Here is a 57671-nt window from a genome sequence, read left to right as displayed (position 1 = left end):
GATATTTTAAATCCATCATTAGACTCTTCCATTATGCTCATTCTCTTTCTGCATACATCACTTTTTGAATCATATATCAATATACAAAATGATTTACTACTTCCTCTACCGACTCTTCCTCTTAATTGGTGAAGTTGTGCCAATCCAAATCTCTCTGCATTTTCAATAATCATTACTGTTGCATTAGGTATATTTACACCTACTTCTATTACTGTCGTAGAAACTAAAATATCAATCTCATGATTTTTAAATTTATCCATTATATTATCTTTTTCACTAGCTTTCATTTTTCCATGCAACAACCCAACTTTTAAATCAGAAAAATATATTCTTTGCAATTCTTCGTAAACTTCTGTTGCAGACTGTACATCAAGAACTTCACTTTCTTCGACTAATGGACATACTACATAAACTTGGTGACCTTTTTCGATTTCTTTCCTTATATTATTTCTATATAAATTCTCTCTATTTTTCTTTTGAATAGAAATTGTTTCTATAAGCTTTCTTCCAGGCGGTAATTCATCAATCACGGAAATATCCAAATCTCCATATAATATTAATGCCAAAGTTCTTGGAATGGGAGTAGCAGTCATAACCAGTACATCAGGTGAAATTGATTTGGTTGTGAGTTTTGCCCTCTGTCTGACACCAAATCTATGTTGTTCATCCGTTATAACTAAGCCCAAATTATTAAATTCAACTTTATCTTCCAGTAGTGCATGAGTTCCAATAATTATATCAATATCACCTTTTTTCAATTTTTCAAGAATATCTTTTGAATTTTTTTTAGTCGTACTACCGGTCAATAGTGATACTCTCATATCTGTTCCTTTGAAAAAGGAAATAAAACTTTCATAATGTTGTTTTGCCAATATTTCTGTTGGAGCCATATAGGCACCTTGATATCCATTTAAAACTGCATTTGCAAGAGCCAATTGTGCAATTACTGTCTTTCCGCTACCAACATCTCCTTGTATTAATCTATTCATCACTTTACGGGAAGACATATCATTTAATATTTCCTGATAGGCTTTTTTTTGAGCCTTGGTCAATCTAAAAGGTAACCTTTTTTCTATTTCATACAAATCTTTTTTCTTCTCAAATGATATTCCTTTTGATATTTTATTTCCGCCTTTTATAGAAAATAAACCCAACTGCATAAAAAGCAATTCTTCAAAAATCAATCTATACATGGCTATTTTTACATTATTTTTTTTCACCGGAAAATGCATGTTTCTTATTGCAAAATTAATATCGCATAACCCATGCTCTTTGATAATCCTTTCTGGCATATATTCTTCAATCACAACTTCCGAAGTATCAAATATATTTCTAATTACCCCCATAACTTCCTTATTGTTTACACCATTTATAAGAGGATATACGGGAACAATAATTCCTATATTTTTGGATGTTTTTTCATACTCTATTTCACAGTTATTCATTTCTATATTACCAAACTTATCAATTTTTACAGCTCCAAAAACCTTAACTATATCTCCTATTCTAAAAGTATTTTTTAAATAAGATTTGTTGAAAAAAATCAATTTTACTGTTCCTGTTCCGTCATCTATAACAAATTCAGTAATATCCAATTTTCTTATTTTTTTGTTTTGTATCTTTTCTATTTTTCCCTTTACAGCAACCTTCTCTCCTTCTTCTAAGTATAGAATTTCTTTTTCTACACTTCTATCCTCAAATTGTCTGGGAAAATATAAAAGTGCATCTTCAATTGTAAATATTCCTAATTTAGCCATTTTATCAGCTTTCTTTGGACCAACTCCTTTTACATATTGAATATTTTCATTTAGTACACTATACATTTTCTCACCGCCTCATTCAATATTAATAAAAAAGGAGAAGATTACATCCTCTCCTAAAACTAATTTACTAAACTTTACTCAACCGAAATTAAATAGTAATAAAGTGGTTGTCCTCCATAGTATAATTCTACATCGACATCTTCAAACTCATCCTGTATTATCTCAGCAAATAATCTGGCATCATCTTCTTCTACATCTTCACCATAATACAATGTTACTATATCTGAATCTTCATCTATCATTTCTTTAATCACATTTTTTGTTACTTCATTAAGATTTTTTCCTGAAGATACCAATTTTTTTCCTGTTATACCTATAATATCATTTTCATTGACTTCTATTCCATCCATTATTGTATCTCTGACAGCAAAAGTAATTTCTCCAGACTTAATATTTTCAAGCGCATCTGAGAAATTCTCCATATTAGTCTTAGCATCTGAATCCGGATCAAATGCAACTAAACATCCTATTCCTTGAGGAATGTTTTTTGTTGGAACTACATGTATACTTTTTTCAGATATTTCCTTTGCCTGATTTGCAGCCATTATCACATTACCATTGTTAGGCAATATATATATATCATCTGCATTTATCATATTGATTGCATTCATAAAGTCTTCTGTAGATGGATTCATAGTTTGACCACCTTCAATTACTATATCGACACCCAATCCATCAAAAATATCAGCAAGACCTCTTCCCATTGTAGTAGTGATAAATCCATAAGGTTTCTTTTCCTCATTTAATACAAATCCTTCACTTGCACTTTCAATATGTTCTTCCTGTTCTTCATCAGGTATTATTTGATTTTCATGTTGTACTCTCATATTTTCAATCTTTATTGTTAATAATTGACCATATTTCAATGCCTCTTGCAATACAGTTCCCGGTTCATTTGAATGTACATGAACTTTTACTACACCATCATATCCAACAACTACTAAACTATCTCCATACTTCAACATTATATCTCTTATTTCGTCAGGATTGGCAGTGTCTGACTCAAGTATAAATTCAGTACAATATCCAAACTTTATATCTACATCTCTAACATTTTCACTTGGGACTCCAACTGGTGAACTTGTTGTAGTCACTCCGTTTCCAGATTTCAATTCAACCACTTTACCTTTAATCGCCGATAACATTCCTTCATAAAGACATACTAAACCTTTACCACCTGAATCAACCACTCCAGCATCTTTCAAATTTTTTAATAAATCTGGTGTCCTATCTAATGATTTATTGGCTTCTATGACTATCAATTCCAGAAAATCAATAAAACTACTGCTCTTTTTAGAATTTTTTATAGCAAATTCTCCTGATTCTCTTACGACTGTAAGTATGGTTCCTTCAATAGGCTTTATAACAGCCTTATATGCTGTATCTGAACCTGATTTAAGAGCTTTTGCAAAATCATCTATAGTAAGTTCATTTTTACCTTCTACTGATTTGGCAATTCCTCTTATAATTTGTGATAAAATAACTCCAGAATTACCTCTAGCTCCCATCAGAGAACCTTTAGAAAGTGACTTTCCTATTTCCTCTATACTGTCACTATTCACTTTATTTAGTTCTTTTATCGCTGAAGCAATCGTAAGTGACATATTTGTACCGGTATCTCCATCCGGTACAGGGAATACATTTAACTTATCAATTAAATCCTTATTGTTTTGAAGATTATTTGCACCAGAGATAAACATCTCCCTAAATAAATTTCCATTTATAGTTTGTTTCATTATTTTTCCTCCTGATTACTTGACCCTAATTCCCTGAACACTAACAGTTATCTGATTAATTTTTATTCCAGAGTAAGTTTCAACAGTGTACTTTATTCTTTCTATTATATTATTAGCAACAGTAGTTATATTAGTTCCATACTGAAGGATTACAAATATTTCAATATCCACAAGATCTTCACCTAACTCTAATATATTTACACCTTTTGTGGCATTTTCTCCTTTTAATAATTCAACTATTCCTTTTGATTTAGATGAAAACCCTACTAAACCATAACTTTCCATGGCAGCCTTATATGTTAGTTGCGCAAGAACATGTTTATCTATTTCTATTTTTCCTAATTTGTTATTTAAAACTGAACTCATATTCTACCTCCTAATGTATATAATTATAATGTATAATTACAATAATCGTTAAATCCATTTTTATATACTAATAGTTATAATATACCTCAAAACTCTGAATTTATTCTTAATATTTTAATATATTTCTGATGGACATAATACTATACAGTATATTATACAAAAAAAAACTATCAATTGCAATTTTTTACTTGATTTTTTCAATTCACTATGATATCATTAAATATGTTTTTAGGCTTAATATCTTATTATTAAGGAGGTGGCATTATGTCAAGAGTATGTAGTGTGTGCGGTAAAGGTAAAGTATCTGGAAATCAGGTATCTCATTCTAACAAGCACAATAAAAGAACTTGGTCAGCAAACTTAAGAAATGTAAGAGTTATGGAAAATGGTACTCCAAAGAGAGTTTCTGTATGTACAAGATGCTTACGTTCAGGAAAAGTTGAAAGAGCATAAAGAAAATAAATTGATGTCTCAATCGGGACATCTTTTTTTATTCCATAATTTTCATATGCATTTTAAACACCAGTTTGACACCAAAAATGATAAACATCTAATATATAAATATAGATTTATATTTATAAAATGATTCTATTTATAACAAAATAAAAAATCAAGAAGCTCTATATCTGTAGAAGAAATTTGATAAAATTCTCCTCAAATAGAGCTTCTTAACTATTTATTTGCCTAGGTGGCTATTATAGAAACTAATTCTTAATTCTGTTTTTCATCTTCATCAAATTTTATTTCTTTTGGAAATGTTACTACCGATTTAAATAAGTCTCCATCTAAAAATACATCCAAAGTCCCACCTTGAGCCTCTATATAACTTTTAGCAATTGAAATTCCCAGTCCAAATCCTTCTGAACTTCTGGATTTATCACCACGTTTAAACCTTTCCATAATATCTTGGACTTCATAATCTATTTCTGTTTCAGAAATATTTTTAAATATTATTTCAACATTGTCTCCTTTATCCACTATCTCAATATATGCTCTTGAATTTTCCAACGCATACTTCGCTATGTTTACTATAAGATTTTCAAAAATCCTATATGTTTTTTCTCCATCCAGGTACAAAATCGTTTTTTCTTTAGGAAACTTTGTTTTTAATGTTATTCTCCTTTGCACTAAACGATCCTTTAATTCAAAAATACTTTGCTCCATTAATCTCACTATATCTATTTGATTGAATTCGAGTTTTATATTCCCGGTTTGAGCTTTTGATATTTCAAACATATCATCAATCAAAACTCTTAGTCTTTCAGACTTTCTATATATGGTGTCAATATACCTAGAAGTCTCTTCTGAGGTTTCCATATATTTTAAGATATCAGCATATGAAATAATCGAGGTCAACGGCGTTTTTAAATCGTGTGAAATATTGGAAATCAACTCACTTTTCATTCTTTGACTTTTGATTTCCTCTTCTATTGATTTTTTATACGCTTGCTGAATATGATACAGCTGTAATTTAATCTCATCATAAATACCCGTATCAACATTCATTATGTCTTTATCTAAATTTCCATCAGCAATATCTTTTGTCAAAATTAACAACTCTTCATAATCTGCTTTACCCCTCTTAATCTCCTTACTGACAACTTTTATATAAATAGTAATTACTACTATATAAAGAAGTGTTAATAATAGCCACAATAAAATATCGGAAATATCAATAATCGGTAAAATAACAGCTCCTGTGATAATAATTATTATGCCTATAAAAAATAATCTGTTATATCTTTTACTAAGGTCTACGTTTAAAGTTTTATATATCAATTTAGACACATTTTTATATACAAAATTCGCAAATGAAATAATCAAACTCTTATTCTTAAAATATTCAGAAATACTCGTTTCTACTATTATTTTTATCATACATACTATTGCAAATGCTACTATGAATAAAATAAACCAGTATCCTATATTTATCAATAAAACCGAATAATTTGCTAATTCTTTTGGAATACCATTATTTATAACTATTTTTAACAGATTCCCTGTAATAGTTTCTCTGACCATTCTAATTGAAATATCATCATTAAAAATAGAATAATACAAAAAAAAGGTTATTCCCAAAATAAATTCAAATGGCAACATCATTAAAGTTTTTATAAATCTAAATTTTCTTATCATTTCTACAGATAGCAAAAAAGCTCCCATAGCAATTGTCAAAATTATAATTCTCGCAAGTTTTTCTATTGATGCAAAATAATTTCTTTCTGATTTATTTATATATTCACTGATTGAATCATTTTTAGAGTACACATTATTCAGAATTGAATTCGGAATCGCAAATGTATATCTCATATTTTTTATTGATTCAACTTTGTAATTTGAAAAATCTGTCGCATTTTCATCTGTCATTGAATATACTTCATTTAAATTTTTGCCTGCATCTAACTCCAATAAATAGTTATTTATCATATCTTTATTAATACCATGACAATATAATAAATTATATTTTCCTAAACTATCAAATTCTATCACTAAATAGGTCAAAAAATTGCTTTTTATATCTTTTTGAAATTCATTATACTCTTTTACAATTTTTTCTTTTTTGATACTTTCATTTTCTAAACTTTTATTTTTACCATCAACAAAATCACTTTCTCCACTAAGTATATATTTATTATAATTCAATATGGTTTTCATGTCATTTCTGAATCCAAAGTTTGATATACTAAAACCGGATTCTATATTTTCAGAATGAAACTTTATATTTCCATCGGATTTATATAAAAATTTGCCTAATTTGTTAAACGCATTATTAAATGATGTTTTTATTTTTTCTGAATCAATAGAGCTTGAATAATACTCTGTATCCATATTGTCGATCATAGTTTCAATTGTGTCATCAGATAAAAATAAATCGGATGGCTTTATCAATCTATTTCTCTCCATTTGATAGCTTTTATAATATAGATAATAGTTAGAATAATAAATATCTGATGCAAATTCTTTTGTTTCAAATGGATTTTTCTTGTTCTTGTTAAATTCACTTTCTACAATATTGTATCTACTTACCATAAGTATAGCCATCATAAGTATTGAAATAAAAATAAAAATTTTAATACTATTTTTTTTATTACTAAATTTTATCAATTTTGTATCCAACTCCCCACACCACCTTTAGGTATTTAGGATTCTTAGAATCAATTTCTATTTTTTCTCTGATATTTCTTACATGTACCATCACGGTATCTGTATTAATGGCACATTCATTCCAAACAGTTTCATATATTTCCTCAGAAGAAAATACTTTTCCTGGATTTTTCATCAAAAGATTTAAAATTTTAAATTCTATAGGTGTTACTTTTACCAGATTTCCGTCAACCGATACAGTCCTAGTATTTTCATCTAATTCGAGTCCACCTATTACGTGCACATTTTCATCTTGTGAAATGTTACTTCCTTCTGATAAATTTAAATATTTTGTATATCTTCTAAGTTGCGAATTGACTCTTGCCAATAACTCTAATGGTTTAAACGGTTTATTTACATAATCATCAGCACCAATATTAAGTCCAAGAATCTTATCAACTTCTTCATTTTTTGCAGATAAAATAATCACCGGAAAATCATATTTCTCTCTTAATTTAATAATCATTGATGCCCCATCCATTACAGGCATCATTAAATCAATTATAGCAAGATGAATTTCATTATTTTCAACTACTTTAAGACCCTCTTCACCATTATATGCCTTAACGACATTATATCCTTGATTTAACAAATAAATTTCTATTGCATCTGCAATTTCTTTCTCATCTTCAACTACTAAAATATTATAAGATTTCATTCTTGCCTCCATTCTTAATGACATAAAAATCATAATAATTTCATTTTAATTTGAGGAGTCAAAACTTGACTCCTCTTAAAAAATCCTATATATGTATTTTACTTCATATTTCATATCAGTTTAATAGATTTTAGCTTATTTTTAATAATCTTTATATTTTCTTAATATTTTATTAATTTTTACACTATTTTTTTACTTTTATTACTACTATACTTCCATCCTTTACCTCGATATAACAGTGATCATTTAGCATTACATTAGAAATTCCTCTGGTGATTGAGTACTCAAAATCAAATTCATTTAAAGGATACTCCAGGTTTTTCAACGTTACACCTTTTGCATCTCCTTTCAAAGGAAGTACAGATATAATATCTCCCGTCTTTCCATTTATAGTTAAGTCGCCATTTTCAATTATATAGATTTCAACAGATTCAGTCAAAATTCTAGCGTTAGCCCCTCTCTTTAATACAAAGTACAAAAGTTGTATATTAGCTAATTCGTGATCAATTCTTCCACCTAATCCCGCAAAAATATCAATATTTAAATTACCGTTATTTATTGCTTTTAAAATAGCCAATTCTGCATCAGTTTCATCTTTTTTGGATGGAAATTTACTAAATATTACATTTTTTTCTTCATAATATTTTTTTGTTTTATCATCTATAGAGTCTAAGTCTCCAATTATATAATCTGGAATTATTCCTATTTCATACAAATGATTAGCTCCACCATCAACTGCAATTATATCATTATAGTTGTTGTTTTTCATATAAAATTTAAGTGATTTATAATCATCAATATCCCCATTTAAAATGATGCACGCACTTTTTTCTGAAGAAATAAAATTATTACTCACTCTTATCAACTACCTTCCTAGTGCAGCATTTCTTAAATCTTGTACTGCTTTATTTATATCGTCCATTCCAAATATTGCAGAACCTGCTACTAATACATCTGCGCCTGAATCTACAAGGGATTTTATATTACTGGAATTAACCCCACCATCAACTTCTATAAGAACCTCCAGATTCTTTTCTTCAATCATTCTTTTCAGTTCTTTGACCTTATTTAATACTTCCGGAATAAATTTCTGACCACCAAATCCCGGATTAACCGACATTAATAACACCATATCAACATCTGGTAATATATGTTTAATTGTATCTACAGGTGTTGCGGGATTTAAAACCACACCGGCTTTCATATTGTTTGCTTTGATATTTTGTATGGTTCTATGAAGATGAATACAGGTTTCTTGATGAACTGTTATTATATCACATCCAGCCTTAGCCAAATCAGGTATAAATTTATCAGGATCACTAATCATCAAATGTGCATCAAAAATCATATCTATTTCTTTTCTAATACTTTTTATGATTGGTGCTCCAAAAGTGATATTAGGAACAAAATGTCCATCCATTACATCAAGATGCAAGTATTCACATCCTGCTTCTTCGACTTTTTTACAACTTTCCAACAATCTTGCAAAATCTGCTGATAAAACTGATGGTGCTAGTTTCATTTTTATTTCCTCCAATTTTTTAATTTAATATTGTTTATTTCATCTAATATTTGCAAATAACTTTCGTATCTTCTTTTGGATATTTTTCCCGACTCTACCGATTTTTTTACCCAACAATCTGGTTCGTTTCTATGAATACATTTGCTTCCAAATCGACACTTATCATTACCATGACTAAATTCTATAAAATACTCCTTTAATTCTTCCTCTTCTATATCATTTATGTCAAAAGAGCTAAATCCTGGTGTATCGGCAATTATAGCATTTTTACCTATTTTGTATAATTGTGCATGTCTGGTCGTATGTTTTCCTCTGCCAAGCTTTTGAGATATTTGAGCAGTTTTTAAATTAAAGTTTGGTTCTATAGCATTTATTATGCTTGATTTTCCCACACCGGATTGTCCGGCAAAAACTGATATTTTCCCTTCTAATTCTGAAATCACTTTGTCAATATTTTCTCCTGTTTCGACGCTTACTTCAATAACCTTGTAACCTACATTTTCAAACTCTTTTTTAATATATTTCGTTATCTCCATATTTTCATCTAGATCTATTTTTGTCAACAGAATCACAATATCTAAGCCTTCTCTTTCAGAAAAAACTAAAAATCTATCTAACAAAGACAAATTTGGTTTAGGTTCCTTGACAGCAAAAGTTACAATGATCTTATCAACATTGGCTACAGGGGGTCTGACTAATTCGCTTTTTCTAGGATAAATTTTTTCAATAACCCCCTTTAATTCTTCCTCGTCAACCACGCTTATTTCAACAATATCTCCTACAAGCGGTATCATTTTCTTTTTTCTAAACAATCCCCTTGCTTTACATTCATAAATTTTTTCTCCAATTTCAACATAAAAAAAGCCACTTATTGCTTTAATTATTATTCCTTTTATCATTTTTTCTCCATATCTAAAATAGTAAATAAGTAAACTTAATTGCTTAATAATTATATCATAACTAGCATCACTTTTCCATAAGTTACCTATATTACAAAACCACCATTTACACCTATTATCTGACCAGTAATAAAATCCGATTTTTCGGATGCCAAATATACAACAAGTGATGCCACATCTTCTGTGCTACCAACTCTCATTAAAGGTGTCTCATCTTTTAGAGCCATTATATCCTTGTCTGAAAATTTTTCCATCATATCCGTCATTATAACACCCGGAGCAATAGCATTTACATTAATGCCTGAAGGTCCAACCTCTTTTGCTAACGCCTTTGTAAATCCAATAATTCCCGCTTTTGAAGCTGAGTACACTACCTCGCATGAACCACCGGCAACTCCCCACATTGATGTAATATTTATAATTTTTCCACTGTGATTTGAAATCATTGTATTTAATGCTTTTTTACTACAAAGAAAAACGGACTTTAAATTTGTATCAATTAAATTATCCCATTCTTTTTCAGTTACATCTGTTATCAAACCTTCCAAACTCACACCTGCATTATTTACAAGTAAGTCAATTGTTCCATACTTTTCTAAACAGTACCTAAACATTTCATCGACTTCTTTGCTTTTAGACACATCCGCTTTAAATATATCCACATCATATCCTTCAGAAATTAACTTTTCCTTTAATTTACTGGCTATTCTCTGAGATTTTTTATAATTAATTAGCACTTTATAATTATTTCTGGCTAATTCTGATGCTATTTCTTTTCCAATTCCTCTAGATGAACCAGTTACAATAGCTACTTTTTTTTCTTTATTCTCCATTATTATTTCCTCTTTATACATTATATATTTATAAAATCTTCTCACTTTTAATAGTGTTTTAATAAAAAAGAGTTATCCTTAAATAGATAACTCTTTTTATTCCATTTGATTTCAGCATTTAAACCTACACTCATTTAGTAGGTTAAAACAAGATAAATTATAAGTAAGAAAACTCTATTTAATTATTACCACTATTTGTACTCGAATTTCCATTCGTTCCAGAATTTCCATTTGTTCCAGAGTTGTTATCTGATCCGGAATTTCCATTTGTTCCAGAGTTATTACCAGTTCCATTTCCATTCGTTCCGGAATTCCCACTTGTTCCAGGAGTTTCAATAATACTTTGACCTCCATTGTTTCCTCCAGTATTAGGATCGTCTATAATAACGTTATTGTCATCCGGGACATCTTCTATAATACTTGGTTTCTGTTTTCTGCTTTTTCTTCCTTTACTCACAACAAGAGAAACTTTTTGTCCTTCATCACTTGATCCGCCTATAAGACTTTGTGAAAGAACTGTTCCTTCTTTGGCACTGTTATACTCATATTTCACGTTTCCAAGCAACAAACCATTATCATTTAGTAATTTTTCAGCTTGGGATAAAGTCATTCCAACAACATTCGGCACAGGTACTTTTGTATTACCTCTACTTACTATTACAGCAATTGAATCACCTTTCTTTAGCTTAGTCCCAGGACTAGGAGTCTGAGTAATGATACCTCCTTCACTTACCTGACTACTAAACTCTTCTGATTTAACCTGAATATTTAAACCAACTTTTTCCGCCTCACCCTGAGCTTCTGAAACAGTCATATTTATGACATTTGGTACATCGACTTCGGCATCTGTATTCTTACCAAAAGGATTAAATCCTAGAAATTTAGCAAATGCAAATGCATAGCCACAAAGTATCAATATAAGTATAACAGCTAAAATTTTCAATCGCCTTCTAGATTTAGGATTTTCCTTCTTTCTCTTTTTGTTTTTCTTTTTTTCTTTTTTCCTATCTCTTCTGGATTTTTTAGATTCGTATTCATTATCTTCATCATACTCATCATCGTATTCGTCTTCATCGTATTCATCATCATAATAGTCATCATACTCATCATCGTATTCATCATCATAATAGTCGTCATACTCATCATCGTATTTTTTGAATGGAACAGGTTTTCTTCCATCAAACATACTAGCATCTCTGGAGTCTCCTTCAGATTTTGCAAAAGAATTATAATCTTTCATATAAGGAAGATCTATATTTTTTTCCACATATTCTATATCTTCTATTAATTCTTCAGCTGTCTGATATCTACTCACAGGTTCTTTTTGAGTTAATTTTTCTATGATGGTTCTCACAGATTTCGGTATTTTAACTTTTTCTTCTTCACTAAACTCTATATTTTCATTTATATGCTTTAATGCTATAGAAATTGGACTATCACCACTAAATGGAACCCTACCAACTATCATTTCATATAAAACTATCCCAAGTGAATATAAATCAGCATTACTTGTAAGATGCTTTCCTTTTGCTTGTTCCGGAGATATATAATGAACTGATCCAATAACACTTCCCATATTAGTCATAGTGGAACTGCTAACTGCCTTTGCAATACCAAAATCTGCAACTTTTACCTGTCTACCATCTTTTGAAATTAATATGTTATGTGGTTTTATATCTCTGTGAATAATACCATTTCTATGTGCTGCACCTAAAGCCTGTGCTATTTGTTTGGCAATATCTAAAGCAGTATATTCTTCCAAACAACCTTCATTTTGGATTATTTCTTTAAGATTTTGTCCATCTACATATTCCATTACTATATAATGAACCTTTCCATCCTCACCTACATCATAGACATTAACTATATTAGAGTGAGATAAGCTTGCAACGGCCTCAGCTTCTCGCTTAAATTTAACCAAGAACTCCTGATCATCTACAAACTCCGGTCTTAGAACTTTTACTGCAACTATTCTATTTAATAATTTATCCCTAGCTTGATAAACAAATGCCATTCCTCCATCGCCAATCTTTCTAAGGATTTCATATCTATTTCCCAATACTGTCGCTCCCATAATAACACCACCTTACATCATTACTATTATTACAGTTACGTTATCTTTACCAGATGTTTCATTTGCAAGTTCAACTAATTTATCAGCAATAACATTAACATCGTTTTCAGCAGAAAAAACAGTTTCAATATCCTTTTTATCAACTGCTCCAGTTAAGCCATCTGTTGCCAATAAAAGTTTTTCTCCCCTTTTTAACTCTCTAGTAAAAATATCAACAACAACTACAGGTTCAGTCCCCACTGCCCTTGTAATTTTGTTCCTATCAGGATGAATTCTGGCTTCTTCTTCTGTTATTATATTAGCTTTTACATATTCCTCAACTATAGAATGATCAGAAGTAATTTTTTCCAGCTGTCCATCTTCTTTACATAAATAACACCTACTGTCCCCTACATTTGCAACATATGCTTTATTTTCATATATAATTGCCATAGTGAGAGTAGTACCCATGCCTTCATAGGTTGGATCTTCTTTAGCTTTTTCAAAAATCATAGAATTGACAGTATTATAAGCCTGCTTTATTATGTCATCTATATACTCAATTTTCATTACCCCATTATTTATCAAGTTTTCATTAAATAACTCTATTATATTTTCAACGGCTAATTGGCTGGCTACTTCACCCTTATTATGTCCACCCATGCCATCTGCAATAGCAAAGATTCCGACTTCCTTTTCTTCACCAATCTCAATTATTTCGCCTTTGCAATAGTCCTCATTGTTTTTTCTGACTACACCAATGTCGGACTTACATACAAAATCCATTCCATATTCCTCCTTAGACTGTTACTTATATTTTCTTCTTAACTGTCCACAAGCACCACTAATATCTGAACCCATGGAGTTCCTAATTGTAACAGGTATATTATATTTATCCAAATAATTCTTAAACTTATTTATATATTCTGTATTAGGTTTCTCAAACTCTCTTTCTTCAATAGGATTGATTGGAATTAAATTCACATGACATAATATTCCTTTCAAAAGTTTTACCAGTTCCTCCGATTCTTTTTCAGAATCATTAGTTCCTTTAATCAAAGAATATTCAAATGTGATTCTTCTGTTTGTCTTTCTAATATAGTATTTGCAAGATTTTATTATATCATTTATAGAATATTTTTTTGCAACCGGCATTATCTCTTGACGTCTGTCATCAAACGGAGAGTGAAGTGAAATTGCCAAATTTATAGGTATCTGTAAATCTGCAAGTTCATATATTCTATCTACCAAACCACAAGTCGAAAGAGTTATATGTCTATTTCCAATATTTAAACCATTCTCCTCATTTACCAACTTTAGAAATCTAAGGGAATTATTAAAATTATCAAGTGGTTCACCACTTCCCATCATAACTATATTTGAAACTCTTTTCCCCAAATCCTTTTGAATTTTTATAATCTGATCAAGAATCTCCCATGCCTCTAAATTTCTATCTAACCCATCAATTGTTGATGCACAAAATCTACACCCCATTCTACAACCTACTTGATTAGATACACACACAGTAACTCTATTGTCATATTCCATGGCTACAGATTCTATAATACTACCATCATTCAGTAAAAATAAATACTTTTTTGTATTATCCATTTTAGATTCCAGTTTCAAATCTATATCTATATTACCTATTATGGAGTATTTAGATAACTTTTCTCTCAGTGATTTAGGTATGTTATTCATTTCATCAAAATCTCTAATTCCTTTATATATCCAAGAGAATATTTGACTTCCCCTAAATTTCTTTTCACCGATTTCTACCAAAAAATCTTTCATTTCTTCTTCAGTAAGATTTTTTAGCACTACCTTCCCCTTATACATTATATCACACCTCATATATTTTTAATATTTAATTTATTTCTTTTTTTCAACTTACAAATAAAAAATCCATCCATTTTATTGGTATTAGGCAATATTTGAATAAAACCTTCTTTTAAACTCTCCGATTCTATGTTATTTAAATCTATCCTTTCCATTTGAAAATCACGGTTTTCAGATAAAAACCTCTTCACTATATCCATATTTTCATCTTTAAACATCGTACATGTAGAATAAATTAAAATACCATTTTCTTTCACATATTTTGAAGCATTTTTTAATATATTTAACTGAATCTCAGGTAGTTTTTCAATATCCTCTTTATCTTTGTATTTTATCTCCGGTTTTCTTCTCACTATGCCCATGCCAGAACAGGGCACATCACAAAGTACATAATCAAATTTTTCTATATTTTCCTCATCTAAGATTAGTGCATCCTGTAATCTTGTATGTATATTTGACAATTCCAATCTCTTGGCATAATTATTTATAAGAGCCATTTTATGTTCATATATGTCTTGCGAAATCACTTCTCCCGTATTTCTCATTATTTCAGCAATATGTGTTGTTTTGCCGCCAGGAGCGGCACAAATGTCTAAAACGCGAGAGTTTTGTCTGGGATTCATACATAACCCCACCATCATAGAGCTTATATCTTGAACACTTATATATCCCATTTTAAATAATCTATTATTATCTATATTTTTAAAATTAACAAGCTCTAGGGCTATATCTATGCCACTAACACATTTTGCCTCAATATTACATTTTTTAAATTCATCAATAATATACGATTTTAATTCATTAAATGATAAAAATTCATCAACTTTATTTATATTTATTCTGACATATATTTTCGGCTTTTCAGATAATGACCTGATTATTTCTCTTGTCTTTTCAAATCCATATTCTTCAACTAATTTTTCTACTATCCAAGTATTATAAGAATACTTTATCGACAAATTATCAATTGAATTTTCATCAATATATGTAACATCACTTTTTCTGGATATATTTCTAAGTACTGCATTTACAAAATTTGATGATTTCCTATCAACTTTTTTTATCATATTTACAGACTCATTTATGGCTGCATAGTCAGCAACTCCATCTAAAAACAATAATTGATAAACTCCCATTCTCAATACTACTTTAACACAGTGAGACATCTTTCTAACCTTGATTTTAGAAACTTTATTAATTATATAGTCTATATACCTCTTATTCTCTATTACACCATACACCAGTTCAGTAATAAAACCTTTATCTATATCATTTAAATTGCTTTTCCTTAAAAAACTATTTAAAGAAGTGTTTGAATAATTTTTATTGATTTCTACATCCATCAATATATTATACGCTATATCTCTTGCTGACATTTTTATCCCCTTACAACTATTTATTTTATAATAACGATATGACTATACGTAATACGTATAGTCATATCTAAATTTATTAATCTCTATCTCTTGCTATTAGTATCAACCTTAATAACTGAAGAGCCGATGACAATGCTGCTGCAACATAAGTAAGAGCAGCTGCTCTTAGCACAGTAGTTCCTTGTTTTTTTTCTTCTGGCCCTAAAATCCCCAGAGTTTCCAGTTGAGCTAATGCTCTACTTGACGCATTAAATTCTACCGGCAGTGTAACGATCTGAAATATTACCGTTGCCGAAAATAAAATTATTCCTATCCATAGCAAATCTCTAATAAAAAAGAACCCTGCCATAATTATAATCCAAGATAATGAAGATGCAAAATTGACAACCGGCACTATAGCACTTCTAAATAACATTGGGGCATATGATACCTGATCTTGTATAGCATGACCACATTCATGAGCTGCGACACTTACAGATGTTATTGATGTACCATAATATACCTCTTTTGAAAGACTAACGGTTTTATTTCTAGGATCATAATGATCTGTCAAATTACCTTCCACAGCATATACAGGAACACTTCTCAGACCATTGTGATCCAATATTCGCCTTGCGACTTCCTGACCTGTCATTCCTTTTGATGCTCTAACCTCAAAATATTTCTTTGTTGTTGTGTTTACTTTTATAGAAGCATACATTGAAAGCAATATAGCTGGTATAAGTATTATAAAAGTCGGATCGTAAAAACCATAAAACATAATTTCACCTCATCACTCAATAATATATATTCACTAATTAAACAATATAATTATTTTTTTCATAATTACATAGTCAATTATCTAAGTATACTTCCTAATTCTATACTATTACCCTTAATAAATTCTGAAACTGGCATTCTTTTTTTATTTGGCATTTGAATTTCTTTTATTAGCAAACATTTATCATTGCAGGAAACCAAAATACCATCTTTATCTACTTTTATTACTTCTCCAACAGTTTTAGAGCTATTTTGATTTATTACCTTTGTTTTCCATATTTTTATCTTCCCATAGTCAGACTCACACCATGCACCAGGCCAAGGTATGGTCCCTCTCACCAAATTATGAATATCTTCAGCCGACTTTGAAAAATCAACATGCCCTAAATTTCTATCCATCATTGGTGCATACGTGGACTCATTATCATTTTGCTTTGTTCTTGTATAATTTCCACTTTCTATATTTCTAACGGTTTTAACCAATAGTTCAGCCCCTTCAACCATCATCCAATCATGAAGCTCACCAGCTGTTATTTCATTATCCAATTCGAATTCTTTTACATCTATAATATCTCCAGTGTCAAGTCCCTCATCCATAAACATAATAGTAACACCTGTTTTCTTATCCCCGTTGATAATTGCCCAGTTAATAGGAGCAGCCCCTCTCAACTTTGGAAGAAGGGAAACATGTACATTTATACATCCATATTTTGGTATCTCAAGTAAATTTTTCTTTAATATCTGACCATAAGCTATTACAACAATTAAATCCGGATTTAATCCCTTTAATTCAGCTGTAAATTCCGGAGAGGAAGCTTTTTCAGGTTGAAATATTTTCAAATTGTGTTTTAAAGCTACTTCCTTGACAGGTGAAACGGAAATTTTATTACCTCTACCTTTTGGTCTGTCCGGTTGAGTAACAACACCTACTATATCATGACCATCTTCTATAAGTCTTTCCAGAGTTTTTACCGAAATATCCGGTGTTCCCATAAATATTATACGCATTCTACTTCTCGCCTTTCTCAACTCTTTCCACAAATAATATGCCTTCTAAGTGATCTATTTCATGACAAAACGCTCTAGCCAGGAAATCTTCTGCTTCAATTACCAGACTTTGACCATACCTATTTTGTGCTTGTATCTTAACATATTGTGGTCTTGTTACCTTTCCCACAAAATCCTGAACACTTAAACAGCCTTCTATATCAGTTTGTTCTCCGGTAGATTCTATAATTGCAGGATTTATAAGTTCTATTAGCCCCTCTCCAATATCTACAACCAATACCCTTCTCAATATCCCGACTTGTGGAGCTGCCAATCCTACACCATCTTCTGCATACATTGTTTCTGCCATATCATCAAGTAAGGTATGAAGCCTTTCATTAAAATCAGTTACAGTTTTCGATTTTTTATTTAATACGGGATCTCCCATCTTTAATACATTTCTTATTGCCATTTTATCCTCCTCAAATTTAAAACTATAAATTATCAAATAAAAGAATTTGGATTTAATTCTATATTTATTTCTACTTCTTTGTCAAAGATATCATTATATTTTGTTATACAAATAAATTTTACCATAGATTTTAGATATTTAATATCTATACCATAATCTTTTATAATTATTTGCCATCTATATTTATCCTTTATCATTCTAATAGAGCATTCATTCGGACCTAAAATATTTTTGTCTATACTATAATTCTTCTCATCCATTAAATATTTTATTGTTTCACTAAACTTAAAAGCATTATTCTTTACCATATTAAGATTTTTACCCGAAAAAACAATTCTTAATATGTTATTAAAAGGTTCGTATCCAAATGCCTTTCTAAGGTTTATTTCCTCATTATAAAAACCGATATAATCATAGTTTACAGCATTAGTAATGGCGAAATTTTCTGTATTATATGTTTGAAGTATTACCTTCCCTTCTTTTTCCGATCTTCCTGCTCTTCCTGACACCTGAGTTATCAACTGGAATGTGGTTTCAAAAGATTTGTAATCCGGATAGTTCAGCATCATATCTGCAGATATAATTCCTACTAATGTAACATTTTCAAAATCATGACCTTTGCTAAGCATCTGTGTTCCAACCAGTATATCAGCATCACCTTTATTAAATTTACTTAAAATACTCTCTAGCTTTCCTTTTTTCTTTGTCGTATCCTTATCCAATCTAATAACCTTATTGTTTGGAAAATAATTACTTATTATTTCTTCCACTTTTTCAGTTCCTATTCCTATATTACTTATATGATTTCCTCCACATCCGGGACAAACATCCGGTATTTTTTCCTCATATCCACAATAATGACATATTCCTTTACCATCGTGCTTATGGTTAGTTAGTGAAATATCACAATTTTTACACTTAAACACCTTTCCACAGTCTTTACAAGTCATTACATTTGCATAGCCTCTTTTATTTAAAAAAAGTATAACTTGATTTTTTTCGTGTAAAGTTTTGGATATTTCTGATAACAATTTTTTACTTATTGGAGATGGATTACCCCTATGCAATTCTTCTCTCATATCTACCACTTCAATTTCAGGCATATTCATACTGTTAGCTCTATTCAATAATTTCAATAATTTATATTCTCCATCTAAAGCCAGTTTATAATCGGCAACTGAAGGTGTCGCCGAACCTAAAATAACTGTATTATTTCTCTTGAAAGCCATATATCTGGCAATTTCTATTGTATCGTACTTTGGTGTTTTTTCCGATTTATAACTTGAATCATGTTCTTCATCAATTATTACAAGTCCAAGGGTATCAAATGGTAAAAATATAGCCGATCTGGTTCCAATAACTACTCTTATATTTCCATTCTTTATTTCTCTAAAAATATCATGTTTTTCACCTTCAGATAATTGACTGTGATAAACGCCCACTATATTCCCAAATTTATTTTTTACTCTTGCAATAGTTTGAGGTGTGAGTGCTATCTCGGGAACTAAAAAAATACTATCCATCCCTTGATTTAAAACATAATTTATTAATTCCAAATAAACTTCAGTTTTTCCACTTCCCGTTACTCCATAAATTAAATATGGTTTTGAATTTCCATCCTCAATTCCTTGTTTTATCGAATTATATACATTCTTTTGTTCATCATTTAATACGACTTCGCTTTGTTGAGTCACATATATAGATTTATTTTTCCTAAAAATAGATTCTTCATCTATTTTTATTAAACCTTTATTCTCCAGACTTTTAATAGTAACATTTGTCACTTCCAACAATTCACTAATTGTTTGAAAATCAGTTCCATCATTTTGTATCAAAAATTCCAATACTTCCCTTTGCTTTGGACCTATTTTTTTATTATTATCTATAAAATCTTTTATGAAATCCACACTCTTTTCCAGATACAAGTATTTCACAAATTTTTCATTTTTACTTTCTTTATATACCCAGGAAATCTTTAATAGTCCTTTTTCTTTCAATTTCATTATAGAATAGTTTGAAAAATTTTCTACGGCAACATCATATTGCAATTCATCATTGTTTAAATAAACTTCATTTAATATTTTTCTCTCTTTATTTGACAAGGATGATTCTTCATCAATTGTCAGCTCTGAAATTGACTTCACAGGAGATATAATTTTTCTAGATGTATAACTATATCCTTTTGGGTAAAATAAATTTAATGCATCATTATATGTACACATATATCTATTCCTTATCCATAAAAGCATTTCTATACTGTCTCTATTTAGCAATGGTTTTTCATCTATAATATCAATAATTTCTTTTATTTTTATTTTACTTATATCGTCAGCCATTATATCATTTTTCTTTTCTACAACTATAGCTTCTATTGGCTTATTCGAATTTCCAAATGGTACACTAATTCTATGGCCCATTTCTATGTCTTTTTCCAAAAAAGAAGGTACTTTATATGTAAATAACATATCTGAAAATTTACCTCTGTTTCTCAAAATAACATCAATATACATTTTGCACCTCCATTCGAAAATTCATTTAAAAATAGGGAAATCAAAAATTTCCCTATCAACTTATATATTCTCTATTTATTCCTATTATCTATTACTTCTTTGATTTTATCTAAAATCAAATTTCCCACTTCTTTTTTCAGAAGCTTTGGATATTCGAAAATATTCCCTTTAGAGTCAATTATTTTAACAATATTTGTATCAGAATTAAATCCGGCACCCGCCTTTGTAAGATCATTAGCAACAATAAAATCCAAATTCTTCTTTTTTATTTTTCTACTTGCATTTTCCAATACGTCATTAGTTTCAGCCGCAAAGCCCACCAAAATTTTATCGCCTTTTATCTTTCCTAATTCATAAGCAACATCTTTATTTCTAGACAATTTAATTACTAAATCATCATCACTTTTTTTTATCTTCTTATCAGAATATGATTTTGGTCTATAGTCAGCAACGGCAGCACTCTGTATAACCACATCATTTTTATCAAACTCTTCAACTAGAGTGTTATAAAGGTCTTCTGCACTCTCTATACCAATAAATTTTTCAATACCTTCCGGAACTTTCAAATTTGTCTTTCCGGATACTAAAGTAACTATTGCCCCTCTTTTTACTGCTTCTTCAGCAATTGCATATCCCATTTTACCGGAAGATCTATTTGTAATATATCTTACGGGATCTATTGATTCAATTGTCGGACCGGCAGTGATTATAATTTTTTTTCCGAAAAAATCCGATTTATTACCTGCTTTATAGCTATTATTGAAAAAATTATCCACATACTCTACAATAATATCAACATCTTCCAACTTTCCTTTCCCTATATCTCCACATGCCAAAAGCCCTGATGTCGGTTCTATAAAATTATATCCATACTTTTCAAGTTTATTTATATTGTCTTGAACAATTTTATTCTCATACATATTGGTGTTCATTGCCGGTGCAATTATAACCGGTGACTTTGTTGCCATTACTGTGGTAGTCAGCATATCATCGGCAATCCCCGAAGCAAGTTTGCCAATAAAATTTGCAGTTGCTGGCACTATTAAAAAAGCATCTGCCTTTTTTGCCAACTCAATATGTTCTACTTCCCAAGTTTTTGGCTCTTCAAACATATCACTTATGACAAAATTATTGCTAAGAGTTTGAAAACTCATAGGTCTTACAAACTCACAAGCAGATTCAGTCATAATAACGTGGATATTGGCACCTAGTTTTTTAAATTTACTTACAACATCACATGCTTTATATGCTGCTATGCCTCCAGTAACACCAACAACTATTGTCTTATTATCTAACATCTAATTCACTTCCTTTAGTTCATAGATTTTATTGAAATTAATCTTGCTCCATCAATTTTCTCTCTTGTTCCAATTTGTGAGCCAATTCTTTTACTTTTATTTCTTCATCCGTTAGAAGCCTATATCCCACCTTGCCATGAATTATTTCTTCACTAGCAACTACAACCGGTTTATCAGTTTCTTTTGCTTCAACCAGTGCTTCTTCTCCATTTACTATTTCTCTAGCTCTCTTTGAGACTGTAGCTATCAGGTAATATCTATTATCTATCTTTTCTACTATATCATTTAACGATGGTTTTAACATTTCTCTAACTCCCTTTCGAACATATCTAAAATTTCATTTTTATATCTTATTACTTTATTCTTTTCGGAATAAACTATTCCATGAATTTCCTCAACGGATTTTTCCACTACATTATTAAATATAAAATAATCATAGTCTCCTAATTTTTTTATCTCATCATAGGCACTATTAAATCTTTTTTCTATCTGTTCAGGCGTTTCTGTACCTCTGCCAACGATTCTATTTTTTAATTCTAAAAGACTTGGTGGCAATATGAATATACATACTGCTTCCGGATACGCCTTCTTGACTTGCATGGCACCTTGCATTTCAATTTCAAGAATTACATCATTCCCTTTTTCAAGTTCATCAAAAATGGCTTTCTTAGGCGTTCCATAGTAATTGTCATAAATACTGGCATACTCTAAAAATTCGTTATTATTGATCATCTCTTCAAAATCTTGCTTTGTTTTATAATAATAACTAATACCTTCTATTTCACCTTCTCTAGGTTTTCTAGTAGTAGCAGATATGGATAATTTAACATTTTTATTTTTTTCCAAATACTTTTTGCAAATCGTACCTTTTCCAGTTCCGCTTGGTCCGGAAAGCACCAACAGCAAACCTTTTTTATTAATCATAATATCCTCCATCTACTCAACATTTTGAATTTGTTCCCTAATCTTTTCCAATTCAGATTTTATATCAATTACTAAATTAGTAATATTAATATTTGAAGCCTTTGAACCTATAGTATTCGTTTCTCTATTCATTTCTTGTATTATAAAATCCATTTTTCGACCTATGGATTCATCTAAAATAATTGTATTCCTCAATTGGACAATATGGCTTTTAAATCTAACTATTTCTTCTGTAATACTAGATTTATCAGCGAATATAGCAACTTCCTGAGCAAGTCTATATTCATCTACAATACCGGGATCTTCTAGTAAATCAGCTATTCTATTTTGTAATTTTTCTCTATAATCAATTTCTACTGTATAAGCCAATTTCTCAATTTCCAATATATTTTTTTCCAGCAAATAAGATCTTTCTAATATATCGGTTTCCAATTTTTTACCTTCAATATACCTCATTTCACATAGCTTTTTCATGCAATTTTCTGTAGCTTCAGCTAGCATTTTCCAAAGAATTTCTTCATCTTCCTCACTTTCTGAAACCGTTACAACATCTGGAAATCTGGCAATATCCCTTATTCTTATCTCTTGTGATATATCAAAATCTTCTTTTATTTTTGTTAATACACTAAAATACTGCGTTGCTAATTCTCTATCATAGTTTAAGCAAGTTCCAGTACTATTTAAAGTTTCTAATTTCACAAAAATATCAACTCTACCACGATTTAAATAATCTTTTATTAAAAGCCTTAATTTATCTTCTAAAAAAAGAAATTTTCTCGGTAATCTGGGATTAATATCTAAATATTTATGATTGATTGTTTTACACTCAATTGATATACTATAATCCTCATTTTTGTATTCACCGATTCCGAATCCAGTCATACTTATAGCCATAATAATTCTCCAATTCTTTTTAATTAAATATTAGTCTACCCTACATTATAACATACGTACACTGAAAATAAAATACCAGTAAATCCTTTATAATCAATATTTCTTCTTATATATCAACATATATGTTACACACTGATAAATGAGAATCTATAAATTCGTATAGCGAGAATTTTATTTTTCTTATTTAAAATAATAGCGTTGAAAGTAAACTATACATTTTTGTCAACTGTACCGACAATTATAAAATATTTACTATCAACGCTAAACATTATATAAACATAAAATACTACTTTAAATCATTATTGTTTTAATTATTTAATAAACACATGATTAATATCTTCATATCCGTATTTATTCTGTAATTCATTTAATTCATCAACTGTTTTAATAAGTATAGGTCGTTTTGATTTTGCACTAAAAGGTGATATAATAATATTATTAAAAAATGACTTGTCTGATTGATATATATAACCACTTGAATCAGGATATAATTTTTTGACAATTTTTTCAGATGTATCAAATCTATTCTTACCTGATATCCTATTAATTTGTACTTTCTTTTTATCTAATTGTGAATATACATCCTTTGAAATTGTATTATAACCCCCAATAGCCAATATTTGAGAGTTTTGATTTATTAAATCGTAATTACACATAGGTATCTGAGATTTTCCAGTCAACAAAATAGGTATTTTTTTATCATAGGAATAAGTTGAAATAGACGATATATCATTAAAATTCTGACCACTAAGCAAAATATACTTATTATCCGTTTTGATTTTTTGGGCTATATTCTTTGATGTTTCATATCTATTTTGTCCTGAGCAATCAAATATATTATATCCTTTTTCCGATAATTCAGTTAATATAGATTCACTTATCCATTTTTTCCCGGATGCAACATATATATTTTCCGCCTTTAATCTACTCAACTCTTCTAATAAATCTTTACTAACTTTATCTTTGTGCGATAACAGTATTGGGGCATCAAAATATCCGGCTAAACCAGCTGCCAATAATGAATCCGGTATACTCTCATCCCCTATCAGCACAATGTTTTTTGATCTACCAAATGTCCTTCTAGATATTCCAACTGCAGATTTTATTTTACTATTATCGTCCATATATAAATTATCTGTTTTCAAATCTATACTTACATTATTTGCTTCTTCACATATTTTAATTATTTTTTCTTGAATATTTTTATTTGTCTTAAATACTATACTACTTTCTCCGTAATATAAAGTTCCTATAAACATATCGCCACTTTTTTCTTTAAGTAATCCAATTTTGAAATTATCTCCCACAAGCATAAAAGGATACCCTTTTATCTCATAAGAATTACTTATAACAGAAAAAGTGGCATTATTGATTTCCTTTAAGATCAATTCCCTGTATCTATTTTTGTTAAGTTTATATGGGTATCTACCCAAATCATAGCTGTACCCTAAAAATTTACTTTTTTTCACTTTTTCTATTATGGTATTTTTTAAATTACTTTCTTTTTTATCTGCTTCATTTGCCACCACATAAGACATATTAGATGCCAATACTACTAATGAAATTGATACAGATAACATTTTTTTCGTATTCATAAAAACCCCTCCTAATTTGTGAAATATAATTAAATTTTCCTACATGCTTCTTAAACAAATGATAACATAAATCAATGTATATTAAAAGGGTTTTCAGGCTATTAAGACGTATTTCAAATCATTTTAAAATATATTTTTATCTAATAAAACTTAGTTAATTCTTTCAAGAAATATTTTTAATTCATTCATAAATTTTTTTGGTTTACAATTTACAAAGCTATGTGTAGATTCTTCAAAAATATGAGTGTAGGTATCTTTTATATGACTTTCGAGATATTCTACAGTTTCAGGATTAATTAACGAACCGGGATGAGCAAAAAACAATCCTGTTGGAATATCTATTTTTTTTATAGATTTTCTAAAATCTTCATAGCAAAGAGAAAACCACATTGCTGTAATTGAATAGTATGAATTTTTGCTTAAATCGATTTCTATCATTCTTTTAAGAGCTCTATCATTTTTTTCATTTAAAGACGGATCTATCGCTTTATATAGCTGCATATATGCTTCTGTTAAATCATCAAAATGAAGTGCCATGGTTTCTAGCACATCATCTTTGCTATATTTACCATCCAAAATGCCATACTTCCATTCGTTATCACATGTCATTTTTGGTGTCATATCACATATTACTACTGCTGAAATGTTATTTGTCCCAAATAATTCAATATATTTGTATAACACTGAAGCTCCCATCGAATATCCTACCAATATTACATTTTTTAATTCCAAATATCCGATTAAATCATATAAATCATTTGCCAGATGCTTCAAAGATATTTTCTTTTCCGGTTTTTCTGAATTTCCAAAGCCTCTATGATCATACACTACTCTTCTATACCCTTCCAAATTTTCGAATGTATAATCAAAATCCGTATGATTTGATCCCCATGCATGCAAAAAAACTATTGGTTTGTCATCAATATTTCCGCTATCCTTATAAAAAATTTCCATATTATCCTTATTTTTAAAAAACATATTACTCACTTTCCTTCATTTTTTCCCCTCATTATCTTTATTGTTTAAATATTTCAAATCGATTTTTTTTATTCTACTTTTTATATTTTTTAATATTTCACTATTTTTGACTTTTCTTCTTCACTAGGAGTAATATATATTGTTTTATTTTTTTCATATATTACTAATCCCGGCTTTGCACCAGAAGGTTTTTTCACATTTTTTCTAATAGTATAATCCACCGGAACATTTGAAGACATTTTAGCTTTACTATAATATGCAGCCAACAATGCAGCTTCTCTTATCTCATTTTCATCAACTTTCTTTCCGGCACATTTCAAAAGTACATGAGAACCCGGAATATTTTTCGTATGAAACCACATATCTTCATTATCAGCAAGTCTCAATGTAAGATAGTCATTTTGTTTGTTATTTTTACCCACAATAATTATATTTCCAGCTGATGATATATATTTTAATAACTCAGTATTTGGTTTATTATTTTTCTTTGGAATTTTATATGATTTAATATACCCTTCTCTTATCAATTCTTCTCTAATTTCTTTTAGTTCGACATTACTTTCACAGTTATCTATACTTAAAATCGTATTTTCTAAATACTCTGCCTCTTCCTTATTTCCTATAATTAGTCTGCTTAACTCTTCACTAGCAGTTTTCAATTTATTATATTTTTTAAAATATTTTTGCGCATTTTCAGAAGGGGACAAGTTTTCTTTTAATGAAATCTCTATCTCTTTATTTTCATCATAAAAATTCGCCAATCTTATACTTTTCATACCTTGTTTTATCAAATAAATATATGAAGTGATAAGTTCTCCTTTTATTTTATACTCTTCCGCTTTTTCCGCCTCTTTAAGTTCTTTTTCTTGTTTTTTTATTTTATTATTTATCCTATCAAGTCTTAATGAAATATTTTTTTTCATAACAGAAGATTTCTGTTTTATTCTGTCTTTTATATCTTTCATCTGATAATATTCTTCTACTGCAGTCGACATACTATCATATTTTATTTCCTTAAAATTTTCATATACCGATAATTTAATAGAACTAAATTCTATTATTTTATCACTATTATCATCTATTATAATGTTTGGGTAATATTCTTTTTTTATCAACATTTCCGACATAGAATTTACTTGATCACAAATTCTTTTATAATCGTATAAAAAACTTTTATTCGCCGGAAGTTCCGGATTTAGCCCTATCCTATGACATATTTCTTTTGCTATTAATGGTGAAAATCCTTGAATATTTGAGTAAATAGCTTTGTATAAACTTCCATCAAATTTCTCAAATCTATCTTTTAAATCCTCAATTTCTATTTTTTTCATAGGATTTAGTTTATCTTGTGAAGGTGGAAGCTCATATTCTATACCTGGCAAAATTTGTCTTAACCTACTAATGCTAAAGGGAACTCTTTTTATAGAATCTATTATTCTGTTTTCGTTTTTGGAAACCAGTATAATATTACTGTGTTTTCCCATAATTTCTATATATAACTCCTTGGTTGTCTTTTCTCTTAATTCATCATAGGAATCCACTGAAATTTTTACTATCCTTTCAAACCCAACCTGTTCAATTCCCACTATTATCCCATTTTGTATATACTTTCTTAAGGTCATACAAAATACGGGTGCTTTTTTAGGATTTTGTTTCTCATATTGATTTGCTAAATAAACTCTGGGATATGATGCACTTGCACTTAAAATTAGTTTATAATTGTCATTTTTCCCCCTTATCTTTAAGCAAATTTCATCTTTTTCCGGTTGATATACTTTATCTATTTTTGAACCTGCCAATATATTGTCTAACTCTCCTGCAAGTGAATTTATTACTACACCATCGAATGACATTTTACTACCTCTTATCTAATTATCTATTTTTTATTTTCAAGTTACTCATAAATAACTACTGAACCTTTGTCTTTCAAGTTATTCACAAATAATTACTGAATCTTCACCATCAAATTCCTTAAATTTCACTTGAACCAATTCATTTTTTGATGTTGGTACATTTTTACCAACATAATCTGCCCTTATAGGTAATTCCCTGTGTCCTCTATCCACAAGAACAGCCAATTGAATAAGTTTTGGTCTTCCATTATCTATAATATAGTCCAATGCCGCTCTTATAGTTCTTCCCGTATACAGTACATCATCTACAAGTACAACTGTTTTATTTTCAACATCTAAATTGAAATTTTCATCTACTGTACTCAATATTTTATCATGAGTTATATCATCTCTATATCTCGTTATATCTATAAAATCACAATCTATCTTTGAATTCTCAATTTGACCTATTTTATCCGCTATCATTTTTGCAAGCGGAATTCCTTTAGACTTTATGCCTATTATATAAATATCTTGTACACCTTTATTTTTTTCTATTATTTCATGGCTAATTCTAGTTACAGCTCTAGACATTGCTTTTTCATCCATAATTCTAGCTTTTTCTAACATACTATCACCTTCTAATTCTATTTTTATGCCCTTAGTTTTTTTAATTCATCACTAAAATAATCGGGAAGTGGAGAAGTAAATTCTATATACTCCTCTGTTGTAGGATGTATAAATCCTAATTTTCTAGCATGAAGCATCTGTCCTTTTAGTTTTGTAAATCTTTTTAAATTATATCCATATAAATTATCGCCAACTATTGGATGCTTCATATAATTACAGTGAACTCTGATTTGGTGTGTTCTTCCAGTTTCTAAAGTAGCTCTCATATATGTAAAACCATTTAAATTTTCTACCACTTTAAAATGAGTTACCGCTCTTTTTCCGCCACTATTTACAACGGCCATCTTCATTCTGTCCTTAGGATTTCTTCCTATTGGCTTATCTACAGTATAATTTTCCCATTCTACATTTCCTGAAACTATCATATCGTATTCCCTTGTAATAGAATGTACAGCGAATTGTTCGGCTAAAAATTGATGGGCGTAATTGTTTTTTGCTATAACTAAAAGTCCCGATGTATTTTTATCTATTCTATGTACTATCCCCGGTCTAATTACACCATTTATCGAAGACAAATTATCACGACAATGATACATTATCGCATTAACCAATGTTTTATCGTAATTTCCGGGTGCCGGATGTACCACCATGCCTTGCTCTTTATTTACAACAAGAATATCATCATCTTCATGAATTATATTTATCTTTATATCCTGGGCTTCTATATTTAGTTCCTCAGGTTCGGGAATTTCAACCTGAACTAAATCATTTAGACACACTTTATAACTGGCTTTTTCCACCTTTGAATTTACAATTATTCTATCTTCCTTAATAAATTTTTGAATAGTGCTTCTGGACATATCTCTATATTGTTCAGATACAAATACATCTAATCTCTTTTTCTCATTTTTATCATCTACAATAAATACATCTATTTCTCGCTCAAAATCTACTAAATCTTTTTTAATCATCATTTACCACCATTTAATGAATTCTTTTTTTCTTCAAAAAACATACATATACAAAGCAATATTGTACCCAAAACTACCAATACATCAGCAAAATTAAACACATAACTCCATATAAATTTAAAATCAAAAAAATCTATAACATAACCAAGTCTGATTCTGTCTATTAAATTTCCTATTGCCCCTGAAATTATCATTGCAATTGAAATCTTTGATAGTTTATTATTCTTTACCTTATGTATATATCCTATACCTACGATTGTGACTAAAATAGCTATTGCCACAAATATGAATTGCTTATTTTGAAATAACCCAAAAGCTGCACCTCTATTTTCTACATATGTTAAATCAAAAATACCTTCTATAATACTTATACTTGAATTTTCTTGAAGCATATTCTGAGATACATATTTTGTTATCTGATCAATTCCTACTAATATAACTATTAATAATTCATACATAATTAAACCTCTTAATATTATTTTACTGGACTTTTTATTTATATACTTATCACTATGATAATATAATTATAAATTAAATAAATAATCTATAAATCATTTATATATCATTTTCCTATGTTACTATAACTTTTTTATGATTTTTCATAATACTATTTAAATTATAACATAAAAGTCAAATTATAACTTTGTATATATGCAATAAAATAGGGCTGCCCCAAAAGTCTTATCTTTTACAATTTATAAAAAGTAAATTATTTGACTAATGAGTTGCCCTCATTTTTATATAAATTAAAAGTTTCTTCCAATAAATCCAATCTTCTCGTACACATCTCTAAGTGTTTTATTAGCCCTGATTTCAGCTTTTTTTGCACCTTTTTTATATATACTTTCTAAATAATCTTTGTTTTCCAATAAATACTTATATTGTTCTCTAATTGGCCTAAGACTTTCCACTACTATTTCAGCCATTTCGCCCTTAAATGCTCCATAACCTTTTTCTTCATACATAGATACTATTTCTTCTACCGGTTTTTCGGTAATTGCCGAATAAATATTAATTAGATTTTTTAATCCAGGCTGTTCATCAGTGTATTTAACTATTCCAACAGAATCTGTTACTGCTCTCTTAATCTTTTTTGCTGTGGTTTCAGCGTCTTCTGCAAGTAATATGAATGCATTTTCATTCGAGTCAGATTTGCTCATCTTCTTTTCCGGTTCCTGTAAACTCATCACCCTTGCTGTTTCTTTTGGATAATATCCTTCCGGAACAATAAAAGTATCAGAGTATTTATTATTGAACCTCATAGCTAAATCTCTAGCTAATTCCAAATGTTGTTTTTGATCATCACCTACCGGAACAACATCCGTTTGATATAGTAGTATATCTGCAGCCATAAGTACAGGATATGTAAATAAACCTGCATTCAGATTTGCCTCACTTTTCTTTGATTTATCTTTATACTGAGTCATTCTATTTAATTCACCCATATATGTCATCGTGCAAAGCACCCAGTTTAACTCTGCATGTTCACGTACATGTGATTGAATGAAAATAGTGTTTAAATCCGGATCTATACCACATGCTATAAACTGTGCTAATAGTTCTATAGTTTGTCTTCTCAATACTTCAGGATCCTGTGGAACTGTTATAGCATGCATATTTACCATACTAAAATAGCATTCAAATTCATGCTGCAACTTAGTCCAACTTTTTAAAGCTCCCAAATAGTTCCCCAAAGTCATCTTACCTGATGGTTGCACACCACTGAATATTACTTTTTTACCCTGTTCATTCATTTTTCTATCTCCTTTAGTTATTGCAATGGTTATATAATTTTATTATATCACTTATTTTAAAATTTTTCCAATATTTTATATTCTTTTTAAAATGCCAAGAACCATATCTTTTGATGTAATAGCAGCCTTTGTAACAAATTCTTCATAAGAAGTATCCGCACTGCTATCGGCTTTGTCAGATATTGCTCTAATAATTACAAAAGGTATATTATTACAATATGCGACATGTGCTATTGCTCCACCCTCCATTTCACAACAATATCCTTTAAATTTTTCTCTAAGTATATTTTTTGTTTCGTTATCAGCAACGAACTTATCTCCAGTCACCACCCTACCCTTATATGCTTTATATTCCGTATCTTCTTCTCGAAAAGCCTCATAGGCTAAATCTATAAGTCTTTTATCCGCAATAAATGTAGAAATTTTCATCCTTGGAATAGTTCCTACCGGGTCTCCCATAGGCGATGCATCAACATCATACTGAATAGCATCAGTTGATATTACTACATCATTTATATTCAGTCCCTTGTGTAATGCACCCGCTACACCCGTATTTATCACCGCATCAACATTAAATTCACTAATTAGAATTTGAGTGCACATAGCGGCATTAACCTTTGCAATACCACATTCCACTACTACAACATCTTTTTTGTATATTGTTCCTTCATTAAATTCCAAACCCGCTATATTTATGGTCTTTTTATTTTCAATCATGGAGTTTAAAACTGAAACCTCTTCCTCCATAGCTCCTATTATTCCTATTTTTTTTATCATCTGTATCCCCTTATTTATCATTGTTTTCTGATTGAATCATCTTTAAATCACATTTTTAATACTCATATCATATAATTTACTATATCAAAAATAATTTAAAAAGCAAAATTCTATAATTAAATCACTAGCTAATAATATCTTGATGATTTACATTGGTATTTGACAATTAGAAAGATATTATTTCACAGCCATCTTCTGTTACTAATATCTGATGCTCCCATTGAGCAGACAAAGAACCATCCATTGTATATGAAGTCCATCCATTTTTTTTGTCAACATACACTTGTGGCCTACCTGTATTTATCATTGGCTCTATAGTAAATACCATTCCCGGAACCATTAACATACCGGTATCTCTTCTTCCCACATGTGATACAAATGGTTCTTCATGAAATTCATTCCCTATACCGTGTCCTCCGAACATTGTAACTACGGAATACCCTCTTTCTTCAGCATATTCTTGAATAGCAGCACCTATATCACCTATATGTCCCCATGGTTTAACCTGAGCAATTCCTATTTCTAAGCATTCTTTAGTGACTTCTACCAGTTTTCTGGCTTCTTCTGTTGTTTCCCCGATAATAAACATCCTGGATGCATCAGAAAAATATCCGTCTTTTATAGTAGATACATCCACATTGATTATATCCCCATCTTTTAATATTATATTTTCATCAGGTATACCGTGACAAACCTCATTATTTAATGATGTGCAACAACTCTTTGGAAACCCTTCATAATTTAATGGTGCCGGAATAGCACCATTTTCAGTAGTATATTTATAAACGAGCTTATCAATATCCTCAGTGCTCATTCCTGCTTTTATATTCTGACTCACATAGTCCAATACTCCTGTATTTACAACAGCACTTTCTTTTATTTTATCAATTTCCATTGGTGTTTTTATAATATATCTATCCGGAACTATATGTCCCTTTAACTCATACTCTTTTATCTTTTCATCAAATTCCATGTGGCATTTTTTATATTTTTGCCCGCTGCCACACCAGCATTTTTCGTTTCTATTCTGCATAATTTTCTCCTTTTTTAATACAAATTCAATAATTATATAATACCACAAAATTGTAGCTATTATCATTACTTTTATAAGTTTACGTCCAATCATAATATTCCACCTTAAAAATTGTATCGTTACATTCTTTTTTTATTTTCAATTGTATTGTTATTTATTGACTTTTTACAACACTACATCTAGAATTGTATTTATTGATACCTTTATCTATTTTTACAATAATAACAATAATAGATAATGCTTCCAGTTATTATATTTATTTCTTGGAAAATACAAAAAATTATATGAAAGGAATTATTTAAAATGAATAAGAACAAAAAACTTCTTAAAATCGTACAGGCTGGTATACTTGCCGCACTATGCTTTATAACTTTTACTTTTTTACAAATTAAGATACCTGTTCCTGGTGGTGATGCAACTTCTATACATTTTGGAAATGTATTTTTAGTACTTGCCGCGCTTTTATTAGGGGGATGGTATGGTGGTCTGGCAGGTGCAATTGGAATGACTATAGCTGATATAATGGATCCCGTATACATACTTGTAGCACCAAAAACCTTTATATTAAAACTTTGTATAGGTTTAATTATAGGAGCAATAGCACATAAATACGCCAAAATTAATGAAAGTCATGATAAAAAATATATACTAAAATGGTCATTAATTGCATCTATAGTTGCAATGGCGTTTAATGTTGTAGCAGATCCTGTTGTTGGTTATTTTTATAAAATTTATTTATTAGGTCAACCAGCTGATGTAGCCACAATACTTGCAAAATTAAGTGCAGGAGTTACATTTTTCAACGCAATCACTACTATTATAATTGCCAATATAATCCACACAGCATTAAGACCTATATTAAAAAACTCAAATTTATTATAATCATTTATTTTGCCCACTCTAAATTTTATATTATAATATAATTGTATATTCACTTTTTACAAATCAAAATATTATTTAGGGAGGGTGAAATTTCAATGAAATGCAAAATTTTCACAAAAAAAACTACTTTGTTTATAATTTCTATCACGCTAATAGCATCAATTTTTTATTTCAATTATAAAAAATCCAGTGATTATATATATGGAGTATTTATCGGTGCAACGGAAGAAAATTTAAGCAATATAAAAAATATTGAAAAATATGATACTGTAGTGGTTGATGCAGCGAATATTTCTTCTAGACAAATAAACAAATTTCACAGAAATAGGCAAAAAGTTTATAGTTATATAAACATAGGATCTATAGAGGATTTTAGATTTTACTATCCTAGCTTTAAAAATATTACACTTAAAAAATATAAAAATTGGAAAGGTGAATACTGGATTGATGTAACCAGGAAAGAATGGAAAAACTATTTTTTGAATAATATTGCTAAATCACTATTTGATAAAAATATAGATGGTTTTTTTATTGATAACGCAGATGTCTTTTACCACTATCAAAATGAAAAAGTGTATTCCAGTCTTATGGATATGTTAAGAGAACTAAAAAATTATAATTTACCAATCATAATAAATGGAGGAGATCATTTCGTAAAAGAAGCCATAAGAAGAAAAGAACACATAAATATAATTGATGGTATAAATCAGGAAACTGTTTTTACTTCAATCGATTTTCAAAATAATAAATTTGGATTTCAAAAAAAGGAAACTACAGATTACTTGCTTGAATATCTGAAATTATGCAGTCAAAATAATATTGATATTTATATTTTAGAATATGCGAAAAATACAAATGTTGACCAAATAAAAAGATACTGTAAGCAAAATGGTTATATCCTATATATTTCAAATACAATTGAATTGGACAGATAAATATAATCAATTATTATATAATACAAAGGGCTATATTACTTGACAAACATTGTCCGGTATATAGCCCCATATTTTTATCTCACAATATAATTCAGTGATTTTAGTATTTCCAAAACCTCTATATTTATATAAAAAAGTATATATAACTATATAATAAAAATATAAATAACTGATTTTTATAATACTTCTACTTCCACATTTTCTCTTTCTTCAATCTGCTTATTTATCTTAGATAGGAAATCAGACATTTTCATTGAACCTAATTCTCCTTCTTCTCTAGATCTGACAGATATCATATCACTTTCACTTTCCTTTTCACCTATAACTATCATATAAGGTATCTTTTCAAGTTGTGCTTCTCTTATCTTAAATCCGACTTTTTCAGCCCTATCATCCAACTCAACTCTTATTCCGTTTTGGAATAGTTCTTCTTTCACTTTATCTGCATAATCATTATACTTATCAGATACTGAAATTACCTTTACTTGACAAGGTGCTAACCAAACAGGGAATTTACCCGCATAGTTTTCAATAAGTATACCTATAAATCTTTCAATTGAACCAAGACAAACTCTATGAATCATTACCGGTCTATGTTTTTCACCGTCTTTTCCTATATAACTTGCATCAAATCTTTGAGGAAGCTGCATATCAAGCTGTATTGTACCACACTGCCAAGTTCTTCCCAAGCAATCCTTCAAATGAAAATCTATCTTCGGACCATAAAATGCACCATCACCCTCATTTACAATATAGTCCATTCCCAGCTCCTCAAGAGCTCCTCTCAATCCATCTTCAGCTATTGCCCATTCTTCGTCAGTTCCCATTGAATCTTCCGGTCTTGTAGACAATTCTACATGATAACTAAAACCAAATTTTGTATAAACTTTGTCTATAAGTTTTACAACGCCCTTTATTTCATCTGTAATTTGTTCAGGTAACATGAATATATGCGCATCATCCTGAGTAAATGCTCTAACTCTCATTAAACCATGTAAAGCTCCTGATAATTCATGTCTATGCACTCTACCTCTTTCAGCGACTCTCATTGGAAAATCTCTATATGAATGCAATTTGCTTTTGTAAAATAACATTGAACCGGGACAGTTCATAGGTTTTATCGCATAATCTTCTTCATCTATTTGAACAGTATACATATTTTCCTTATAATGGAACCAGTGACCGGAAGTTTCCCATAACTTTCTGTTAAGAATAATTGGTGTTTCAATTTCCACATATTTATCTTCTCTATGTATTTCTTCCCAGTATTTCATTAATGCGAGCTTAAGTTCCATACCTCTTGGTAAAAATAACGGAAATCCAGGTCCCTCTTCAGGAATCATAAATAATTCCATTTCTTTCCCAATTTTTCTATGATCTCTCTTCTTTGCTTCTTCTATCATTTTTAGATGGGCTTCCAAATCTTTATTTTTTTCAAATGAAGTACCATATACCCTTTGAAGCATCTTATTATTTTCGTCACCTCTCCAATAAGCGCCTGCTATACTTAATAACTTAAATGCTTTGACCTTTTTAGTTGTATGAAGATGTGGTCCGCGACATAAATCCAAAAATTCTCCCTGTCTATACATGGAAATAACCTCTTCATCCGGAAGATCTTTTATCATTTCAACTTTATAATCTTCTTTTATATCTTCCATTAACTTTATAGCTTCGTCTCTAGGAACTTCAAAACCTTCAATCTTCAAATCTTCCTTCACAATTTTTTTCATTTCCGATTCAATTTTTTCCAAATCTTCCGGAACTAATCTATAATCTAAATCTATATCATAATAGAAACCATTTTCGATAGCTGGTCCTATTGCTAATTTTGCTTCCGGCCAAATTCTCTTAACTGCTTGAGCAAATATATGGGCTGACGTATGTCTAAATACCTCTTTACCTTCTGCATCGTCAAATCTGAAAAAATTAACCTTACAATCTTTATCGATAACTTTATTCAGGCTCTCTAATTTTCCATCAACAGAACCTACTAATACACTTCTAGCAAACCCATCACTAATACCTTTTGCAATATCAAATAATGATGAGCCACTTTCAACTTCCACTATATTACCATCTCTCAACTCAACTTTAATCATCTTTTTTACCTCCATTTTTTCCTATTTTCAAGTTATAGGGGATTTTTTTCAATAAAAAAATCGCCCCGAAAAAATTGGGACGATGTAAATCGCGGTTCCACCCAAGTTGGTATAATAACTTATACCCTCTCGAAAGACTTTAAGGCAGTCAACCGGGTACTTTCACCATAGGCTAATAAACCCTGCTCAAAGGTAGTTTTCAAATTGCTCAATCTTATGGACTTTCAGCCGGCGATCCAATTCTCTGGTAGACGAACTCAATCCTACTCTTCCTTTTTCATAGCACAAATCATTCATTTCTATCATAATATCACAATAAAATACCAATTGCAATACCATCTGTTTTTTTTATTATGTTTCTTAAAGAATAATCGAAAGAATGCCTTGAACTATCCCTATTAAAAAACCAAGTAATAATCCTAAATTTTCAATATGTTTTAGCTCTTTTTTTGAAATACTTAAAATAATATTTTCTAACTCGACTAAATCTAATTTATTAATTTTATTTTCTATCATTTCAGCAATATCTATTCTTGCTATTATCTTCTCCTTTGCAGTAATAACTAGTTCATCAAAACCTTCTTCAAATTCACTATCCACAATTTGATCGACTACCTCAAATACTTTTCCTCTAAAAATAAATGGTATAAAATTGGCCTTTTCCTCTACTACTCTAAAAATTCTATCTTTCAAAACCTGCTTTAATTTTTCCTTGTCCCCTTCCTTTACCATATTCGATATTAATTCATCATAGTCAATAAGCTGATCACCAACTGTTGTTCCAATATTTTTCGCTATATCGGATTTTCTTTTTGGAATCAGTCCAACTATTTCAAAATCTAATATGGGTATTTTAATCGGATTGATTGGTTTAAATAGCATTTTTACTGCCAATACATTTGTCACATAACCAATAATACCTCCGACTATTGCCATAGTCAAAATTTTTATTAAAACTCCATAATCCAACATTTATCTCACCTTTTCTTAGTATATTAAATTTAATCGACTATATACATACTCCCGTAGTCTTTCAAAATACCATCACCAAGAACTATACTTTCCTTTCCTCTATAATCTATAAAATTTAAAATTTCTTTAAAATCCGGATGTGATTTTATATTACCAAAGAAATATACTTTGTTTCCGTATACTGCACTTGCACCTCCGATAAATCCATAGTTCATACCAAATAAGGATATATTTCCCTCCGAAATTTTCAAAACATCAATGCCATTAGATTTCAAAGTATTATATATCCCAGAATCAGATGTTATAAACGATTTTTTATCAACAGCTAGTATTGAACAATTAGAATACCCCTGCTTTACATTAATTTTTTCATATTCTTCTACAACTTCGATTACTTTTTCATCTATATAGTTAAAGTTACCTATTGAATATTTTCCCGAAAAACACAGATTATATCTAACATCTTTTGGATATTTACTATTTAAGTAAGTGTTTCCCGAAATAATCTTTTTATCAATATTATACATACTTAATGCATTATAGTAATAATTATAAGATTCTTTTGAAGCTACAAAAATCTCCCCGTTATAAAATAGAGATATATCAACATGTCCATTAATTGCATTATACACATTATTATTTTTAAAAGAATCTATCAATATAAATCCTTCATCCAAAAGAGACTTCCTTGTCGGATTATCCATTCTATAATCTATAATTGCATATCTCTTTCTTTTTTCCATTATTTCTTTATTCATTTTTGTATATCATTTTCTCCATTCGAAATATAAAACATCCTTATGTCTAAATTAATATAAATTTATAATAATCTATAACTTGATATTTTATTAATTAAGTCTATATTAATTTAATGAACATAGATTTTCATATAATTTTTTAGACAAATTACTCCATGATAATTGAGAAATATCTATATATTTTCCCCTATTTGAATATTCACATCTATATTTAACTGCTTCAAATATTGCTTTTCTTAAATTTTGCTCGAATTCATTTATATCTTCATCATAGGGTGTTGAAACACTTTTCATTCTGGGAAGTTTCACATACTGAATCAAACCACTGCTATTAATCTCATCACCTATCCATTCTTTAATCCCCGGTATATCAGTCGTAATTACATAATTACCGCATGAAAGCGCCTCCAATATTACCAATGGAAGACCTTCATAAAATGAAGGAAGGACAAATATATCACTATTATTTAGTATTTGGGATAATTCATTTTGATTTACTCTACCGGTAAATATTATTTTAACCTCGCTTTGAAGTGCTAATTTTTTTATATAATTTACTTCTTCTTTATTACTTCCATCTCCAACAATCATTAATTCAATTTGATTTTTAAACTCTCTTTTTTCGTTGTCTAAAGCATTAATAAGCTGAATTAGTCCTTTGCTATAAGATATTTTTCCCACATAAGTTAACTTTATTGTACCTTCTTTTTTATATCCTTTATTATAAAAAATAGTGTTATCAAATCCACTTCCCAACACTACTATTTTTTTACTATCAACGCAGTATACTTTTTCTATCTGATTAGCTTGCTCTTTATGAAGAGCAAATACCATGTCAAGTTTTTTTATATTATCTAATATAAATTGTTTTTGAAAGTTATTACTTAGAATTTGCCTTATACAGGTACCATGACAAATAGATACGACTTTTTTATTAGGATATTTATTTCTCACTATAGATGTCACAAAATACAAATGATGACATAAAATTATATCCGGTTTAAAATCATCTATAGCATTTTCCAAAATTTTTTCGAACTCTTCTTTTATATGTTTGGCCTGAGTTTCAGTTATGTCACTGTATTTCGTACTATTATACGGCATATTATCACTCATACCGGGTACATCAAAATCTAAAACACCTTTATTATATATCATAGGATAAATATCTATCCTGTTATCAAATTTTTCATAAATTTTTTCAATTGAATCACACAAATCAATTCCTATTATTAGTGCTTGCTCCGATGAAAATTGCATCATTCCTTTAATAAGCCCACTTAAATATATTCCACTTCCTGTAGAATCGGGTTTTTGAGCGCTTATATGCAAAATTTTCATATCAATATTACTCCTTTACACACTCAAATATTACAGATGTACAATCATCCATATCCTTGAATCTAGGTATAAATCTTACCTTTTCTTCATCGTTTTCAAATTCTCTAAGTACAGATAACATATATGCTAAACCTTTTTCAAAACTTTTATCCAATAGTTCGCTTTCTTCAACCATTTTATATTTTTCAGAAAGTGCATGATACCCATCTGTAGCCATCATAAATTTCGTATTATCGTTTAATTCTATTGTGCCTTTTAAAGCCTTATCTACTGCTTTTTCATCAAAACTTAAAATCCAATACCCTTCATCAGTATTATATTTTAGTCTATTTTCTATTATTTGCATTTTTACCATATTTCTGATTTCGGATATATGAATATACCCGAAATCATTTAAGTTTTTCATAGACTCAAAAACCTGTTCATCTAGTTTTGACACACTTTCATCTGCTATCCTCGGAATCTTTTCATCATTTGTATATATTCTACAATCGCCTAATACCAAATAATGCATTTTTTCCCCATCTAATTTGACTATTGCTATTGATGCAGACGGATGCTCTATCTTTGCCAGATCTGAAAAACCTATCCCATAGTCCCTAAATAAATTGGAAGTAAAATCTTCTCTTACCTTTTTAATTCCCTTTTTTATAAGTTCATCGATTTCTATATCCGCAGTTGCATTTTCTCTAAGATAATTATCCCACCAATAAGAATACCATCTTGCATCTGTGTGATCGGGCATATGGTTAGTCCTGCTTAGACCTGTTGCACCGTCTATTATCCACACATAATTTTCGTTAAAACCGCTTATATCTTCATTGTATACATTTGTACCCGGCGTACATAATGCTTTAATATTAATTATTTTATAACTCATATCTCTTTCCCTTTTTATTTTTTAAAATGTAAATTAAAATGCTATCAAAAAATTCCTGTATATTTTATTATAACATGTATTTAGCTTAAATAGCACATTTATATATTTTAAAAATTACTATTATTTTTTGCAGGAAAAAGGAGCCAGATAAAATAATCATAGCTCCTTTTATATATTATAGTGATTGATCAGGCGTTTTAAATACTATTTTTTATAATACGGCATAATTCATCCGTAAATTCTTTAGTAGAGGCATTACCTCCCAAATCAACTGTTATAACCTTTCCTTCTTTAAATATTTTTTTTAATCCATTTTCTATTAATATTGCCGCTTTATGCTCTCCTATATATCTTAACATCATAACGGCCGATTGAATAATAGCAGTTGGATTTGCAATTCCCTTTCCTGCTATTTGCGGTGCACTTCCATGCACTGCTTCAAATATAGCGTAGTCTTTTCCTATATTTGCGCTTGGAATTATGCCTAAACCACCTACCAGACCTGCCCCTAAATCAGAAAGTATATCTCCATATAGATTTGGCATTACCAATACATTAAATAATTCTGGATTTAACACAAGATTCATTGCTGCAGCATCCACTATTACATCATCGCAATAAATATCTTCACCATCTCTTGTTATTCCATTTTTGTTACAAATTTCATCAAAAACTTTTAGAAACAATCCATCTGATATTTTCATTATATTTGCTTTATGTACACATGACAATCTTTTATAATCATTGTCTTTTGTGTATTTACAAGCAAAGTCCACTATCCTTTCACTTGCATCTCTGGTTATCAACTTAATACTTTCGCCCGCATAGTCACCAATTTTATGTTCTATCCCGGCATATAAATCTTCAGTATTTTCTCTTATAATTGTAAAATCAATATCTGAATATCTGGATTTTATTCCATCAAAACTCTTTATTGGCCTTACATTTGCATAAAGGTTTAATTCTTTCCTAAGAGCTACATTTACTGATCTAAAACCCTTTCCAACAGGAGTCGTAATGGGACCTTTTATTGCGATTTTATTCTTTTTTATACTTTCAATAACGTATTCGGGAAGTGGTGTTTTATATTTATCTATTACTTTTTCACCGGCAATCATTTCTTCCCAATTTATCTCAACTCCTGCTGTTTCAACTACTTTTTTCATTGATTCAGTCACTTCAAGACCTATTCCGTCACCTGGAATTAGCGTAATATCATACATTATTCACTAACTCCTTTCCTAAATTTTATGCTATTTAGTTTACCACCTGCTAATAACATATCAATTTCTTTCTCATTAAATACCGCCAATACATTGAAAGATATATTTTTACTTTTATCTCTAACTAATAGTTTACCATTTTTTATTCCATCAAAAATATTATCTATTTCCATATCATCCATTTGATCTATCTTCTTGTAATCTTCAGGATTTTCAAATTCCATAGGTATAATTCCGCTATTAATCAAATTTGCTTTATGTATTCTCGCAAAACTTTTGGCAATCACACCTTTTATTCCGAGTTGCAAAGGAGCCAATGCGGCATGTTCTCTAGATGAGCCTTGACCATAATTTTCTCCTCCAACTATAAATCCTCCTGGATTTTGCTTTGCCTTATCTGCAAAACCTTCATCAATAGTACTAAAACAGAAATTGGATAGGTATGGTATATTGCTTCTAAAAGGCAATAATTTTGCATTAGAAGGCATAATATGATCAGTTGTAATATTATCATCTGTCTTTATTATAATTTTTCCTTCCAACTTATCAACCAGCCTTGAATTTAATGGAAATGGTTTGATATTAGGCCCTCTAATAACTTCAATTTCATCAACATTATCACTTGGTTTAATAATCATACTGTCATCTACTAAAAATTTATCGACCTTTATATCAGAAAAATCAACATTAAAATCTATATCCCTCGGGTCTGTTAAATAACCTGTGATAGCTGTTACCGCTGCTACCTCAGGACTAGATAAATATACACTGGCTGAGTTTGTCCCACTTCTTCCGTAAAAATTTCTATTAAAAGTTCTAACACTCACTGCATCTGTTCCCGGCGATTGTCCCATACCGATACATGGTCCACATGAGGTTTCCAATATTCTAGCTCCGGATGATATTATATCTCCTAAAGCACCGTTTCTGGCAATCATCTCCATTACCTGCCTGGAACCGGGAGCTATGACAAGGCTTACATTATCAGCAACTTTTCTTCCCTTAAGTATCTTAGAAACTTTCATTAAGTCTTCATAAGACGAATTTGTACAACTTCCAATTGCAACCTGATCAACTTTCACTTTTCCTATTTCTCTACAGGTTTTTATATTATCCGGGCTATGAGGTGCTGCTACCATGGGTTCAAGACGTGATAAATCTATTTTTATTATCTCGTCGTAAACTGCATCTTTATCAGCTTTTAACTCCAACCAGTCTTGTTCTCTTCCCTGTGCTTTAAAATATTCTTTTGTCTTTTCATCACTTGGAAAAATAGATGTAGTGGCCCCGAGTTCCGCTCCCATATTAGTGATAGTCGCTCTTTGTGGTACTGAAAGATTTTTTACTCCCTCTCCTCCATATTCGTATATCTTTCCAACTCCACCTTTTACGGTTTGTCTTCTCAACACCTCAAGAATTATATCTTTGGATGTGACCATTGGACTGAGTCTTCCGGACAATTCAACCTTTACCACCTTAGGTACTTTTATATAATACGGCTCTCCTGCCATAGCTAAAGCCACATCAAGCCCTCCAGCACCTATTGCCAGCATTCCGACACCACCTGCTGTAGGTGTATGACTATCAGAGCCTAACAATGTGTCTCCGGGAACTGAAAATCTTTCTAAATTCACCTGATGACATATCCCATTTCCCGGTTTTGAGAAATATATTCCATATTTATTTGCAACAGTCTGGATATACTTATGATCATCTGCATTTTCAAACCCTTGCTGTAACATATTGTGATCAATATACGCTACAGATCGCTTTGTCTTTACTCTGTCTATTTCCATTGCTTCCAACTGCAAATATGCCATCGTACCGGTAGAATCCTGAGTCAATGTTCTGTCTATTTTTATACCGGCTGTGGTTCCTGATAACAATTCGCCTTCCACTAAATGAGCTGAAAGTATCTTATCTACTATATTTTTCCCCAATCAAATCACCTTCTCTTTAGATTATTTATTTTCAAGATTAATTATATGGTATCTTTATATTTATCACATAATTTTATTGATATTTTCTATATAATTCTATGAAGTTCTTCTCCCCTAGCTCTTAATAAATCCTTATAAATAGATACTATTTCTTTATCAAATAAAGATCTTTTCAGTTTCACAGATGTGCTTCTTATCTGTTCTAACATAGTAACAGAATCAGAGTCGCTTAATTCTATATCATATTCCAAAAACTTATTTACTATAGCAGCTTTACCAGAATGCTTACCAATTACTATCTGTCTTTCCAATCCTACCTCAGAGGGATCAAAAGCCTCATAGTTTTTTGGATCTTTTAAAGCTCCATCTGCATGAATTCCTGACTCATGTCTAAACATATTGCTTCCGACAATAGCTTTCCAAGCAGGCAATTCTCTACCAGATGCTCTGGATACATATTCAGATAACTCCTTAAATCTTCTGGTATCTATCTTTGAATCAAACTTTAATACGTGTATTAAAGCCATCAATACTTCTTCCAAAGCAGCATTTCCGGCCCTTTCACCCAAGCCGTTAACTGTAACTCCCACATAATTAGCACCACCCAATACTCCACCTATAGCATTAGCTGTAGCCATTCCAAAATCATTATGAGTATGCATTTCTATATCAAATTTAGTAGCATTATATATATTTTCTATTTTTTTTCTTATTGTGAAAGGATCCATTACTCCGACTGTATCACAAAATCTAAATCTATCGGCACCTGCTTTTTTTGCACATTCAATAAATTCTATCAGAAAGTCTTCATCTGCCCTTGAAGCGTCTTCACCATTTACTGATACATATAGTCCATTTTTTTTGGCATATTCAGTAGCCTTCACCATCTGTTCCAAAACCCATTCCCTAGATGTCTTTAGTTTATTTTGAATATGTATATCTGACACTGATATGGAGATGGCAACCGCATCAACTCCACAATCTATACTTTGTTGAATATCTCCTATAACAGCTCTATTCCATGCCATAATACTGGATTTAAGATTCTTTTTCACTATCTGTTTTATAGCTTCTTTTTCATCTCCTCCCATCGTAGGAATTCCAACTTCCAATTGATTAATACCTAAGTCACTTAGCATTTCTGCAATCATAAGTTTTTCACTATTGGCAAAAACTACCCCCGCCGTCTGTTCACCATCTCTTAAAGTTGTGTCTACAAATTTTAATTCTTTGCCTTTTATCTTATCAATCACACACATAATATCCTCCATTCTTGCAAGTTATAAATCATTTCTTGCAATTTATTATAAATACATTATATTCTATCAACAAGGATAAAACAAGCCTTTTTCTCACTTTTTTGCAATTTCTACAAAAATAACATTCATTTTTTTATTATAAAAACGATTTTTATTATTTTTTATTGTTTTTTTTGCAACTTTTATTAAATATCAATTCATTTATTTATTTTAAATAAATGAATTAAAAACCCTGTAAAATTTCATTTTTTTGTTTTTTTTAAAATTTATATGATTTTTTCTTTATTAATTTATGCCTAAATTAAACAACAATAAACGTATAATTCCCGACTGCTCACTAATTATATATAAAATCATAAAAACAAAATAATATTATACTGCCTTTTATTTTCCAAGGAGCAAAAAATTAACGTCAATCAAAATGAATACTATACTAATATATGATATAATAATTTATTATAACTTTTACAGGAGGATATATGAATTTCGTAAAATACAATATAGACTATTCATTAGTAGACAAATTAAAGAAATTTGGAATTAATTCACCTACCGAAATACAAGGACTTGTGATTCCCAAAATAAAAGAAAAATATAACATAATTGCAGAATCAGAAACCGGCTCTGGAAAGACATTATCATTTTTAATTCCTTTAATTGACGGTTTGATAAAAAATCATCACAACACAGTTTTGATTCTTGCGCCCACAAGAGAACTGGTACTACAGATTTCTAATGAAGCAAAAAAACTATGTAAAGATTTTAATTTAAATGTACTTCCAATTTACGGTGGCAAAGATATAAAATCTCAAATCAACAAACTTAACCATAAAATTGACATTATAATAGCAACTCCGGGAAGGTTCATCGATCACATAAATAGAAAAACTATAGACTTGTCATTTATAGATGTCTTGGTTATCGATGAGGCTGATCAAATGCTTCTAATGGGCTTTAAAAATGAAGTTGATTTTATTGAATCAAAAACAGCTCAAAATAAACTTACCTTGCTATTTTCTGCAACTGTCAATTCAAAAGTAAAAAAAATGGCTTATAAATATTCTGATAATTTTCTATATATATCAGCTAAAGGGAAAAATAATATTCCGGAATTAATAGAACAAGAATTTATATTTACTACCGATAGAAATAAATTTGATGATTTATGTAGAATTATTAACAGGGATAATCCATTTATGGCAATTATTTTTTGCAGAACTAAATCAAGAGTCGATAATCTTGAGATGAAATTATCCCAGGCCGGATATAACTGCGATAAAATACATAGTGATATAAGTCAGGCAAAGCGTGAACGAATAATGAAAAATTTTAAAGATTTAAAAACACAATTTTTGATTTCAACTGACTTATCTTCTCGAGGGATTGATATTAGTGGAATAACTCATATATATAACTATGACTTTCCCGAAAGAGCCGAGGACTACATACATAGAATCGGAAGAACCGGTAGAATAGGAAAAGAAGGAAAATCTTGTTCTTTCATTACCAAAAAAAACAAAAACATATATGAAGAGATACAAAATTTATTAACTTAAAATACAATTAATTACAACTCTATCAGATTATTGGTATAAAATAAATTTAGGTAAATATTAAAGACGAGCGAAATATAATAATTCGCCCGTCTTTTTATATTCGACCTTATCAAATCAAACAATATTTTATATAGTATAAACTTATACTTCTGCTACCCACAATCCATGTAAGTTACAATATTCATAAGCTGCAATAACCTTATCATCTTCCGCAATAGTAAATACCGCTTCCGGTTCATCAGTGTGAGCTAAATCAACTCTCTGAACACCCTTTTCAGTTAAAAGTACGATAAAAGTTATCAGATGTTTTTCAGTCATTGGATGAGCAACGCTTCCAACTTTAACAGTAACTTTATTGCCTTCTACTTCAACTACCGGAACATGCTTTTCACCAGCACCATCAGAAGAATTAGCTTTAAGCAATTCCATCTCCTGATCACAACAGACTAATGTTCCTGGTCCTTCAACCAATAATTCTACTACCTGTCCACATAAATTACATTTATAAAATTTTAGTTCTCTTGCCATGTTATTATCCTCCATATTATCTATTACACTTTGAACAAATACCTTTTAATATTATATAACTTGAATTTACTTTTACATTATTATCTAAAAATTCGCTTTCATATTTAAAAGAATCAAATTTTATATCTATAATATCTCCACATTTTTCACATATGAAGTGATCATGCTCTTCCAAATTCCCATCAAATCTTACAGGATCACCAGGTATGTTCACTTTTTTGATAAATCCATGTTCTTCAAGCTGGGTAAGATTTCTATATACTGTTCCCAAACTTAAATTTGGATTTTCCTTTTTTAAATTTTCATATATATTATCTGCAGTAAGGTGTCTATTGCTACTAATAACTTCTTTTAAAATCATTTCTCTTTGTTTAGAAAATTTCATAACAACACACCTTTCTTACTCATCAATTCTTATTTCCAACTTTCATCCTTTACTCTGAAAAATGCCTGTGGATGTTTACATACCGGACATAGCTTTGGAGATTTTTTTGATACATGAAGATGTCCACAATTGATACACTGCCATACTACAACTTCATCTTTTTCAAAAATTTTTCCATCTTTTAAATTTTGAAGAAGAGTTCTATATCTTTCTTCATGTGCCTTTTCTATTGCTGCTACTCCTTCGAATAATCTTGCTATTTCATTAAACCCTTCTTCTTTAGCATCTTTTGCAAAGCCGGCATACATGTCTGTCCATTCATAGTTTTCACCTTCAGCAGCATCTAATAGATTTTCTTCTGTAGTTGGAACTTCTCCACCATGTAATGCCTTAAACCATAACTTAGCATGCTCTTTTTCATTATCAGCTGTTTCTATAAATATCTCAGCTATATGATTATATCCTTCTTTCTTTGCCTGAGAAGCATAGTAAGTATATTTATTTCTTGCCATTGATTCTCCTGCAAAACCTTCCTGCAAATTCTTTTCCGTTTTAGTTCCTTTTAACTCGATTGCCATCTTAAATTCCTCCTTAAAGCAATATTATTTTTATTAAACATCTTAGAAACTAGTAATAGTTACTATTATTGTTATATATAAATTATACTCTCAATTATAATTAATGTCAACACCTTTTCTCAATAATTTTACTTATTTTCCAATATATACGATACTTATTCTCAATCAACTTTTTCTCAATTAATATTAAAAAATATAAAACCTTATTAAATTATATACCCTTATAATAAACATCAAAACATTTTAAAATATTTAATTATATATTTTTCATATATTGCTGATATTCGGAAATATTTTATAATAGGCATAAAATCATCAAAAAACAATAATAAGAATCCTGCTTATAGAAAAAATTAATACAAAAAAGAGCAGTATCATAAATTCATATGACACTGCTGTATAAACTGTGGTTTTAATTTTCTTAAACGTTATTTGACAAAAAACCGAAAAATAGCTATTTTTCTTCCTGCCTGTGGTTACATATTTCATATAATTCTTTTTCAATATTCTTTGAAAGTGAATTTTCACCACCTACAACAATAATATCTTGAATACTTTTGTTTTCACTTATAAAATTCATAATTTCTTTACCTAAAGAATCCTTCTTTGATAAAATTAATACCCCCCTTGAATGAGTTGTTAATGGTATTGATGAAAGTGAATCTGGAAAATCCGTTCCAGATGCGATTACAAGAGTTTTTATCTCTTGATTGGGCAATAATTTTTTTATTTCATTTGCTATTTTCAATGAAGTTTCATATCTATCTTTACCAGAAAGTCTATTCTCTTCTGATGTTAACTGTGGAACTGAATTTAATCCACCAAACACATATTTAGCTCCATGAGATGCATTAATCTCATTATATGGTAAAAAACGCGTAGGATTAAATTTATCATTATAGTAAATAAACGGTCCGGCACATAGCGAATCTGCAAACATATATCCATTTGATAATGATACATCATCTTCTCCAACTGTACCAAAATAAGTATTTATTTTTTCTTTGTTAATCAGATCGGCAGTTTCAAATCTGTTTTTTCCACTTATTCTGTTTACAATAAATCCCGACTTTTTCAATTCTGATTCTATATTTAAAGATATAGAATCAATCCCCCCTAAAATTGTTATATTTTTTGTATCAAGACTTGCTAATGTATCTTTTATATCTTTAGTCAACTTATCTTTTGGAGATAATATTAAAGAGCTATTTTTTAGAGATACAAGAGGTCCCCCATATAAAGCATCTGTAAAATTTTCTCCACTCGTAATGAAAATAGTATCATTTTTTTTATAAGAACTCTTTGCTATTTTTATGGAAGTTCTATATCTATCTTCACCAGCTATTCTCAATATTTGTATATCTTTCTTATTATTTAGATCATTTTCCTGTTCCAAAGCATATACAGGAATAACTGTAAAAATAAATAAAAATGTCAACGTAATCACTAAAAAATTTTTTTTAATGTTTTTTAATTCCATAACTACCTCCTAAAAAAACTCACATGCTCTGTAAACTTAAATTAAAATTGAGAACTTTAAAGGTTCTGTAACACAATATTTTTAACACAAATCAAATTACTCTCAAAAATAACATCGTTTCCGTCTTTAAAGTTACACAAAAAAATCACACAATATATTTGTTTGAAATTTATCAATATTAGCAATAATTGTTGAACATTCTTTAGTAAAATCTATAATATTTTATATATTGCTTTAAAAATATTGTGTTTTTTCCATATTTAGTTTACAAAGTCAACTAATAATTTAAATTAACCATATTTTAAATGTAACATGTCACTATACTTAAATAATAACATACATTTCAAAAAATGCAATATAAAACTCATATATTCTAAAAAAATATATTTTTTTAGAATATATCTTTTAAAAATAAACCAATAATAAAAAATCAATCTATTAATTTAAGAAAATAAAAACCGAAAATCTTCTACATCAATTTTTACTTTCATTGATATTTTTTCAAAAAATAAATACAAGTCAAATTCGTTATATAATTAAGTCACAACACAAAAAACTTAAAGTAGATTTGTAACATCTTCAAAAATTAGTATAACATAAATATTGGAAATAAGTTATAAAAATCCACAAAAATTATTTTAATTCTAAATTTTTTTTGATATTCTGGAATATTTTATAATAGGCATAAAATCATCAAAAAACAATAATAAGAATCTTGATTAGAAGAAAAAATTAATACGAAAAAAGAGCAGTATCATAAATTCATATGACACTGCTGTATAAACTGTGGTTTTAATTTTCTTAAACGTTATTTGACAAAAAACCTAATTATCAAATTATTCTGGTATTATCATAACTGTACACTTGGCATGTTTTAAAACATAATTTGTACACGAACCTATTATTCTGTTGAAACCTTTCTTTGTTGATTTAGTCATAACAATTACATCAATATCTTCATCTTCTGATCTTTTGATAATTTCATCACCAGCATACCCAAATCCAAAGAATAGTTCTACATTATAACCCTTCATAATATTTCTTGCTCTTTCCAGTAACTCTTTACCGAATTTTTCAGAAGTCTTTATTTCATCGCTTATAGAAATTCCGTCGATAAATACAAGTTCCTTAATATGGATTATTTCCACCTCAACCTGATCTGGATCATAAGTCTCCTTAACGAATTCCAATGAATGCATACTTCTCTCTGTTCCGTCAATTGGTATAAGTATTCTCTTTAATTTCATAAAAACACGTCCTTTCATAGAATGAATATGATAAATAAGTAATTGTTCTTACTTATATTATAAAGCTTTCGCAATATTTAGTCAAATCAAATAATAAAAAATATTTTTTATATAATATATATTACACTTTTATATTTAAATCAAATATTCTTTTAACTTTTTTTATAAAAAATATCTCAATTACTAACTTTAAAAATTAATAATTGAGATATAAAATGCTACTCTTATCTTTAAAATATTTATTTAACTTTTTTTGCTTCTTAAACTATAAATTTGTCTCGATTTTTCTAAAACTTATTAAAAATCCTATTAGACCTGCAATAAATGAAGGAATAACCCAATTAAACCCTAACCCTGCTAAAGGTAATGCATTGATAAAGTCTAAAGCCGGAATCCTTGTAGAAAGTAAAGATATTGTACTAATTATAACCGACATGCCGGCTGAAAATTTATATACTAAATCACTCTTTATTTTATCTCTTACAAAAGCCAACAAAATAAGAACTATTGATGGCGGATATACTATAGTAAGAATTGGAACTGCAACTTTCACTAAACCTTTTACTCCTAAAGTTGCTGCAGCAGCAGAGAATATACATATAAACAAAACACATTTAGCATAGCTAATTTTTTCTTTTGATATCATTGAAAGATATTCAGCTGTTGCAGAGGTAAGACCGATTGAGGTTGTAAGACAAGCAAGAGAAACAGCGATTGCGAGTATTGCTGTACCGGTATTCCCAAGCAACATCTTAGTTATATTTACTATAACTTTCGATTGTTGCACATCCATTCCATACATCGTAGAAACAGTAGATCCTAAATAGGTTAAACCTCCATATATTAAACCAAGTCCAACACAAGCTATAATACCTGCTTTTATTAATATTTTGACCTGCTGTTTAGGTTCAGTATATCCTTTATTTGCAAGCGTAAGCATAAGCACAGAACCAACAGCAATGGATACAAAACAGTCCATAGTCTGATATCCATCCATTATTCCTTTTTTAAATACTCCATCAATCATAGGATTTTGTATTGGCTGACCTATTGGTGATATTACACCCTTAATAATTATTATTGAAAGTGCTATTATTAAAAATGGTGTTAATATCTGTCCTACTATATCAATTACCTTAGAAGGTCTCACAGTAAGTATAAATGTTAATGTAAAGAATACTATTGCAACCAATATAATTGGAATTCCTTCTCCAAATAATGGTGTGATTCCCATTTCATAAGTTGTGGCACCGGTTCTAGGTATAACTAACAATGGACCCACACACATTATATCAGCAAAACTCAGCAGAATCGCAGGAATTTTACCTATTCTACCAAATAATACCATTATCTCTCCGCGTACCAATGCTATAGCTATAACTGCTAAAAGTGCTAATCCTGCATCTGCAAACGTAAATCCTGCGAATGCAGTAAACCATTTAGGCCCTGATATAATACCTAAATATGGAGGGAATATTAAATTTCCAGCTCCGAAAAACATTGCAAATAGTGCAAAACCAAATGTAAAAATGTCTTTTACACTTCTCTTGTTATCCATACTTTTCCTCCTTTATTTTATTTCACCTAATAATATAAATTAATAATAAAATATTAATTCTTTTAACTTATATCTTATTATAATTTTAATTTTATAAAGTTGTCAAGCTATTATTATATAATTATATTGATTTTGTTATTTTTTATACTGTTCAGCAAATTTGTAAAAACACATGTAAATTCTTTATTTTTTAGCAATTATACCTTTATAACAAATTTATAAATAAATAAATACCGATTATTTTAATTTTTTTATTTTTTTAAATTGTAAATACTTATTTACACTTGTTTTTTTTAAAAAATAAAGCGATAGACATTTTATTTTTTTTAAAATAATAACAAATGTCAATTTTTAATAATATAATAACATTTTTATTTTATTTATTTTTTAACACTATTCTTACATATATTTTGTATATTATAATTAATTCCTGTTATATATAACTAATAATAGAATATACCTTATAAAAATAGCGTTGAGGGTAATCCAGTATCCTAATGGATAGTAATTACCTTCAACGCTACAATAAATATTTTATTAAAATTATAGTATCTGCATAACCGGTTATATAATTATCTCTCTTGACTCATATACTCTAATCTAATTTATGTCTTTAATAATACTTGGATCCTCTGATGTTCCTCTATCACCTTCATCTTCATCAGTATTACTATTAGATGATTCATTGCGATTATATCTTACATTAGGTTTCGCACCTATTTCGTTAACCGCCCATATCTTTCTTATTTCATTTTTCAATTCATCAAACGACCATGATTTATTGGTATTTATAATGCTATTAGGATCATTTATTAAAAAATCACCATTTCTGTTATAACCTTTTATAACTATTATATGCCCTCTTTCGGTGAATACTCCCGGTTTAACACTTGCAATTAATATATTACCTTCATCAATGGATTTTTTCATTTTAGCCTCTACCGGAACAACATCTTTTGATTCTAATCCAAATTTACCAAGTCCTTTTTCAAAAAGAGACCAACTAGTGAAATTATCCTTTGATAAATATCCGTTATCCTGGCTATATTGGGCTATATCGTAAGGATTTACACCAGACTCTCTATCAAAATGTCTTATTACCATAGCAAGAGAAGTCGGACCACACCCTGTAAGACCTACATATTCATTCCCATAAGACCTGTATCCCCATCTTCTGTCCCACTGCAGGAATAAAGGAACACTACCATCTACATAATAACTTGAGCTTATATTACTTGAAAGTTTTTTGTTATTATATTTTTCTCTATCTTTATAGCTATATACATAGTCAATAGTCTCAGGATTTCTTATAAGCAAATCTACCATATTATCGGGATAAGAATTTATATTCTCAATAATATAATCTAGTCTTTCAGATTCATCTACATTTAATTTAGATTTTATCGCTTCTAGTTTCTTTTTCTTATCATCTTTGGACTCAGTTTTATTTTTAGCTTTTCCATCTTTCTTCCCATCTGTAGTGACTGTGGTCTTAGGTTTATTATTTGATATTTTTTTTCTATCAGATAGTATTTTGTCAATCGCTGCAGATGCAAATAATGCAACTAACAATACTACTATTACAATTATGCCAATTTTTTTGAAATCAAACTTGGATTCGTTTTTTTCACTATTTTTTCTATATACATCTGCTCTGTAATCAGATAAACTTCTTTTCGGTATTTTTTTACCTAATATTCTGCTTTCTTTTTCATTTAATTCATGTTTCTCATTTTTTTGTGATGCTCTTTTACTTCTTTTCCTCTCATCAAAAGGTATTTTTGAATCTTGTCTCATCCTTTTAATAAGTTCTTCTATCTCACTTTCTCTTTGTCTTATTTGCTCTTCATAAGATAAGTTTTCTTTATCGAATTCATTAGTATTTTCAAAATCATAACTTTTATTTTCATTTTTTTCTGTTTTTTTATTATCATTTTTCATAGTATTTTTTGATTTATTTATTCTATCAAAATCAGAATATTCCTTATATATTTCGACATTTGATTTATCCATATTTACTCTTTTTTTAGCTTCTTCTCTAATAACCTTTGGATTATTATATATACTCTCCCCGGAGATTTCATCAAAAATAATAGTTTTATCAAAATCATCCGGCAGGTTATTTAAATCCAATTCTTTCGTACTAAAATCATTCAGCATATCATCTCTATGTGCTCTCTTTTCTCTTTTAAGCCTTTCAATACTTTCTATCCTATCAAATTCTGAATTGGATTTATGATGAATTACCGGACTTGATTTTTGTGTTGCTATTATTTTTTCATTTTTCATAGCTTGCTTTCTCTTTAAAGCATTTTGCTCAGCTTCTTCCGGCGTGACTTTCTTTATATTGTCCTTTTTGCTGTCAATCTTTTCTATGCTTTCTTCATTTTCATCTTTAGGATGTATTTTTCTTAAACTATTAGATTTATATATTTCTTGTTTATCATTTAAATCTTGAAAAATATTGGCATATTTATTATCGGTCTTTTTATTTCCCTTATAGGTATATTTTGTCTCACTTCTATTCCTTGAACTCATACCCTTCCTCCTTTTCCAGTTTAATATTTTAACTCTTTTAAATAAATAATATATAAATTTTTTCTATCTTTCATACAAAATCTCATATTTAAATATTAAAAAACAATTCTAAATTTATACTTTATTATCTCTTATGCTTTTTAATTTTTGTTCAACCATATCAAGAGTGATATTATCTAAAAGCAATGCTAATTCTTCATTGAAATAAGAAAAAAGCATATCTATATAATCTCCCATCCCGCTAGCTATTAAGCATTCTGCCTTTATATCTCCAGAACGCCACTTCGATTCAACTAAAGAAACATCTATAGCATCATATATGTCTTTCAATGTTATCTCATTACCTGGTTTAGAAATCATATATCCACCATTGATTCCTGCTTTTGTTTCAACCAATCCATGTTTCTTGCATTTTGACATTACTTTCCTTATTCTTACCGGATTTGTACAAACATTTTTAGATAACTCCTCGCTCGATTTCGAGACCATATCATGTGCCAAAAAAACTAACACATGTAAAGCTATGATAAATTCACTCATAATTATACCTTTCACATATAATATACAAATTAATAAAAATTAATCAAAAATCATTATTCAATTAATAATAACCTTTATAAGATATTATTATATCATAGGATAGCTTAAAAATGGTAAAAATAGACAAAAATAATAAAGGGGTGCTCTACTTTTTAAAGAAGAGTACCCCTAGGTAATCAAATTATTAGTTATTTATCATCTCTTAGAATATTCAAGTTTTCTCCGGACATTATTTTTTTCATAGTTCTCATTGAACACATCTTTCCGCACATCGTACAAGTATCCTGATGTTCCGGAGTGGATTCTGCCCTGTATCTTCTGGCTTTTTCTTCATCCATTGCCAGATTAAACATGGCTTCCCAGTCTATATCAGCTCTTGCTTTTGCCATTTTATTATCCCAATCCATTGCATGTGGTACTTTCTTTGCAATATCTGCAGCATGAGCTGCTATTTTAGTAGCAATAATACCTTCTTTCATATCTTCTAAATCAGGCAATCTTAAATGTTCGGCCGGAGTCACATAACATAAAAAATCAACTCCCGCAGCAGCTGCAATAGCCCCACCAATTGCAGAAGTAATATGATCATATCCCGGAGCCACATCGGTTACTATCGGACCTAAAACATAAAAAGGAGCTCCATGGCAAAGTCTCTTTTCCAGCACAACATTTGCGGCTATTTCATCAATTGCCATATGTCCAGGTCCCTCTATCATAACCTGTACGTTCTTTTCCCAAGCTCTTAATGTCAATTCTCCCAATGTAGTTAACTCTTTAATTTGACAAGCATCCGTAGAATCATTTAGACATCCTGGTCTTAACGCATCCCCCAAACTAAGAGTCAAATCGTATTCTGCACATATTTCTAATAATTCGTCGTATCTTTCATAGAATGGATTTTCTGCATTGTTTAATTCCATCCAAGCATACATCAAAGAGCCACCTCTTGATACTATATTAGTTATTCTTTTATTTCTTTTAAAAACCTCCATGGCTTCTTTATTCATTCCCGCATGTATAGTAACAAAATCTACCCCATCTTGAGCGTGTTTTCTGACAACATCCAAGAATTCATCTGAGGTAATATCTTTTAATTCCTTATCATAAAAACCTATTGCATCATACACCGGTACAGTACCAACCATTGCTGTAGACATTTTTATAAGTTTTTTTCTAAATTCTTCTGTTTTACCAAACGAACTCAAATCCATTATTGCTTCTGCTTTCATATCTATGGCTTTTTGAACTTTTTCCAATTCCTTATCTACATCCGGACAATCTCTAGATATTCCTAAATTTACATTAA

Annotated in this window: 51 protein-coding genes and 1 other annotated feature (2 of these 52 only partly in view); of the genes, 4 read left to right on the top strand and 47 right to left on the bottom strand. The window is 29.5% G+C overall.

What is annotated here, in order from left to right:
- The 3 genes from recG to HLB29_RS03040 form a co-directional block, all read right to left on the bottom strand.
- Positions 1-1823, bottom strand: the 5' portion of a protein-coding gene (gene recG, locus HLB29_RS03050) for an ATP-dependent DNA helicase RecG (protein ID WP_185623647.1). The gene continues 235 nt to the left of window position 1, outside the view; only the first 1823 of its 2058 coding nucleotides appear in the window; the start codon lies at positions 1821-1823; the stop codon falls past the left edge of the window.
- Between the two features lie 74 nt (positions 1824-1897).
- The gene (locus HLB29_RS03045) at positions 1898-3559 is read right to left on the bottom strand and encodes a DAK2 domain-containing protein (RefSeq protein ID WP_185623646.1); all 1662 of its coding nucleotides are present in this window, start codon (positions 3557-3559) and stop codon (positions 1898-1900) included.
- 15 nt (positions 3560-3574) lie between these two features.
- Positions 3575-3925 carry an Asp23/Gls24 family envelope stress response protein gene (locus HLB29_RS03040; protein WP_185623645.1) on the bottom strand — a complete coding sequence of 117 codons (351 nt, stop codon included), beginning with the start codon at positions 3923-3925 and terminating at the stop codon, positions 3575-3577.
- 264 nt (positions 3926-4189) lie between these two features.
- On the opposite strand from HLB29_RS03040, the gene rpmB reads away from it, so the two are divergent.
- Positions 4190-4378 carry a 50S ribosomal protein L28 gene (gene rpmB / locus HLB29_RS03035; RefSeq protein ID WP_185623644.1) on the top strand — a complete coding sequence of 63 codons (189 nt, stop codon included), beginning with the start codon at positions 4190-4192 and terminating at the stop codon, positions 4376-4378.
- 258 nt (positions 4379-4636) lie between these two features.
- Here rpmB and HLB29_RS03030 read toward each other — a convergent pair whose 3' ends face one another.
- The 27 genes from HLB29_RS03030 to HLB29_RS02900 all read right to left on the bottom strand — a co-directional run bounded on the left by HLB29_RS03030 (position 4637) and on the right by HLB29_RS02900 (position 33663).
- Positions 4637-7042: a sensor histidine kinase gene (locus HLB29_RS03030; RefSeq protein WP_185623643.1), complete on the bottom strand. Its 2406-nt coding sequence runs from the start codon at positions 7040-7042 to the stop codon at positions 4637-4639.
- The gene (locus HLB29_RS03025; RefSeq protein WP_185623642.1) at positions 7017-7727 is read right to left on the bottom strand and encodes a response regulator transcription factor; all 711 of its coding nucleotides are present in this window, start codon (positions 7725-7727) and stop codon (positions 7017-7019) included. Before HLB29_RS03025 ends, HLB29_RS03030 begins: the two co-directional genes overlap by 26 nt.
- A gap of 184 nt (positions 7728-7911) precedes the next feature.
- The gene (locus tag HLB29_RS03020) at positions 7912-8583 is read right to left on the bottom strand and encodes a thiamine diphosphokinase (RefSeq protein WP_330604367.1); all 672 of its coding nucleotides are present in this window, start codon (positions 8581-8583) and stop codon (positions 7912-7914) included.
- A gap of 9 nt (positions 8584-8592) precedes the next feature.
- Positions 8593-9249 carry a ribulose-phosphate 3-epimerase gene (gene rpe, locus HLB29_RS03015; RefSeq protein WP_185623641.1) on the bottom strand — a complete coding sequence of 219 codons (657 nt, stop codon included), beginning with the start codon at positions 9247-9249 and terminating at the stop codon, positions 8593-8595.
- A gap of 2 nt (positions 9250-9251) precedes the next feature.
- Positions 9252-10148, bottom strand: coding sequence for a ribosome small subunit-dependent GTPase A (rsgA, locus tag HLB29_RS03010; RefSeq protein WP_185623640.1), 897 nt, complete (start codon positions 10146-10148; stop codon positions 9252-9254).
- 86 nt (positions 10149-10234) lie between these two features.
- The gene (gene ymfI / locus HLB29_RS03005; protein WP_185623639.1) at positions 10235-10981 is read right to left on the bottom strand and encodes an elongation factor P 5-aminopentanone reductase; all 747 of its coding nucleotides are present in this window, start codon (positions 10979-10981) and stop codon (positions 10235-10237) included.
- Positions 10982-11159: 178 nt separating this feature from the next.
- Complete coding sequence (gene pknB, locus HLB29_RS03000; RefSeq protein ID WP_185623638.1) at positions 11160-13055, bottom strand: Stk1 family PASTA domain-containing Ser/Thr kinase; 1896 nt, start codon at positions 13053-13055, stop codon at positions 11160-11162.
- A 12-nt stretch (positions 13056-13067) separates the two neighbouring features.
- Positions 13068-13820 carry a Stp1/IreP family PP2C-type Ser/Thr phosphatase gene (locus tag HLB29_RS02995; protein WP_185623637.1) on the bottom strand — a complete coding sequence of 251 codons (753 nt, stop codon included), beginning with the start codon at positions 13818-13820 and terminating at the stop codon, positions 13068-13070.
- Between the two features lie 21 nt (positions 13821-13841).
- Positions 13842-14873, bottom strand: coding sequence for a dual-specificity RNA methyltransferase RlmN (gene rlmN / locus HLB29_RS02990; RefSeq protein ID WP_185623636.1), 1032 nt, complete (start codon positions 14871-14873; stop codon positions 13842-13844).
- Between the two features lie 11 nt (positions 14874-14884).
- Entirely contained in the window at positions 14885-16249 is a 1365-nt protein-coding gene (gene rsmB, locus HLB29_RS02985; RefSeq protein WP_185623635.1) for a 16S rRNA (cytosine(967)-C(5))-methyltransferase RsmB, read from the bottom strand.
- Between the two features lie 76 nt (positions 16250-16325).
- Entirely contained in the window at positions 16326-17009 is a 684-nt protein-coding gene (locus tag HLB29_RS02980; protein WP_185623634.1) for a zinc metallopeptidase, read from the bottom strand.
- Between the two features lie 77 nt (positions 17010-17086).
- The gene (gene fmt, locus HLB29_RS02975; protein ID WP_185623705.1) at positions 17087-18016 is read right to left on the bottom strand and encodes a methionyl-tRNA formyltransferase; all 930 of its coding nucleotides are present in this window, start codon (positions 18014-18016) and stop codon (positions 17087-17089) included.
- A 1-nt stretch (position 18017) separates the two neighbouring features.
- Entirely contained in the window at positions 18018-18467 is a 450-nt protein-coding gene (def, locus tag HLB29_RS02970) for a peptide deformylase (protein WP_185623633.1), read from the bottom strand.
- Between the two features lie 32 nt (positions 18468-18499).
- Positions 18500-20977, bottom strand: coding sequence for a primosomal protein N' (gene priA, locus HLB29_RS02965; RefSeq protein ID WP_185623632.1), 2478 nt, complete (start codon positions 20975-20977; stop codon positions 18500-18502).
- Positions 20978-21048: 71 nt separating this feature from the next.
- Positions 21049-22275 carry a bifunctional phosphopantothenoylcysteine decarboxylase/phosphopantothenate--cysteine ligase CoaBC gene (gene coaBC, locus HLB29_RS02960; protein ID WP_185623631.1) on the bottom strand — a complete coding sequence of 409 codons (1227 nt, stop codon included), beginning with the start codon at positions 22273-22275 and terminating at the stop codon, positions 21049-21051.
- A gap of 37 nt (positions 22276-22312) precedes the next feature.
- Positions 22313-22579: a DNA-directed RNA polymerase subunit omega gene (gene rpoZ / locus HLB29_RS02955; RefSeq protein WP_185623630.1), complete on the bottom strand. Its 267-nt coding sequence runs from the start codon at positions 22577-22579 to the stop codon at positions 22313-22315.
- On the bottom strand, positions 22573-23199 hold the full coding sequence (gene gmk / locus HLB29_RS02950) for a guanylate kinase (RefSeq protein ID WP_185623629.1): 627 nt from the start codon (positions 23197-23199) through the stop codon (positions 22573-22575). The genes rpoZ and gmk overlap by 7 nt, the downstream gene beginning before the upstream one ends.
- Positions 23200-23211: 12 nt before the next feature.
- Positions 23212-24093: a YicC/YloC family endoribonuclease gene (locus HLB29_RS02945; RefSeq protein ID WP_185623628.1), complete on the bottom strand. Its 882-nt coding sequence runs from the start codon at positions 24091-24093 to the stop codon at positions 23212-23214.
- Between the two features lie 311 nt (positions 24094-24404).
- On the bottom strand, positions 24405-25688 hold the full coding sequence (locus HLB29_RS02940) for a cell wall-binding repeat-containing protein (RefSeq protein ID WP_185623627.1): 1284 nt from the start codon (positions 25686-25688) through the stop codon (positions 24405-24407).
- Positions 25689-25838: 150 nt separating this feature from the next.
- Positions 25839-26666: an alpha/beta fold hydrolase gene (locus tag HLB29_RS02935; RefSeq protein ID WP_185623626.1), complete on the bottom strand. Its 828-nt coding sequence runs from the start codon at positions 26664-26666 to the stop codon at positions 25839-25841.
- A gap of 89 nt (positions 26667-26755) precedes the next feature.
- Positions 26756-28519, bottom strand: a complete 1764-nt coding sequence (locus tag HLB29_RS02930) for an Rqc2 family fibronectin-binding protein (protein ID WP_185623625.1) — start codon at positions 28517-28519, stop codon at positions 26756-26758.
- A gap of 78 nt (positions 28520-28597) precedes the next feature.
- Positions 28598-29128: a bifunctional pyr operon transcriptional regulator/uracil phosphoribosyltransferase PyrR gene (gene pyrR / locus HLB29_RS02925; RefSeq protein WP_185623624.1), complete on the bottom strand. Its 531-nt coding sequence runs from the start codon at positions 29126-29128 to the stop codon at positions 28598-28600.
- Positions 29129-29151: 23 nt separating this feature from the next.
- Positions 29152-30099, bottom strand: coding sequence for an RluA family pseudouridine synthase (locus HLB29_RS02920; RefSeq protein ID WP_243155069.1), 948 nt, complete (start codon positions 30097-30099; stop codon positions 29152-29154).
- Positions 30099-30575: a signal peptidase II gene (gene lspA, locus HLB29_RS02915; RefSeq protein WP_330604373.1), complete on the bottom strand. Its 477-nt coding sequence runs from the start codon at positions 30573-30575 to the stop codon at positions 30099-30101. Before lspA ends, HLB29_RS02920 begins: the two co-directional genes overlap by 1 nt.
- 270 nt (positions 30576-30845) lie before the next feature.
- The gene (gene trpS / locus HLB29_RS02910; protein WP_185623622.1) at positions 30846-31853 is read right to left on the bottom strand and encodes a tryptophan--tRNA ligase; all 1008 of its coding nucleotides are present in this window, start codon (positions 31851-31853) and stop codon (positions 30846-30848) included.
- A 75-nt stretch (positions 31854-31928) separates the two neighbouring features.
- Entirely contained in the window at positions 31929-32627 is a 699-nt protein-coding gene (locus HLB29_RS02905) for a 5'-methylthioadenosine/adenosylhomocysteine nucleosidase (protein ID WP_185623703.1), read from the bottom strand.
- A 169-nt stretch (positions 32628-32796) separates the two neighbouring features.
- Entirely contained in the window at positions 32797-33663 is an 867-nt protein-coding gene (locus HLB29_RS02900) for a methionyl aminopeptidase (RefSeq protein WP_207719508.1), read from the bottom strand.
- A 303-nt stretch (positions 33664-33966) separates the two neighbouring features.
- Here HLB29_RS02900 and HLB29_RS02895 point away from each other — a divergent pair, with 303 nt between their 5' ends.
- Together HLB29_RS02895 and HLB29_RS02890 are read left to right on the top strand one after the other, a co-directional pair.
- On the top strand, positions 33967-34545 hold the full coding sequence (locus HLB29_RS02895; RefSeq protein WP_185623621.1) for an ECF transporter S component: 579 nt from the start codon (positions 33967-33969) through the stop codon (positions 34543-34545).
- A gap of 95 nt (positions 34546-34640) precedes the next feature.
- Positions 34641-35480 (top strand): endo alpha-1,4 polygalactosaminidase, encoded by an 840-nt coding sequence (locus HLB29_RS02890; RefSeq protein ID WP_185623620.1) that lies wholly within the window; start codon positions 34641-34643, stop codon positions 35478-35480.
- Between the two features lie 176 nt (positions 35481-35656).
- Here the strand turns inward: HLB29_RS02890 and thrS are convergent, their stop codons facing one another.
- The 8 genes from thrS to nifV form a co-directional block, all read right to left on the bottom strand.
- A complete protein-coding gene (gene thrS, locus HLB29_RS02885; protein WP_185623619.1) occupies positions 35657-37582 on the bottom strand; it encodes a threonine--tRNA ligase in 1926 nt (641 codons plus the stop codon).
- Between the two features lie 72 nt (positions 37583-37654).
- Positions 37655-37872 (bottom strand) — a binding site (T-box leader).
- Positions 37873-37942: 70 nt separating this feature from the next.
- The gene (locus HLB29_RS02880; protein ID WP_185623618.1) at positions 37943-38554 is read right to left on the bottom strand and encodes a DUF445 domain-containing protein; all 612 of its coding nucleotides are present in this window, start codon (positions 38552-38554) and stop codon (positions 37943-37945) included.
- A gap of 29 nt (positions 38555-38583) precedes the next feature.
- Positions 38584-39312, bottom strand: a complete 729-nt coding sequence (locus HLB29_RS02875) for a DUF6873 family GME fold protein (protein WP_185623617.1) — start codon at positions 39310-39312, stop codon at positions 38584-38586.
- A gap of 105 nt (positions 39313-39417) precedes the next feature.
- Positions 39418-40653, bottom strand: a complete 1236-nt coding sequence (locus tag HLB29_RS02870; RefSeq protein ID WP_185623616.1) for a glycosyltransferase family 4 protein — start codon at positions 40651-40653, stop codon at positions 39418-39420.
- A gap of 7 nt (positions 40654-40660) precedes the next feature.
- Positions 40661-41533, bottom strand: a complete 873-nt coding sequence (locus HLB29_RS02865) for a hypothetical protein (RefSeq protein WP_185623615.1) — start codon at positions 41531-41533, stop codon at positions 40661-40663.
- A 197-nt stretch (positions 41534-41730) separates the two neighbouring features.
- A complete protein-coding gene (locus tag HLB29_RS02860; RefSeq protein WP_185623614.1) occupies positions 41731-42756 on the bottom strand; it encodes an isocitrate/isopropylmalate dehydrogenase family protein in 1026 nt (341 codons plus the stop codon).
- Complete coding sequence (locus HLB29_RS02855; protein ID WP_185623613.1) at positions 42756-44696, bottom strand: aconitate hydratase; 1941 nt, start codon at positions 44694-44696, stop codon at positions 42756-42758. Before HLB29_RS02855 ends, HLB29_RS02860 begins: the two co-directional genes overlap by 1 nt.
- An 86-nt stretch (positions 44697-44782) precedes the next feature.
- Positions 44783-45955, bottom strand: a complete 1173-nt coding sequence (nifV, locus tag HLB29_RS02850) for a homocitrate synthase (RefSeq protein WP_185623612.1) — start codon at positions 45953-45955, stop codon at positions 44783-44785.
- 479 nt (positions 45956-46434) lie between these two features.
- On the opposite strand from nifV, the gene HLB29_RS02845 reads away from it, so the two are divergent.
- Complete coding sequence (locus tag HLB29_RS02845) at positions 46435-47511, top strand: DEAD/DEAH box helicase (protein WP_185623611.1); 1077 nt, start codon at positions 46435-46437, stop codon at positions 47509-47511.
- Between the two features lie 141 nt (positions 47512-47652).
- Here HLB29_RS02845 and HLB29_RS02840 read toward each other — a convergent pair whose 3' ends face one another.
- From HLB29_RS02840 to thiC, 9 genes are all read right to left on the bottom strand, one after another.
- A complete protein-coding gene (locus HLB29_RS02840; protein ID WP_185623610.1) occupies positions 47653-48039 on the bottom strand; it encodes a desulfoferrodoxin in 387 nt (128 codons plus the stop codon).
- A gap of 16 nt (positions 48040-48055) precedes the next feature.
- Positions 48056-48424, bottom strand: coding sequence for a Fur family transcriptional regulator (locus tag HLB29_RS02835; RefSeq protein ID WP_185623609.1), 369 nt, complete (start codon positions 48422-48424; stop codon positions 48056-48058).
- Positions 48425-48453: 29 nt separating this feature from the next.
- Positions 48454-49002, bottom strand: coding sequence for a rubrerythrin (gene rbr, locus HLB29_RS02830; RefSeq protein WP_207719495.1), 549 nt, complete (start codon positions 49000-49002; stop codon positions 48454-48456).
- Positions 49003-49456: 454 nt separating this feature from the next.
- Entirely contained in the window at positions 49457-50482 is a 1026-nt protein-coding gene (locus tag HLB29_RS02825; RefSeq protein WP_185623608.1) for a cell wall-binding repeat-containing protein, read from the bottom strand.
- A gap of 836 nt (positions 50483-51318) precedes the next feature.
- A complete protein-coding gene (locus tag HLB29_RS02820) occupies positions 51319-51729 on the bottom strand; it encodes a universal stress protein (RefSeq protein WP_185623607.1) in 411 nt (136 codons plus the stop codon).
- Between the two features lie 265 nt (positions 51730-51994).
- Positions 51995-53287 (bottom strand): branched-chain amino acid transport system II carrier protein, encoded by a 1293-nt coding sequence (gene brnQ / locus HLB29_RS02815; protein ID WP_185623606.1) that lies wholly within the window; start codon positions 53285-53287, stop codon positions 51995-51997.
- A 600-nt stretch (positions 53288-53887) separates the two neighbouring features.
- Complete coding sequence (locus HLB29_RS02810) at positions 53888-55825, bottom strand: C39 family peptidase (protein ID WP_185623605.1); 1938 nt, start codon at positions 55823-55825, stop codon at positions 53888-53890.
- A gap of 114 nt (positions 55826-55939) precedes the next feature.
- The gene (locus tag HLB29_RS02805) at positions 55940-56365 is read right to left on the bottom strand and encodes an RrF2 family transcriptional regulator (protein WP_185623604.1); all 426 of its coding nucleotides are present in this window, start codon (positions 56363-56365) and stop codon (positions 55940-55942) included.
- Between the two features lie 188 nt (positions 56366-56553).
- Positions 56554-57671: the 3' portion of a phosphomethylpyrimidine synthase ThiC gene (gene thiC / locus HLB29_RS02800; protein WP_185623603.1), read on the bottom strand. Its footprint extends 193 nt past the window's final position; 1118 of the gene's 1311 nt are visible here — the last part of the coding sequence; its start codon lies off the right edge, out of view; it ends in the stop codon at positions 56554-56556.

Source organism: Peptostreptococcus canis (genome assembly GCF_014229965.1).
GTDB lineage: Bacteria > Bacillota > Clostridia > Peptostreptococcales > Peptostreptococcaceae > Peptostreptococcus > Peptostreptococcus canis.
The sequence above is the reverse complement of the archived record's forward strand: the minus strand, read 5'-3'. Positions and strand labels throughout refer to the sequence as shown.

What these genes read in the sequence shown, in the direction of transcription:
- HLB29_RS03045 (WP_185623646.1), bottom strand. Translation starts at nt 3,559, where the DNA reads ATGAAACAAACTATAAATGGAAATTTATTTAGGGAGATGTTTATCTCT.
- HLB29_RS03040 (WP_185623645.1), bottom strand. Translation starts at nt 3,925, where the DNA reads ATGAGTTCAGTTTTAAATAACAAATTAGGAAAAATAGAAATAGATAAA.
- rpmB (WP_185623644.1), top strand. Translation starts at nt 4,190, where the DNA reads ATGTCAAGAGTATGTAGTGTGTGCGGTAAAGGTAAAGTATCTGGAAAT.
- HLB29_RS03025 (WP_185623642.1), bottom strand. Translation starts at nt 7,727, where the DNA reads ATGAAATCTTATAATATTTTAGTAGTTGAAGATGAGAAAGAAATTGCA.
- rpe (WP_185623641.1), bottom strand. Translation starts at nt 9,249, where the DNA reads ATGAAACTAGCACCATCAGTTTTATCAGCAGATTTTGCAAGATTGTTG.
- rsgA (WP_185623640.1), bottom strand. Translation starts at nt 10,148, where the DNA reads ATGATAAAAGGAATAATAATTAAAGCAATAAGTGGCTTTTTTTATGTT.
- ymfI (WP_185623639.1), bottom strand. Translation starts at nt 10,981, where the DNA reads ATGGAGAATAAAGAAAAAAAAGTAGCTATTGTAACTGGTTCATCTAGA.
- pknB (WP_185623638.1), bottom strand. Translation starts at nt 13,055, where the DNA reads ATGGGAGCGACAGTATTGGGAAATAGATATGAAATCCTTAGAAAGATT.
- HLB29_RS02995 (WP_185623637.1), bottom strand. Translation starts at nt 13,820, where the DNA reads ATGGATTTTGTATGTAAGTCCGACATTGGTGTAGTCAGAAAAAACAAT.
- rlmN (WP_185623636.1), bottom strand. Translation starts at nt 14,873, where the DNA reads ATGTATAAGGGGAAGGTAGTGCTAAAAAATCTTACTGAAGAAGAAATG.
- rsmB (WP_185623635.1), bottom strand. Translation starts at nt 16,249, where the DNA reads ATGTCAGCAAGAGATATAGCGTATAATATATTGATGGATGTAGAAATC.
- HLB29_RS02980 (WP_185623634.1), bottom strand. Translation starts at nt 17,009, where the DNA reads ATGTTTTATGGTTTTTACGATCCGACTTTTATAATACTTATACCAGCT.
- fmt (WP_185623705.1), bottom strand. Translation starts at nt 18,016, where the DNA reads ATGCGTATAATATTTATGGGAACACCGGATATTTCGGTAAAAACTCTG.
- def (WP_185623633.1), bottom strand. Translation starts at nt 18,467, where the DNA reads ATGGCAATAAGAAATGTATTAAAGATGGGAGATCCCGTATTAAATAAA.
- priA (WP_185623632.1), bottom strand. Translation starts at nt 20,977, where the DNA reads ATGTATATTGATGTTATTTTGAGAAACAGAGGTAAATTTTCAGATATG.
- coaBC (WP_185623631.1), bottom strand. Translation starts at nt 22,275, where the DNA reads ATGTTAGATAATAAGACAATAGTTGTTGGTGTTACTGGAGGCATAGCA.
- rpoZ (WP_185623630.1), bottom strand. Translation starts at nt 22,579, where the DNA reads ATGTTAAAACCATCGTTAAATGATATAGTAGAAAAGATAGATAATAGA.
- gmk (WP_185623629.1), bottom strand. Translation starts at nt 23,199, where the DNA reads ATGATTAATAAAAAAGGTTTGCTGTTGGTGCTTTCCGGACCAAGCGGA.
- HLB29_RS02945 (WP_185623628.1), bottom strand. Translation starts at nt 24,093, where the DNA reads ATGGCTATAAGTATGACTGGATTCGGAATCGGTGAATACAAAAATGAG.
- HLB29_RS02940 (WP_185623627.1), bottom strand. Translation starts at nt 25,688, where the DNA reads ATGAATACGAAAAAAATGTTATCTGTATCAATTTCATTAGTAGTATTG.
- HLB29_RS02935 (WP_185623626.1), bottom strand. Translation starts at nt 26,666, where the DNA reads ATGTTTTTTAAAAATAAGGATAATATGGAAATTTTTTATAAGGATAGC.
- HLB29_RS02930 (WP_185623625.1), bottom strand. Translation starts at nt 28,519, where the DNA reads ATGTCATTCGATGGTGTAGTAATAAATTCACTTGCAGGAGAGTTAGAC.
- pyrR (WP_185623624.1), bottom strand. Translation starts at nt 29,128, where the DNA reads ATGTTAGAAAAAGCTAGAATTATGGATGAAAAAGCAATGTCTAGAGCT.
- HLB29_RS02920 (WP_243155069.1), bottom strand. Translation starts at nt 30,099, where the DNA reads ATGATTAAAAAAGATTTAGTAGATTTTGAGCGAGAAATAGATGTATTT.
- trpS (WP_185623622.1), bottom strand. Translation starts at nt 31,853, where the DNA reads ATGAATGAACAGGGTAAAAAAGTAATATTCAGTGGTGTGCAACCATCA.
- HLB29_RS02900 (WP_207719508.1), bottom strand. Translation starts at nt 33,663, where the DNA reads ATGCAGAATAGAAACGAAAAATGCTGGTGTGGCAGCGGGCAAAAATAT.
- HLB29_RS02895 (WP_185623621.1), top strand. Translation starts at nt 33,967, where the DNA reads ATGAATAAGAACAAAAAACTTCTTAAAATCGTACAGGCTGGTATACTT.
- HLB29_RS02890 (WP_185623620.1), top strand. Translation starts at nt 34,641, where the DNA reads ATGAAATGCAAAATTTTCACAAAAAAAACTACTTTGTTTATAATTTCT.
- thrS (WP_185623619.1), bottom strand. Translation starts at nt 37,582, where the DNA reads ATGATTAAAGTTGAGTTGAGAGATGGTAATATAGTGGAAGTTGAAAGT.
- HLB29_RS02880 (WP_185623618.1), bottom strand. Translation starts at nt 38,554, where the DNA reads ATGTTGGATTATGGAGTTTTAATAAAAATTTTGACTATGGCAATAGTC.
- HLB29_RS02875 (WP_185623617.1), bottom strand. Translation starts at nt 39,312, where the DNA reads ATGAATAAAGAAATAATGGAAAAAAGAAAGAGATATGCAATTATAGAT.
- HLB29_RS02870 (WP_185623616.1), bottom strand. Translation starts at nt 40,653, where the DNA reads ATGAAAATTTTGCATATAAGCGCTCAAAAACCCGATTCTACAGGAAGT.
- HLB29_RS02865 (WP_185623615.1), bottom strand. Translation starts at nt 41,533, where the DNA reads ATGAGTTATAAAATAATTAATATTAAAGCATTATGTACGCCGGGTACA.
- HLB29_RS02860 (WP_185623614.1), bottom strand. Translation starts at nt 42,756, where the DNA reads ATGTATGATATTACGCTAATTCCAGGTGACGGAATAGGTCTTGAAGTG.
- nifV (WP_185623612.1), bottom strand. Translation starts at nt 45,955, where the DNA reads ATGTGTGTGATTGATAAGATAAAAGGCAAAGAATTAAAATTTGTAGAC.
- HLB29_RS02845 (WP_185623611.1), top strand. Translation starts at nt 46,435, where the DNA reads ATGAATTTCGTAAAATACAATATAGACTATTCATTAGTAGACAAATTA.
- HLB29_RS02840 (WP_185623610.1), bottom strand. Translation starts at nt 48,039, where the DNA reads ATGGCAAGAGAACTAAAATTTTATAAATGTAATTTATGTGGACAGGTA.
- HLB29_RS02835 (WP_185623609.1), bottom strand. Translation starts at nt 48,424, where the DNA reads ATGAAATTTTCTAAACAAAGAGAAATGATTTTAAAAGAAGTTATTAGT.
- rbr (WP_207719495.1), bottom strand. Translation starts at nt 49,002, where the DNA reads ATGGCAATCGAGTTAAAAGGAACTAAAACGGAAAAGAATTTGCAGGAA.
- HLB29_RS02825 (WP_185623608.1), bottom strand. Translation starts at nt 50,482, where the DNA reads ATGGAATTAAAAAACATTAAAAAAAATTTTTTAGTGATTACGTTGACA.
- HLB29_RS02820 (WP_185623607.1), bottom strand. Translation starts at nt 51,729, where the DNA reads ATGAAATTAAAGAGAATACTTATACCAATTGACGGAACAGAGAGAAGT.
- brnQ (WP_185623606.1), bottom strand. Translation starts at nt 53,287, where the DNA reads ATGGATAACAAGAGAAGTGTAAAAGACATTTTTACATTTGGTTTTGCA.
- HLB29_RS02810 (WP_185623605.1), bottom strand. Translation starts at nt 55,825, where the DNA reads ATGAGTTCAAGGAATAGAAGTGAGACAAAATATACCTATAAGGGAAAT.
- HLB29_RS02805 (WP_185623604.1), bottom strand. Translation starts at nt 56,365, where the DNA reads ATGAGTGAATTTATCATAGCTTTACATGTGTTAGTTTTTTTGGCACAT.